Origin of the sequence: Synechococcus sp. PCC 6716 (assembly GCF_022570815.1) — a bacterium.
Classification (GTDB): Bacteria; Cyanobacteriota; Cyanobacteriia; order Thermosynechococcales; family Thermosynechococcaceae; genus Thermosynechococcus; species Thermosynechococcus lividus.
Window position 1 is genome coordinate 519,045 of record NZ_JAKLTU010000001.1, and the last position, 56,471, is coordinate 575,515.

At 53.5% G+C, this 56,471-nt stretch carries 53 protein-coding genes, 2 tRNA genes and 5 pseudogenes (1 of these 60 only partly in view); 28 read left to right on the forward strand and 32 right to left on the reverse strand.

Annotated features, from left to right (window positions below; all coding sequences use genetic code 11):
* The 5 genes and pseudogenes from L5220_RS02505 to rpmH all read right to left on the reverse strand — a co-directional run.
* On the reverse strand, positions 1-192 hold the beginning of the coding sequence (locus L5220_RS02505; protein WP_499571351.1) for a Jag family protein. The gene continues 330 nt to the left of window position 1, outside the view; only the first 192 of its 522 coding nucleotides appear in the window; it begins with the start codon at positions 190-192; its stop codon lies off the left edge, out of view.
* A gap of 8 nt (positions 193-200) precedes the next feature.
* Complete coding sequence (yidC, locus tag L5220_RS02510) at positions 201-1,403, reverse strand: membrane protein insertase YidC (RefSeq protein ID WP_448524877.1); 1,203 nt, start codon at positions 1,401-1,403, stop codon at positions 201-203.
* 47 nt (positions 1,404-1,450) lie between these two features.
* Positions 1,451-1,846, reverse strand: a complete 396-nt coding sequence (locus L5220_RS02515) for a PH domain-containing protein (protein WP_376787950.1) — start codon at positions 1,844-1,846, stop codon at positions 1,451-1,453.
* A 21-nt stretch (positions 1,847-1,867) separates the two neighbouring features.
* Positions 1,868-2,188, reverse strand: a pseudogene (rnpA, locus tag L5220_RS02520) (ribonuclease P protein component); the annotation flags it as partial.
* Entirely contained in the window at positions 2,188-2,325 is a 138-nt protein-coding gene (rpmH, locus tag L5220_RS02525; protein WP_099799755.1) for a 50S ribosomal protein L34, read from the reverse strand. The pseudogene rnpA and the gene rpmH, both read right to left, overlap by 1 nt.
* Positions 2,326-2,487: 162 nt before the next feature.
* Here rpmH and dnaA point away from each other — a divergent pair, with 162 nt between their 5' ends.
* The 4 genes from dnaA to L5220_RS02545 all read left to right on the forward strand — a co-directional run bounded on the left by dnaA (position 2,488) and on the right by L5220_RS02545 (position 5,756).
* A complete protein-coding gene (gene dnaA / locus L5220_RS02530; protein WP_499571354.1) occupies positions 2,488-3,852 on the forward strand; it encodes a chromosomal replication initiator protein DnaA in 1,365 nt (454 codons plus the stop codon).
* 94 nt (positions 3,853-3,946) lie between these two features.
* Positions 3,947-4,393 carry a hypothetical protein gene (locus L5220_RS02535; RefSeq protein ID WP_499571356.1) on the forward strand — a complete coding sequence of 149 codons (447 nt, stop codon included), beginning with the start codon at positions 3,947-3,949 and terminating at the stop codon, positions 4,391-4,393.
* 71 nt (positions 4,394-4,464) lie between these two features.
* On the forward strand, positions 4,465-4,998 hold the full coding sequence (locus L5220_RS02540) for a 4'-phosphopantetheinyl transferase family protein (protein WP_499571358.1): 534 nt from the start codon (positions 4,465-4,467) through the stop codon (positions 4,996-4,998).
* A 134-nt stretch (positions 4,999-5,132) separates the two neighbouring features.
* Positions 5,133-5,756: a DUF3747 domain-containing protein gene (locus L5220_RS02545; RefSeq protein ID WP_499571360.1), complete on the forward strand. Its 624-nt coding sequence runs from the start codon at positions 5,133-5,135 to the stop codon at positions 5,754-5,756.
* A gap of 49 nt (positions 5,757-5,805) precedes the next feature.
* On the opposite strand, the gene L5220_RS02550 is transcribed toward L5220_RS02545, so the two are convergent.
* The 3 genes from L5220_RS02550 to L5220_RS02560 all read right to left on the reverse strand — a co-directional run bounded on the left by L5220_RS02550 (position 5,806) and on the right by L5220_RS02560 (position 8,268).
* The gene (locus L5220_RS02550; RefSeq protein ID WP_499571362.1) at positions 5,806-6,558 is read right to left on the reverse strand and encodes a TlyA family RNA methyltransferase; all 753 of its coding nucleotides are present in this window, start codon (positions 6,556-6,558) and stop codon (positions 5,806-5,808) included.
* Positions 6,555-8,168: an ABC transporter substrate-binding protein gene (locus L5220_RS02555; RefSeq protein WP_499571364.1), complete on the reverse strand. Its 1,614-nt coding sequence runs from the start codon at positions 8,166-8,168 to the stop codon at positions 6,555-6,557. Before L5220_RS02555 ends, L5220_RS02550 begins: the two co-directional genes overlap by 4 nt.
* A gap of 27 nt (positions 8,169-8,195) precedes the next feature.
* A tRNA-His gene (locus L5220_RS02560) sits at positions 8,196-8,268 on the reverse strand.
* Between the two features lie 51 nt (positions 8,269-8,319).
* On the opposite strand from L5220_RS02560, the gene L5220_RS02565 reads away from it, so the two are divergent.
* Positions 8,320-8,694, forward strand: a complete 375-nt coding sequence (locus tag L5220_RS02565) for a DUF4359 domain-containing protein (protein WP_448526626.1) — start codon at positions 8,320-8,322, stop codon at positions 8,692-8,694.
* Here L5220_RS02565 and L5220_RS02570 read toward each other — a convergent pair.
* The 4 genes from L5220_RS02570 to L5220_RS02585 all read right to left on the reverse strand — a co-directional run bounded on the left by L5220_RS02570 (position 8,691) and on the right by L5220_RS02585 (position 13,500).
* Positions 8,691-9,374 carry an urease accessory protein UreF gene (locus L5220_RS02570; protein ID WP_499571366.1) on the reverse strand — a complete coding sequence of 228 codons (684 nt, stop codon included), beginning with the start codon at positions 9,372-9,374 and terminating at the stop codon, positions 8,691-8,693. The genes L5220_RS02565 and L5220_RS02570 overlap by 4 nt on opposite strands.
* The gene (gene ureE, locus L5220_RS02575; RefSeq protein ID WP_499571368.1) at positions 9,361-9,804 is read right to left on the reverse strand and encodes an urease accessory protein UreE; all 444 of its coding nucleotides are present in this window, start codon (positions 9,802-9,804) and stop codon (positions 9,361-9,363) included. Before ureE ends, L5220_RS02570 begins: the two co-directional genes overlap by 14 nt.
* Positions 9,804-12,962 (reverse strand): PDC sensor domain-containing protein, encoded by a 3,159-nt coding sequence (locus L5220_RS02580; RefSeq protein ID WP_499571370.1) that lies wholly within the window; start codon positions 12,960-12,962, stop codon positions 9,804-9,806. The genes ureE and L5220_RS02580 overlap by 1 nt, the downstream gene beginning before the upstream one ends.
* Positions 12,963-13,041: 79 nt before the next feature.
* Positions 13,042-13,500 (reverse strand): NUDIX hydrolase, encoded by a 459-nt coding sequence (locus L5220_RS02585; protein WP_499571372.1) that lies wholly within the window; start codon positions 13,498-13,500, stop codon positions 13,042-13,044.
* Positions 13,501-13,812: 312 nt separating this feature from the next.
* Here L5220_RS02585 and L5220_RS02590 point away from each other — a divergent pair, with 312 nt between their 5' ends.
* Positions 13,813-14,136, forward strand: coding sequence for a DUF1815 family protein (locus tag L5220_RS02590; RefSeq protein ID WP_499571374.1), 324 nt, complete (start codon positions 13,813-13,815; stop codon positions 14,134-14,136).
* Positions 14,137-14,258: 122 nt separating this feature from the next.
* Positions 14,259-15,134, forward strand: a complete 876-nt coding sequence (locus L5220_RS02595; protein WP_448515303.1) for an alpha/beta fold hydrolase — start codon at positions 14,259-14,261, stop codon at positions 15,132-15,134.
* Between the two features lie 48 nt (positions 15,135-15,182).
* Here the strand turns inward: L5220_RS02595 and L5220_RS02600 are convergent, their stop codons facing one another.
* Positions 15,183-16,418, reverse strand: coding sequence for a DUF4912 domain-containing protein (locus L5220_RS02600; RefSeq protein WP_448515304.1), 1,236 nt, complete (start codon positions 16,416-16,418; stop codon positions 15,183-15,185).
* A gap of 290 nt (positions 16,419-16,708) precedes the next feature.
* Here L5220_RS02600 and L5220_RS02605 point away from each other — a divergent pair, with 290 nt between their 5' ends.
* A complete protein-coding gene (locus L5220_RS02605; protein ID WP_499571377.1) occupies positions 16,709-17,959 on the forward strand; it encodes a SufS family cysteine desulfurase in 1,251 nt (416 codons plus the stop codon).
* Here the strand turns inward: L5220_RS02605 and L5220_RS02610 are convergent.
* The 3 genes and pseudogenes from L5220_RS02610 to L5220_RS02620 all read right to left on the reverse strand — a co-directional run.
* Positions 17,956-19,299 carry a helix-hairpin-helix domain-containing protein gene (locus L5220_RS02610; RefSeq protein WP_499571379.1) on the reverse strand — a complete coding sequence of 448 codons (1,344 nt, stop codon included), beginning with the start codon at positions 19,297-19,299 and terminating at the stop codon, positions 17,956-17,958. The genes L5220_RS02605 and L5220_RS02610 overlap by 4 nt on opposite strands.
* 30 nt (positions 19,300-19,329) lie before the next feature.
* Positions 19,330-19,998, reverse strand: coding sequence for a hypothetical protein (locus L5220_RS02615; protein ID WP_499571381.1), 669 nt, complete (start codon positions 19,996-19,998; stop codon positions 19,330-19,332).
* Between the two features lie 485 nt (positions 19,999-20,483).
* Positions 20,484-20,585: pseudogene (locus L5220_RS02620) on the reverse strand (IS1/IS1595 family N-terminal zinc-binding domain-containing protein); the annotation flags it as partial.
* A 368-nt stretch (positions 20,586-20,953) separates the two neighbouring features.
* Between L5220_RS02620 and L5220_RS02625 the strand changes: the two are divergent.
* On the forward strand, positions 20,954-21,268 hold the full coding sequence (locus L5220_RS02625) for a hypothetical protein (protein ID WP_499571382.1): 315 nt from the start codon (positions 20,954-20,956) through the stop codon (positions 21,266-21,268).
* A 104-nt stretch (positions 21,269-21,372) separates the two neighbouring features.
* Entirely contained in the window at positions 21,373-23,118 is a 1,746-nt protein-coding gene (locus tag L5220_RS02630; RefSeq protein WP_499571384.1) for a phosphodiester glycosidase family protein, read from the forward strand.
* A gap of 15 nt (positions 23,119-23,133) precedes the next feature.
* Here the strand turns inward: L5220_RS02630 and L5220_RS02635 are convergent.
* Positions 23,134-23,207: transfer RNA gene (locus L5220_RS02635), tRNA-Pro, on the reverse strand.
* A 159-nt stretch (positions 23,208-23,366) separates the two neighbouring features.
* On the opposite strand from L5220_RS02635, the gene L5220_RS02640 reads away from it, so the two are divergent.
* From L5220_RS02640 to queG, 6 genes are read left to right on the forward strand one after another with little or no spacing between them, the layout of a single operon-like run.
* Positions 23,367-24,062, forward strand: a complete 696-nt coding sequence (locus tag L5220_RS02640) for an aldehyde oxygenase (deformylating) (RefSeq protein ID WP_099797552.1) — start codon at positions 23,367-23,369, stop codon at positions 24,060-24,062.
* A gap of 37 nt (positions 24,063-24,099) precedes the next feature.
* Entirely contained in the window at positions 24,100-25,128 is a 1,029-nt protein-coding gene (locus L5220_RS02645; RefSeq protein WP_099797553.1) for a long-chain acyl-[acyl-carrier-protein] reductase, read from the forward strand.
* A 48-nt stretch (positions 25,129-25,176) separates the two neighbouring features.
* Complete coding sequence (locus tag L5220_RS02650; RefSeq protein ID WP_099797554.1) at positions 25,177-26,151, forward strand: acetyl-CoA carboxylase carboxyltransferase subunit alpha; 975 nt, start codon at positions 25,177-25,179, stop codon at positions 26,149-26,151.
* On the forward strand, positions 26,148-26,855 hold the full coding sequence (locus tag L5220_RS02655) for an SDR family oxidoreductase (RefSeq protein WP_448526615.1): 708 nt from the start codon (positions 26,148-26,150) through the stop codon (positions 26,853-26,855). The genes L5220_RS02650 and L5220_RS02655 overlap by 4 nt, the downstream gene beginning before the upstream one ends.
* Before the next feature lie 38 nt (positions 26,856-26,893).
* Entirely contained in the window at positions 26,894-27,598 is a 705-nt protein-coding gene (gene folE / locus L5220_RS02660) for a GTP cyclohydrolase I FolE (protein ID WP_448515274.1), read from the forward strand.
* 60 nt (positions 27,599-27,658) lie between these two features.
* Positions 27,659-28,609, forward strand: a complete 951-nt coding sequence (queG, locus tag L5220_RS02665) for a tRNA epoxyqueuosine(34) reductase QueG (protein WP_448515273.1) — start codon at positions 27,659-27,661, stop codon at positions 28,607-28,609.
* 179 nt (positions 28,610-28,788) lie between these two features.
* Here the strand turns inward: queG and L5220_RS02670 are convergent, their stop codons facing one another.
* The 4 genes and pseudogenes from L5220_RS02670 to L5220_RS02685 form a co-directional block, all read right to left on the reverse strand.
* A complete protein-coding gene (locus tag L5220_RS02670; protein ID WP_448515272.1) occupies positions 28,789-28,947 on the reverse strand; it encodes a hypothetical protein in 159 nt (52 codons plus the stop codon).
* A gap of 113 nt (positions 28,948-29,060) precedes the next feature.
* A complete protein-coding gene (locus L5220_RS02675) occupies positions 29,061-30,512 on the reverse strand; it encodes a hypothetical protein (RefSeq protein ID WP_499571387.1) in 1,452 nt (483 codons plus the stop codon).
* Between the two features lie 127 nt (positions 30,513-30,639).
* A complete protein-coding gene (locus L5220_RS02680; RefSeq protein WP_448526613.1) occupies positions 30,640-31,830 on the reverse strand; it encodes a PP2C family protein-serine/threonine phosphatase in 1,191 nt (396 codons plus the stop codon).
* A 47-nt stretch (positions 31,831-31,877) separates the two neighbouring features.
* A pseudogene (locus tag L5220_RS02685) lies at positions 31,878-32,114 on the reverse strand (IS1 family transposase); the annotation flags it as partial.
* A 435-nt stretch (positions 32,115-32,549) separates the two neighbouring features.
* Here L5220_RS02685 and L5220_RS02690 point away from each other — a divergent pair.
* From L5220_RS02690 to L5220_RS02710, 5 genes and pseudogenes are all read left to right on the forward strand, one after another.
* Positions 32,550-33,753 (forward strand): annotated as a pseudogene (locus L5220_RS02690) (ISL3 family transposase).
* Positions 33,754-33,783: 30 nt separating this feature from the next.
* Positions 33,784-33,855 carry a hypothetical protein gene (locus tag L5220_RS02695; RefSeq protein WP_499571456.1) on the forward strand — a complete coding sequence of 24 codons (72 nt, stop codon included), beginning with the start codon at positions 33,784-33,786 and terminating at the stop codon, positions 33,853-33,855.
* A gap of 16 nt (positions 33,856-33,871) precedes the next feature.
* On the forward strand, positions 33,872-34,150 hold the full coding sequence (locus tag L5220_RS02700) for a transposase (protein ID WP_499571389.1): 279 nt from the start codon (positions 33,872-33,874) through the stop codon (positions 34,148-34,150).
* A gap of 71 nt (positions 34,151-34,221) precedes the next feature.
* A complete protein-coding gene (locus L5220_RS02705) occupies positions 34,222-34,683 on the forward strand; it encodes a hypothetical protein (protein ID WP_499571391.1) in 462 nt (153 codons plus the stop codon).
* Between the two features lie 15 nt (positions 34,684-34,698).
* A pseudogene (locus L5220_RS02710) lies at positions 34,699-35,076 on the forward strand (hypothetical protein); the annotation flags it as partial.
* 170 nt (positions 35,077-35,246) lie between these two features.
* On the opposite strand, the gene L5220_RS02715 reads toward L5220_RS02710, so the two are convergent.
* Together L5220_RS02715 and L5220_RS02720 are read right to left on the reverse strand one after the other, a co-directional pair.
* Entirely contained in the window at positions 35,247-37,430 is a 2,184-nt protein-coding gene (locus L5220_RS02715; protein ID WP_499571393.1) for a GumC family protein, read from the reverse strand.
* Positions 37,431-37,436: 6 nt separating this feature from the next.
* Positions 37,437-38,564 carry an SLBB domain-containing protein gene (locus tag L5220_RS02720; protein WP_499571395.1) on the reverse strand — a complete coding sequence of 376 codons (1,128 nt, stop codon included), beginning with the start codon at positions 38,562-38,564 and terminating at the stop codon, positions 37,437-37,439.
* A 93-nt stretch (positions 38,565-38,657) separates the two neighbouring features.
* Here L5220_RS02720 and L5220_RS02725 point away from each other — a divergent pair, with 93 nt between their 5' ends.
* Complete coding sequence (locus L5220_RS02725) at positions 38,658-38,816, forward strand: hypothetical protein (protein ID WP_499571397.1); 159 nt, start codon at positions 38,658-38,660, stop codon at positions 38,814-38,816.
* 39 nt (positions 38,817-38,855) lie between these two features.
* On the opposite strand, the gene L5220_RS02730 is transcribed toward L5220_RS02725, so the two are convergent.
* Positions 38,856-39,998, reverse strand: coding sequence for an RNA-guided endonuclease InsQ/TnpB family protein (locus tag L5220_RS02730; RefSeq protein WP_499571399.1), 1,143 nt, complete (start codon positions 39,996-39,998; stop codon positions 38,856-38,858).
* Between the two features lie 79 nt (positions 39,999-40,077).
* On the opposite strand from L5220_RS02730, the gene tnpA reads away from it, so the two are divergent.
* On the forward strand, positions 40,078-40,500 hold the full coding sequence (gene tnpA, locus L5220_RS02735; protein ID WP_499571401.1) for an IS200/IS605 family transposase: 423 nt from the start codon (positions 40,078-40,080) through the stop codon (positions 40,498-40,500).
* Between the two features lie 220 nt (positions 40,501-40,720).
* On the opposite strand, the gene L5220_RS02740 is transcribed toward tnpA, so the two are convergent.
* The 3 genes from L5220_RS02740 to L5220_RS02750 form a co-directional block, all read right to left on the reverse strand.
* The gene (locus L5220_RS02740) at positions 40,721-41,770 is read right to left on the reverse strand and encodes an anthranilate phosphoribosyltransferase family protein (protein ID WP_499571403.1); all 1,050 of its coding nucleotides are present in this window, start codon (positions 41,768-41,770) and stop codon (positions 40,721-40,723) included.
* Positions 41,751-42,665: a LysR family transcriptional regulator gene (locus tag L5220_RS02745; RefSeq protein WP_499571405.1), complete on the reverse strand. Its 915-nt coding sequence runs from the start codon at positions 42,663-42,665 to the stop codon at positions 41,751-41,753. The genes L5220_RS02740 and L5220_RS02745 overlap by 20 nt, the downstream gene beginning before the upstream one ends.
* A gap of 443 nt (positions 42,666-43,108) precedes the next feature.
* Complete coding sequence (locus tag L5220_RS02750; protein WP_499571407.1) at positions 43,109-43,648, reverse strand: (2Fe-2S) ferredoxin domain-containing protein; 540 nt, start codon at positions 43,646-43,648, stop codon at positions 43,109-43,111.
* 226 nt (positions 43,649-43,874) lie between these two features.
* Between L5220_RS02750 and L5220_RS02755 the strand changes: the two genes are divergently transcribed.
* The 3 genes from L5220_RS02755 (at position 43,875) to L5220_RS02765 (ending at position 46,182) form a co-directional block, all read left to right on the forward strand.
* Positions 43,875-44,102, forward strand: coding sequence for a hypothetical protein (locus L5220_RS02755; protein ID WP_448525138.1), 228 nt, complete (start codon positions 43,875-43,877; stop codon positions 44,100-44,102).
* Positions 44,099-44,923 carry a prepilin peptidase gene (locus tag L5220_RS02760; RefSeq protein WP_499571458.1) on the forward strand — a complete coding sequence of 275 codons (825 nt, stop codon included), beginning with the start codon at positions 44,099-44,101 and terminating at the stop codon, positions 44,921-44,923. Before L5220_RS02755 ends, L5220_RS02760 begins: the two co-directional genes overlap by 4 nt.
* A gap of 434 nt (positions 44,924-45,357) precedes the next feature.
* On the forward strand, positions 45,358-46,182 hold the full coding sequence (locus L5220_RS02765; protein ID WP_448527116.1) for a carbohydrate ABC transporter permease: 825 nt from the start codon (positions 45,358-45,360) through the stop codon (positions 46,180-46,182).
* Here L5220_RS02765 and L5220_RS02770 read toward each other — a convergent pair.
* From L5220_RS02770 to L5220_RS02780, 3 genes are read right to left on the reverse strand one after another with little or no spacing between them, the layout of a single operon-like run.
* On the reverse strand, positions 46,179-46,940 hold the full coding sequence (locus L5220_RS02770; RefSeq protein ID WP_499571408.1) for a potassium channel family protein: 762 nt from the start codon (positions 46,938-46,940) through the stop codon (positions 46,179-46,181). The two genes, L5220_RS02765 and L5220_RS02770, sit on opposite strands and share 4 nt — an antisense overlap.
* Positions 46,941-46,942: 2 nt before the next feature.
* Positions 46,943-48,016: a potassium channel family protein gene (locus tag L5220_RS02775; protein ID WP_499571410.1), complete on the reverse strand. Its 1,074-nt coding sequence runs from the start codon at positions 48,014-48,016 to the stop codon at positions 46,943-46,945.
* A gap of 17 nt (positions 48,017-48,033) precedes the next feature.
* Complete coding sequence (locus L5220_RS02780) at positions 48,034-49,761, reverse strand: succinate dehydrogenase/fumarate reductase flavoprotein subunit (RefSeq protein WP_499571412.1); 1,728 nt, start codon at positions 49,759-49,761, stop codon at positions 48,034-48,036.
* 141 nt (positions 49,762-49,902) lie between these two features.
* Here L5220_RS02780 and L5220_RS02785 point away from each other — a divergent pair, with 141 nt between their 5' ends.
* Positions 49,903-50,433: a GNAT family N-acetyltransferase gene (locus L5220_RS02785; RefSeq protein WP_499571414.1), complete on the forward strand. Its 531-nt coding sequence runs from the start codon at positions 49,903-49,905 to the stop codon at positions 50,431-50,433.
* Positions 50,414-51,805: a D-alanyl-D-alanine carboxypeptidase/D-alanyl-D-alanine endopeptidase gene (gene dacB, locus L5220_RS02790; RefSeq protein WP_499571416.1), complete on the forward strand. Its 1,392-nt coding sequence runs from the start codon at positions 50,414-50,416 to the stop codon at positions 51,803-51,805. The genes L5220_RS02785 and dacB overlap by 20 nt, the downstream gene beginning before the upstream one ends.
* Before the next feature lie 10 nt (positions 51,806-51,815).
* Here the strand turns inward: dacB and secC are convergent, their stop codons facing one another.
* Positions 51,816-55,544, reverse strand: a complete 3,729-nt coding sequence (gene secC / locus L5220_RS02795) for a diguanylate cyclase/phosphodiesterase SesC (protein WP_499571418.1) — start codon at positions 55,542-55,544, stop codon at positions 51,816-51,818.
* A gap of 103 nt (positions 55,545-55,647) precedes the next feature.
* Complete coding sequence (rpe, locus tag L5220_RS02800) at positions 55,648-56,349, reverse strand: ribulose-phosphate 3-epimerase (RefSeq protein ID WP_448514440.1); 702 nt, start codon at positions 56,347-56,349, stop codon at positions 55,648-55,650.
* Positions 56,350-56,471: the final 122 nt, after the last annotated feature.

The window sequence follows — 56,471 nt, forward strand, 5'->3', positions numbered from 1 at the left end:
GGCTTGGGCATTATTGGCAAGGAGTGCGTCCACCTGTTCGCGACTCAGACCGTTATCTTGAATTTCCAGCCAATGCCCCGTCGCCACCTCTGCCAATGGCGACGGAATCGCCGTCACGGTGGTCTTGAACCCCCCTAAGGCAAGCACATTCTCTAGCCACACTCGACCAGCCGCAATAGGATCATCCGTCATTGGCGATCTCAACTCGAAGGATTACGCTTAGCCTTGGTGGGCTTGACTCCTTTCGCTCCCTTCGCTTCAAAGGGTAAAGACCCGCGATTTTTCATCGCTTCGCTGCGCTCTTGCTCCTCAACCAGCTTTTGAATGTTCTCCGGCAGTGGTTCTTGTTGCAGGATAAAGGTTTGCACCGTTTGGAAGATATTGGCAATCAGCATATACAGCAGCACCCCCGCAGGCAGTGGGAAAAACAGGAACATGCCTGAGAAAATAATTGGGGTGAGCTGGTTCACGGTTTGTTGCTGCGGATTCCCCGTACTACCTTGACCCGAAAGGAGTTGGTTGACGTAGAGGCTGACCCCAAACCCCAGAATCATAATGAGGATATCCCAGTGAATCGCCCCCCAATTGATCTGGCGAGTGCCATCGGGCAGGGTGGAAATCAGTTCACTATCGATAGCACCCACATGGCCAAGGGCAGAGATAAACAAAAATCCTTTGTCTGCGGCAATGCCGGGAATCGTTCCCTGCACCGTAATATCCCCCGGTTGCAGGGCGTGCAGGTGTCCTTGCGCATCCACCGTTGCCCGCTCTTGACCTCGGATAATTTGCCAGCGCGGTTGCAGGTGGCTGTTGGGATAGGCTTGCGCAAGCTCGGTAAACGGTTTGCCATCCTTGGTTTGAAATAGGAGATCAACGTCTTGGCCGACCCCTATTTTGTTTCCCACCGGCACAACAGCCTGCACCGGAAAATGAACCCCTTCATCGACGTAGATATTCTGGGGCTTAGTGGCAAAGGGTTGGACTTGGGTAATCTGCTCCGGTGGCACAATTTGCAGGTTCACTTGGTAGTTCACATCTGCAAAGGGGGAGCCGCGCAACGTTGCAAACAGAGCAAACAGAATCGGTAGCTGCAACAGAAGCGGAAAGCACCCCGCCAAAGGATTGCCAAACTCTTTATAGACCTCTGCCATCGCCTGCTGCTGCTCTGCGGGCTTATCTTTATACTTTTGTTGGATTTCTTGCATCCGCTTTTGCATGATGGGCTGCACGACCTTCATGCGCCGCATGTTGCGAATCGACCCCGCACTCAGGGGATACACCGCAAAGCGAATGACTAAAGTCAGCGCGACAATGGCCAAGCCATAGCTAGGCACAATCCCGTAGAAAAAATCGAGGATTGGCAGCATGACATTGTTGGAAAGGAAACCGATACCGAAATCCATGGAATCCTGCGGCTATGGGTGAACAGTTAACAGAACCATATTAGGGGCTAAGAACCAATCGCGCCACTCACCTGTTTGGCAGCGGGATTCAGCTTGGTGGAAATGAAGTCGTAAATTTCCCGAAAACGTGGAATGGCACGCATTTCAAGGCGGCTGCCGTCTTTGAGGGTGACCACCATGTCTCCATAGGCACCCCAACCCCGTGGCACGGTGACCACTTTTGTGATTTCACTGTAGATAACATCGGAGCGATCGCGCCCCATCCAGCCACCAATGACGGTAATTCGCCGGTTGGTAATGCGATACCGGAGCCAGAGGGCACGAACCACTGCCCCGGCGGTGAGGGGTAAACAAATGACTGTTAACCCCAGTAACAGGTTAATTGCCAAATCCCCCCAGTGGGGGCCACCTTCGTAAAATACCTCTTCTGTAATCCCCGGCATTGCGATTACCCCTGCTTTTGCCATTAGCTGCGTTAATTCAGCGCGACAGTTGCTGTCACTGACGTTGAGGGCAGCCTGACGCACTACCACAATCATATCCCACCCCATGGCTATCTGGGGCAGTAAGGTTCGGCAAATGCGCCGCCACTGACGCTTCAGACGATTGCGATCCACCGCTCGCTTACTCACACGCTTGCTGACCACAATGCCAATCCGCGAGGCTTGGGGTGAGGGCTGAGGTGCCAGCCACAGGATAACAAGCTGGCCATGATGGGCGTTTTTCTGCTGGTAAACGCGCTCAAAATCGTGGCGATCGCGCAGACGATGTCGCGGTGGCAGCACTAGACCGCTAGCCGTGCCCGTCCCTTGCGCCGCCGTGCTTTAATGACGTTTTGACCCGATTTGGTGCGCATGCGAGCACGGAACCCAGAGGTGCGTTTGCGTTTGCGGACAGTGCCGCCCAGTGTACGTTGAGTCATGGCTAGGTATGATTGTTGAACAGCAGTTGGAATCTTGCGCCCCACTACCTGTCAGAGCGATCTACAATCGTATCACTTCTTGCGAGGCACGGGTAGCCATCGCTGGACTCACCGTGCAGCGGTGGGTTGTCGTTCCTTGACATTGCGATTAATGAGGTTTTTGTGATTAGTTCTGCCGAGGAACTTTGGCGCCAGATTTTAGAGCGGCTACAACTGCTGTTGAGTCGGCCAACGTTTGAAACGTGGATCAAAACGGCAACGGTACAATCCTTCGATGGGCAGGTCTTGAGCATCTGCACCCCCAATCCGTTTGCCCGTAACTGGTTGCAGAAATATTACCTGAAAACCATTGCGGATGTGGCGCGCGAGATTGTTGGCGAAGCCATCACCATTGAGTTAGCGATCGCCCAAGGCGCAGAGCACGACACCAGTATTCACCCCATCAATCGTTCGGAGCCAGAGCCTGCGGTGAGTCCACCGGCGCGGCAGCGGGGCAGTGATCTGAATCCTAAGTATGTCTTTTCCCGCTATGTGGTTGGCCCCAATAACCGCATGGCTCATGCGGCCTGTTTAGCGGTCGCAGAGTCGCCGGGGCGCGAGTTTAACCCGCTGTTTCTCTGTGGCGGGGTTGGGCTGGGTAAAACCCATCTGATGCAGGCCATTGGTCACTATCGTCTCGAAATTGATCCCAACGCCAAAATCTTTTATGTATCGACGGAGCAGTTCACCAACGACCTGATTGCCGCCATCCGCAAAGACAGTATGCAGAGCTTTCGTGAGCACTACCGCGCAGTGGATGTGATGCTTGTAGATGACATTCAGTTTATTGAGGGGAAGGAGTACACCCAAGAGGAGTTCTTCCATACCTTTAACACCCTCCACGAAGCCGGCAAGCAGGTGGTGCTCGCCAGCGATCGCCCCCCCAGTCAAATTCCACGCTTGCAGGAGCGACTGTGTTCCCGCTTTTCGATGGGGCTAATTGCCGATATTCAACCCCCCGATCTCGAAACCCGCATGGCCATTCTGCAAAAAAAAGCCGAGTACGAAAATATCCGCTTGCCGCGGCAGGTCATTGAATACATTGCCGCCAGCTACACCTCCAATATTCGCGAGCTAGAAGGGGCACTGATTCGGGCGGTGGCGTACATTTCAATTTCTGGGCTACCCATGACCGTGGAAAACATTGCACCGGTTCTGAGTCCGGCAACCCGCAAAATTGAAACGTCGCCGGAGATCATTTTGCAAGTCGTCTCAGAGACCCTCAATGTCCCTATAAGCGATCTCAAAGGCAACTCGCGCCGTCGGGAAATTAGTGTGGCGCGTCAGGTGGGGATGTATCTGATGCGGCAATACACTGGCTTGAGTTTGCCAAAAATTGGCGAAGAATTTGGTGGTAAAGACCATACTACGGTCATGTATAGCTGTGATAAGGTGGCGGAACTGCAACGCAGCGATCCGGAAATGGGTAGCCTGCTGCGGCAATTGAGCGATCGCATCAACCTTGCCAGTCGGCCAACGGAACCATAACATCCTTACGGGTGTTCGGTGCTCTAAAATCTGCGGATTTGAGCGACTTGGTGTTCTTGCGCTAGGGTAGAGTTACACTGCCGAGGTTGTTGCCATGACTGCCACCACTGATCTTGAAGGCTGTGCATTTTTAGCCGCTCAAGCAAAAGTCAAGTCCTATTTGGCATCTTGGTTTCAGTTAGGCAAGCGCGTCTGTATTTGGGGTGGGAAACAGCGACTCCTACCGCAGCCAGTGCTGCAGGGCGATCGCTACAGTCAAGCCTTTGAGGCGTGCTGGGCATTCTTAATGTCTGAGCACTCAGGAGACTGTTTTTTAGAAGACACGAATGAAACCATTGCGCAACTGCTGACCCAGTGCTGGGACATTACCCCCTGTGCCCGCTGCCAAATGCCCATTGCCTTGCCTTGTAATGGCTTACCACCGATTCACTGTCCCTGCGCTAGCCTTGGGAACTGGCCGAATTTTGATCTGCCCCTTCCCCGTGCCCCCATCAACGCCCGTACGCATCTGCTGTCGCTACAAAAACGCCTAGGGGTCTAGAGGGAATGGTGTGGGACGCTCCCCTACCCCCCGTGCTGCATCCCCAATGGCAATCTAGGCCACAGGTTTTGATGCCCCAGTCCCTCCATCTGTGGTGGGTTCTTTTGCCGCGCCATCAACCTCGGCAAGCAGTTCTCCGCCAGTATCTGCGCCTCTATCTGCCAGATCTAGACGAGGCGCCTCTGCCCACCACGGCTTCAGGAAAACCCTATTTACCCCAGTTGAACTTTAATTGGAGTCACTCCCAAGAGATTGCGCTCCTTGCTGTCAGTGGTGCATGGGCGGTGGGTGTTGATATAGAAGTGGTGCGCCCCCACCCCCATCGCCTGGCGATCGCGCGGCGTTTTTTTGGTGCTGGGCTGCAAACAGCTTTAGCGGCTGCGCCTGAGGAGGAGCGCGATCGGGTATTTCTATACGGGTGGACCTACTACGAAGCGTGGCTCAAAGCCCATGGCGGCTCGCTATGGCAGTTGCCACCAGCCCTAGAACCCCACTATGCCTATCGCTTTGGGGTTGGCGATCGCGCTGTGGCTACTGTTGTCACCCTTTGCCCTGATCCGCCCGATGTGCAGTTTTTCCGGCTGCCACCACACAATTGCGCATAAAACATTGCTGGTGAAATGCTCATAGGCTCTCGCTCCCCCGCGTAAGGAACAGTACGATCAATGAGACCGTCCAACCAGCAATAACTGCGGCAAGAACACAGCAGAGCGGTTTAGACGTTTTGAGGAGTTGACCGATGAAACGCTTGCAAAAACTGGGCTTAGGAATTTTAATGATGGCTTGTTTTGGTACGGCTGTCCCCCAGCCGGCTGAAGCAGGAATGTTTACCCAAACGGAGGTGGAGCAGTCGAACTATGTTGTCATGGCGGTTCCGATTGCCCGGGGGGGCTATCGTCTGTTAGTTGTGGAGCAAATCAAAAATACACGTCCCTGCTGGAGTGAATCTGGGAGCAATCCCATCGTTGTGGATCCCCTGTTGACCACCTTTGACTTTACGGGGATCTGTGGCCGTGCCACCGACAGCAATGGCTATTCCATTCGCGTTGCCCAGCAGGACTTAGGGTTGCAGTACAGCTTACGCATTGAGCAAGGCAACGGTGAACTCGTTCTTGTGGGCAGCAGCCACCGGGGTGGGCCTGCAATGGTGATTGGCCGCACCTATGGTATGCAAGAGGGGCAATTTCTGAAATTTATCTTGGAGCCGGGCTGGCGGCTGACCCGGCGTACCTACGAAGGGCGGGTTCTCGGCCATGTTTACTTCACAAACGATTCTTGGGAAGCGGCAACGGGTGCAGCCCCTACCTCGGTGAGCAGCCAAGAGGTACCCCCACCCGTGCCTGTCAGCAATGAAGTCAACTAATTATCGGCGTCAGCTGCCCGATCGCCATCCCTGTACCTAGCCCCCAAAGCTAAGCAACTTGGCGAAAATGCGCCAGAAACTCCTGATTGCCAGCAGGGCCTAAAAGCGGGGATGGGGTCAGCCCTAGGCACGTCCATCCTTGTTGGGCCGCCGCTGCAATGACCTGAGCCACAGCGTCGCGCCGTGCGTCGTCATTGCGAACCACGCCCTTCTTGCCGAGGCGATCGCGCCCCACTTCAAACTGCGGCTTAATCAGCGCAATTAATTCTCGGGGGGGCAGCAATAGGTGCCAAAGAGCCGGTAGAACCTTGGTCAAGGAAATAAAGGAGACATCCACAACCCCCAGATCCGGACGCGGATCCTCAGGGGCATAGAGGTCTGCCGCAGTGAGATGGCGCAGATTTGTGCGCTCTTTAAGCACAAGCCGTGGGTCTTGGCGTAGTTGCCAAGCAACTTGGCCGTAGCCCACATCAACGCCATAGACCCGTTTTGCCCCTGCTTGCAGCAAACAGTCGGTAAAGCCGCCGGTTGAAATGCCGCCATCAAGGCACACGCGATCGCGCACCACGATGGCAAAGGTCGCTAGGGCATGGGCTAGTTTTTCGCCCCCTCGCGACACGTAGGGCGATCGCGCCTTGATTTGAATTGTGGCATCGATTGCCACTAATGTGCCCGGCTTGTCAACGGGAACGTGATTCACTTGCACCTCGCCCGCCCGAATCCAACGTTGTGCTTGTTGGCGGCTTTCGCACAGGTGCCGTTCCACCAAAAGGACATCGAGGCGTTCTTTTGCAGGAGTCATTGAGCGTTTTGGAGGAGGGCAAAGGAGAAGTACTGGTTCACATCCAGCGCCAGACCACTAATGCTAGGCTGGGCAAAGAGGGTGGTTTGACTTTGCCACAAGGGGATAAAGGCCACGGCCTCAGCATTTAGAACTTGCAGTTGGCGCAATAGCTCATCTCGCCGCTGGGGATTCGTTTCACGACGGCTGGCAGCGATGAGGGTATTGGCGTGGGGACTATAAAAGAACGACCCCCAAGCAGCACTGGCACCACTGTCGCATCCCGCTGTGGCTGAACCGCGATCGCAGCTTAGAAATGGCTCTAAATAGTTATCGGGATCATAGAAATCCCCATACCAGTCCAGCATAACCAGCGGGTAAGCACCCGTGTCCAGATTGCGGTAAATGGTGGCGGCGTCAGCACTGTCGAGTTGTACCCGCACGCGATCGCCCAAGTCGCGCTCTAAGGAAGCTTTGAGAACAGTAGCCGCCAAAACATTACTGGGAATGTTGGCACGATACCACAGGTTCACGATAAGGGGGTGTTCCGCCGTCACGGCAGCTGTCTCTAGCCACTGAGCCACTGTAGCGGGCTGACCGTCCCCGTAGCGATCGCGAAACACTGGCTCACTCACCGGAAATAAGGTGGGGACAAGGGAATAGAGGGGAGCCACTGCCCCCAGAAACACCCGTTCCTCCAGCCGTTGACGATTGATGCTGGCCGCTAGCAGTTGCCGTGCCCCTAACCGATCCCAAGGGGGCTGCCGCAGGTTGAGGCTGAGCACCGTAATGGCATTTCCCTCGCCAGCGATCACCTGCCAGTGGTGGGTGCTGGCCTGCTCCGTGAGGGCGCGAATTTGATTCGGGTCCAAGGCTCCAGCGGCAATATCCACACTGCCCGTGCGAAAGGCATTGTAAAGATTGGCGCTACTGGAAAAGACTTGCAGGCGAATCCCTTGATTGCGTGGAGCAGCGCCCCAATACTCCCGAAAGGGTTTGAGGTGTACCCCATCGGTGCTGTAGGCGGCTAATTGGTAAGGGCCTGTCCCGACAAACTGGGTGGGCAGAAAGCGATCCGCTGCCGCTGCGTAAGCCGTTGGCGAAATAGCACACAGGCCACTAAAGGCCAGTAGGTGGGGCAAGGCCACAAAGGGTTCCTTGAGTTGAATTTCAAGGAGATCCTCCCGCAGTGCCCGAATGGCCGCCACGCGACCCGCCAAGAGCGAGGAGGGTTGGCCACCACTGCCCATAAACCGTTGCAGCGAAAACACCATGGCCGCTGCATTAAAATCCGTGCCATCGTGGAAGCGCMCCCCCCGCCGTAGGGGAATCCGATAGGTTAGGCCATCCGCGCTGACCTCCGGTAACGCTGTTGCTAACTGAGGTACAAGTTCATGGCTGTTGGGGGCATAGGTATAAAGGCGATCGCCCATATTGTAAAGAAGTAACCCTGCAAGGGTTTCGTAGGCATCGGCAGGATCTAAGGTACGCAGGCGAGCCGTAGTGCCAATGACAATGGTGTCGCGCTCTGGAGTGCCCACGAGGCGATCGCCCCCACAGGCCCCCAAAAAAACAATGAAGAACAGCGCAACGCCCAACCAAAAGAGTCGCTGCCAACAAAACCGAGACATCAATACCAAGAAAAACTTAAACGAAAGGGCGAACGATGGGATTCGAACCCACGAATGGTGGAACCACAATCCACTGCCTTAACCTCTTGGCTACGCTCGCCATGCTTCTTAAGCTAGTTTCTTAGTATAACATTTTGGCTTTTATTTCTCCATGGGTCTGCCTCTTAATTCACGTTCTTACTATTCATGGTTAGCTGGGGGTGTTGCCCTCACCGCCGTGGCCGCCGGGGTCACCAACCCCACCCCTGCCGATTACCAGCGCCGTGCCACCACGGAAATTCATACGTTTCTGCTCACCCACGTGTGTCCACAACTGATGCAGCAAACGACGGCGATCGCGCCGTTAGTCTTAGACACCTGCGAAGACTTAGAAGTGGGGGCGGCTGAGGAGATTGAGCGCTACATTGCTTACCATACTCGCGCCTATAATCTTGGGGTGGCCACCCTATTTGTGACCGAGTTACCGATCCAAACCGTTTGGAGCCTCGGTGCCTTTGGCCAGATTGTGCCCCTCCCCCTGAGCTAGCTACGGAACAGCCGACAGTACTGGGTTTCGTGCTGCATACTGGCCAAGGCCAAACCAAGGGTACAACTTCCTAAGTCATCATCCGTGCACTGCACACTCTGCTGCACAGCCGCACCTAACTCACCCTGAAGCTGCCGCAGGAGAACTTGCCCCGCCGTTTGTCCCAAGGGAATCAGTTTTACCCCAGCACCAATGAGGGTGCTCAACCAACTGTGGAGATMCCCCAATACCGCCGTTTCCAGAGGAATGGCTGCCATGGCCGCAGCAATACTAAAGGCAATACTCGTATTCCATGGGTAGGGATGCGCTGTGGGCAGTTCCGCCGGCAGGCGATCGCCCTCAAGGGTCTGTACCAGTGCCATCAATGCCGTCCCCATCTGCCAGTTCTGCGCCCGCAGTTCCTCGGTTTCCCGCGCCGCTGAAAGCCAAGCATTCCAGTACCGCAGCCGCTCTATATCGGTTGCCATAAACGCTCGATAGGCTCTGACCATCACCGCAGCCTCCAACTGAGCGCTGCCCGCCTTCAGCTCAAAGGTCAGCCAGTCTTTAAGGGCACTGGCCGTGGTTAACTGTTGCTGCGCTACCAGCGTTTCCAACCCCTCAGAATAGTTAAAGCCGCCAATGGGTAGCGCTGGACTCACCCACTGCAAGAGGATTAAAAGCGATCTATCCGTGAGCATGGGAGGAGTAGGCTCCGCTTTCTGGACAAAAGGCAGCGATCTCAAAGGTGACCGTTAGCCCCCGCTGCTCCAGCAATGTTTGCAGTACCGGATCCGCCGCAAGGCGCAGATAACTGGCATGGATCTCGAGGGGCACATGGCGATTGCCCAAATGGTAAGCAGCCTGCAGCAAGGACAATGCATCCGCTCCCTTGACCCGCAGCGTGGGTTCCGGCTTGGCCAGAACTTTGGCCACAACGGTACCATCGTCCGTCGCCACGAACTCTCCGGGGCGCAGGATCGTTCCCCGCGATAATTTCAAATACAATGCCTGCCCCTCCTCGCTTTGGCAGTAGAGACGACTGCGACACCGCTCTTCCGCCGTTAGGGCAAGGTGTAAGCAGCGGGCAGCCGCCAAGGGTTCCGAACAACGTTGGGTCAGCGTTAACATTACATTAAAGTTAATTCGACAATCTTATCAAAGCGAAACCCCTTCACAAGCTGCTGTAGCCCCTCAATCAATACCGCTTCTTCCAGGGGAATATCGGCAATTAATTCCTGAATCCGCTTGCTGTTGAGTTTCTTGGCCGCCTGTTGCAATTCGGCAATCCACGGGCGAGGCATCACCATGAGAGCGGCAGGCTCAAGGGTCACCGGCCGGGGCGTGGCAGGAACCGCAGCGATCGCCAGCGTGTCATAGCGATACTCGAGAGCGAGGTGGTGGGCAAGGCGCTCAAGAATCGTTTGGGGACGGAAGGGCTTGGCGATATAATCGTCACAGCCAATGTGGAGCAGTTCTTGCTTGTCGTGCTCAAAGCTACTGGCCGTCACGGCTAGAATTTTTGGAGACGGCTCGCCGCCGTGGGCTTTAATATAGCGGGTAGCGGCTTTGCCGTCCATCACTGGCATCCGAATATCCATTAAAATAGCGTGGGGGTGCCAAGCCTGCCACTGCTGAATGGCCTCCTGACCATTTTCGGCTTCGCGGCACTGAAACCCCAATGGCTCCAGCAACTGCACAAGTAGCTGACGGTTTTCCGCGAGATCGTCCACCACCAGAATTCGCACCTCAGCCGTGGGGTCTGCCAACCCAACAATGGAACGGGGAGTTTCCTCCCGTAGATCTTGGGTCTCCCCTAGGCCAACCGTAATCTCAAATGCAAAGTGGCTGCCGTGTCCTTTTTCACTGTGGACGTGAATATCCCCCCCCATCAGTTGCACAAATTGGCGACTAATGGCCAGCCCCAGTCCAGTACCCTCGCTCACTTTTTTGCTACTGCTGGTTTGCACAAAGGGCTGAAAAAGCTGGCTCACCTCCTCTTCGCTCATGCCAATGCCCGTATCGCTCACTTCAAAGGCTAGGCGCGGCGGATCGGTAGCGTGGTAGTGCACCTTGAGCGCCACCCCCCCGTCCTTCGTAAATTTAATGGCATTGCCAAGGAGGTTCACCAAGACCTGACGCAGTTTCATTTCATCGGTTTTGATGGCGGGGGGTAACTCTGGCGGTAGATCAAAGAGCAAGCGCAACCCCTTGGCTTCGGCGCGCACCCGTAACATGTCCCGCAGGGTGTCGAGCATCCGCTGCAAATCAAAGGTCGTTTCTTGCAACGTAATCCGTCCCGCTTCGATTTTGGCCATGTCCAACACATCGTTGATCAAGCCCAGCAAGTGCTCACCGCTGCGATTAATGGTTTCAAGGGTTTTGCGGTGCTGAGCGCCAACGGAGCGATCGCCAAGGAGAATTTGACTAAAACCGAGAATGGCATTGAGGGGCGTACGCAGTTCATGGCTCATGTTGGCCAAGAAAATACTTTTGGCCTTATTAGCAGCTTCTGCGGCGTCCTTTGCTTTAATGAGTTCCTGTTCTGCCCGTCGTCGTTGATAGGCCGCAAGACTAATGGTGACAATATCCGCCACATTAGAGACAAAGCTGCGCTCTTCCACAAGCCAGACGCGCGGTTCCGCCACCTGCTCAACGCAGAGAATGCCGAGCAGTTGACCATTAAAGACAATGGGGGCATCAATCAGGGAGCGCACGTCATAGGTCAGGGCATAGTCCCGCAGTTCATGGGTGCGGGGGTCAGCAAGTAAATCGTCCACCACGAGTGGTTCGCCCTTTTGCAGCAGCTTGAGATACTCAGGATAGATGGGCTGGCGGTTGTGCTGTGGCTCTTGGCCAGTGGCAGCATCGTACTGAGCAATGCACAGGAGATGATCCCCCTGTAACTCCCATGCGGTCACCCGCTTCACCTTGAGGGTGGTAGCCGTGGCCTGAATAATTTCCTGCAGCGCCTTACGAAAATTGCCTTGCTGAACGTGGGGAGACTGGCTCAATCGCACCAAGGCTTCATTGTGGGTGTACAGAATCTTTTCTTTCTGGAGGAGTTGAGTGTTGGCCGCCGCCAGTTCCGCCGTGCGGTGAGCCACCTCCTCTTCAAGGCGTTGGTTAAAGCGATGAAGTTCGCTGAAATTTGCCTGAAGTTGCCCGGCCATATCCACAAAGGTGCGCCCCAAGTTGCCAATTTCATCTTTGCCAGTGGTATCCACACCCCCACTGATGTCTAAATCGCCAGCGGCAATTTTGCGAGCCGCGCTGTCCAGCTTTTGGATGGGTTGCACCATATAGCCGGTAACCAGCCATGTCACAATGCTAATCAGGCCAAAGGAGGTCACGAGAATCAGTAGGCCAAACCGGGTTTCTTGATGGACAAAGGCAAGAAATTCTGCCTCATCAAGGCGAATGGCTAAGCTCCACTGGGCTTGGGAAATTGGGGCATAAAAGATCCACTGTCGTCGGCTTGAGCTCCAGTCCTGCATCCAGCGATGACCGGTTTGGCCAGCCACCATCGCCGCCCCTAGTTCTTTCAAATCTGACCGATTCTGTGCCTGGGCAACCTCAAAAACAGACTGTCCGATGTAGGTCTGATCGCCATGGAAAATAACCTGTCCCTGATGATCCAGCACAAAAAACTGCGCTTCTTGCAACCCCTCAATATCTATCTGCTCTTCAAGGCTCTCTAGGGCAACATCTACGGTGGCAACACCACGAATTTGGCCATTGCGACGAAATGGTGCTGAGAAGGTGACCATGAGGGCATTGCCAGCCCCCTTATCAAAGTAGGGTTGACTCCAGCGGGCTTGACCTGTCCGTACAGCCTCGCTATACCACTGCCATTGGGGCTCGGTGTAGTCATAGACTTGCCCTGTGTCCACCTTGCGCAGTTGATTCCCCTGCTTAAACACGTAGGGGCAAAAGAGGCGTTTTTGGGGTGAAAAGCTGTAGGGGGCAAAGGCGATCGCCGACCCGTAGGTCAACGGATTCAGTTGTACGTTTTTTGTTAAGAACTGATAAAGCTCTGCCTCACTAGCCGTGGGAAGCGCTTCAAGGGCATGAGCCGTTGTGCTGGCTAGCTCTGCTATCTGTCTCAAGTTGTCGTTAAACTGCGTCGCATACAGCACCACCAAATGCTGCTGCCATTCCTCGTAATCAAGGGTATTGCGGCGCACGATGCGGGAGCGAATGTACAAAAACAGCCCTGTATAGATCACCACAATGGGTAACAGCGTCCACAGCAAAAGTTTGTGGCGGAAGGATAATTGACCCACCATGGCGATCGCCCTCCAAGGATGCGGCGCAACTGAATGTCTCTATCCTAGGGTGAGACAGACTGCAGGGTGTTGCAAATGCCTACCGGTGAAAAAAGTCGAGGAGAATGCGCTGATGCATACTCCCCAGGGGGCGGGGTTCCCCAAGGGTGGTGGCAAAATGAACCCCCTGCACCACGGACGCATAGGGCACCAAATCCATCCCTTGGCCTTCCTGTAGATCAAGCGCATCGAGACCACAGGTTAAAGGGGCAACAAACACAGACCGCCGCGCATAGGGATCCACATACTCCCCAAAAAACCTGCATTCAGGAAGGCGATAGCCAATTTCTTCATAGACTTCGCGCACCACTCCCATTTCAGGGGTTTCGCGGGCCTCTAAGTGACCACCAAATAACCCCCAGTGCCCGGGGTAAAGAATCGTTGCAACATCATCGCGCAACTGCATGAGGACGCGATCGCCTTGGTAGAGAATAGCAAGGGAAACTTGGATCAGGGGTGATGCGGCCATACAGTCAAGGTATTTGGTATCCAGAGACACTTTAACCCATGACTGACATTTGTAAAGTAAAATGGAAGTTATCTATCCCCTAGATGTATCAGACCGCGCAGCGTAATCTTCCCTAACCCCTACCATTGCGACCTGTTTGAGACCTATTCGCTGCCTAGGGACAATCCAAGAAACCACCGTTAAGGGCCCTATTGTTACTCCTCCTATAGCAATTGTTGTACGAACTCATCCCTTACATAAGATTTTACAAACTGGTATATAGTGGCACACTCTTAAGATTGTCTTAATATTTTCTTGGGGGTTGTCGTATCGGTTTATTCCTTTTGTGGAGTTTGTTGTGTTATGTTTTATCGCTTAGCCGAGCAACATCGCCAGTTTATCCGAGATCTGGTCTTGAATTTGCAAGCCTTAGCCACTGCCCTTGAGCATCGTGGGTTCATGGCCTCGTGCTACACCTGTGGTGGCGAGCTGAACAGTGCCTCCTTCATGGTCAGTTTGGCCGACAACCACCTCATTCGCTTTTTAGTGTCAGACTATGGCATTACTTGGACAGAAATGCGCGATGATCGCGAACTCATGAAACTAGAGGGGGCAGATGCCATTAATCAACTGCAAGAATTAGCCAACCTCTTAAAAGCATCCCCCACCGTAGCAGTCACGGTCTAGGCGCTGCCGGTTATTCCTAGGGCTGATCCTTTAGTGGCTGTCCATTCCTTGGGCTAGCAACAACACTGTAGTGCTAGGTTAGAAATACACCTTGGCCTCTGCGTTGATCCCACGCCTAATCCATGACCGAATTGTCTCTTAATTGGCAGCATCAGTACCTCTACGTTAACCAAGTTCGCCTGCATTACGTTACCCAAGGCACAGGTGATCTCGTCGTTTTGCTCCACGGTTTTCCAGAGTTTTGGTACTCGTGGCGATTCCAAATTCCCGTTTTGGCGCGGCATTTCAAGGTGGTGGTGCCAGATTTGCGGGGCTATAACGACTCTGATAAACCGAGCCACGGCTATGATCTGGATACCCTCAGTCAAGATGTGGTTGCCCTCATTCAGGAACTGGGCTATGAGCGGGCGCATATTGTAGGCCACGACTGTGGCGGGCTGATTGCTTGGCATGTGGCGGCTCGCTTCCCCCAGATGGTGCAGCACTTAGCGGTACTGAATAGTCCCCATCCTTACCGCACGGGTCAAGAACTATGGCAGCAGCTAGAGCAGTTTTGGCGCACTTGGCCACTGTTGGCCTGTCATATTCCTGGGGTGGCAGAATACTGGCTCGGCCAAAATTTACAGGGCTTTCTCCACGATCTGTTTCAGCGGTACTCCATTCGCAAGGCTGCCTTTTCTGCAGAGACGCTGCAACTGTACCAAGCGGCTCTCGAAAAAGCGGGGGCGATCGCTGCCGTCCTCAAAAGTTATCGCCACCTATGTTCCCCCCAGCAATGGTGGCAGCTGTTGCAACAGCACAAAGAAGCCATTGTTAGCCCCACCCTCGTCCTCTGGGGAGCCGATGATCCCCTTGCCCAACCCACCCTTGCAGACGGCATGGGACAGTGGATCCACGCCCCATGGCGGCTGAAGTGGTTGCCGGAGTGTGGCCATTGGGCGCAGCAGGAAGTTCCTGGCCTCGTTAATCGTGAACTCCTCGCCTTTTTACGGGCATAAAAAATCCCTCCCCCACCTTGGGAGAGGGATGCCTGCCAAGGGTTCAGCCTAAGCTAGCCACTCTAACACCGCTTCTTCCTTGGTATTAGTGCGGCGCTCAGGGGTTTCGCGGGTGAACTTCATGTGGATAGCACGGTTTTGTTCGCCATCTGCCGCCACCGCCAAAATTGGGAAGTCAATTAACCCATCTTGGAACGACATCTGGAAACGGAAGGTGCCATCGGGGTTCAGCTTAATGGGACGACCGCCAATGGTAACGGTGGCATCCGGCTCCGTGGCACCATAGACAATGAGTTCTGCGTCTGCCACTAACCAGAACTTGCGGGGACGGATCGGCGCGGCTGAGGCCGAGAAACCTACCCCAGACATCGTTAGCCCAGAGACGGTGGGAACTGCCCACAACCCCACGCCCGAGGGGAACACGTAGGAGCTAATGGCCATTTCTGGCAATTGCGAGATAGAACCGGGCACTTGATGCATAGAACCAAAGAGAGACCCGGCGACCCGTTGTGCCTCTGCCCCTTCCGCCATGGCAAAGATGCCTTCGTAAATGGGGTTGGGTTCTGCGGTACCCGCTAGGGGTGCCCCTAGATCAAAGAGGGTCTTGCCCCGCAAATCCATGTCCCAATCCACGGTAATGAACTGATCCCATACCCAATCGGAGGGATAGGTCGGCGGGATATGAACCGGGGCAGAGCGTGCCAGCACTAACCAGCGCCCATCGGGGCAACGATAGCCAATTTCGACAACATAGTCGCGATCGCTGACGGGGATAGGTAGGTACCACTCCCGTGCCAATTCATCGCAGGGATACTCTTGAACGCTGTGGGGAATTTGACGGTCGAGGTTGATATTGGTGGCATCGTACAGGCGCAGAGCCAGTTGCTGCCCGCCTTGGCGGCGCAGATCTTCACGGTGCTCGTTAGGCACATCCCAGTAGGTATAAGCCCACTGGGGATCTCGGGGCATCAGGACAATGCGGCTTTCGCCGTAGCCGCCGGGTAAATCCCCCAGCCCTTCATCCACTGTGGCTAAAAGAACCTCATCTTGAGCAGGACCGAGATCGAATTTTGCTGCTTCCACTTTTTCTTGCGACTCCAATTTAGAGGGGACAGGTTGTACCGGAATCGTAGTTGTTCCGTTGGCTTCTGCCTGTTTTTCACGGATGGCAGCGAGGAGTTGATCTTTACGCATACGGCTATAGCGGGACACTTGCAGTTCACTGGCGACTCGCCGCAACTGCCGCAACGTCATTTCTTCTAAGGGGGGGCGATCTTTCGGCATAGGTGCCTCCTAAGTAGTGTTGATAGACCTTGCTATCCCTTGCCCTTCATATTTGGCAAAAAAAATCCGCGCCGTCAAGGCAATAAAACGTAACATTGACCAACCGATACGTAATTCCCCGAAATTCGGGGATCGTATGTCATGAATCTATGACATTTATAGCGACTGGGGATCACACGCGTTTCATTCCTGCGGCGGCAGGGATGTCGTTGGGGTACGGGGACAAAGAGTATAGTAAGAACTAAGCCGTACCCGCGTGGGTCTATTTCGTTGCTGTGATGGGTTCAACCATGACAATTGCCTCTAGCCGCTCCCTCGCTGATCTGTGCCGCGCTGACTTCCCGATTTTGGCGCAGCGGGTTCACGATCGCCCCTTAATTTACTTTGACAATGCCGCCACCTCCCAAAAGCCTCTGGCGGTCTTAAATGCTCTTGAGACCTACTATCGCTGCTACAACGCCAATGTTCACCGTGGGGTGCACMCCCTCAGCGCCCAAGCCACAACGGCCTACGAAGGGGCGCGGGAAACGGTTGCTCGCTTTATCAATGCGTCTAGTGCTGCCGAGGTCATCTATACTCGCAATGCTAGCGAAGCCATTAACTTGGTTGCCCGTAGTTGGGGGATGACAACGCTGGAGGCGGGGGATGAGATCATCCTCTCGGTGATGGAGCACCACAGTAATTTAATTCCATGGCAGTTTGTGGCACAGCAGACGGGTGCTTGCCTTAAATTTGTGGAGCTGACCCCAGAGCAGACCTTTGATCTGGCGCATTATGAAGAGTTGCTCAGCGATCGCACCCGTTTGGTGGCGGTGGCTCATGTCTCGAATACCTTGGGCTGCCTCAACCCCATTCCGGACATTGTCCGCCTTGCCCATGCCAAGGGAGCGCGGGTACTGGTGGATGCCTGCCAAAGTGTGCCCCACCTGCCCATCGATGTGCAGCAGTTGGGCTGTGATTGGCTGGTGGCCTCTGGTCATAAAATGTGCGCCCCTACCGGGATCGGTTTTCTGTGGGGGCGGGCGGAGTTATTGCGGCAGATGCCCCCATTCCTCGGTGGCGGTGAAATGATTGCCGATGTTTTTCTTGACCATGCCAGCTACGCCGATATTCCCCACAAGTTTGAAGCGGGTMCCCCCGCCATTGCCGAGGCGATCGCCCTCGGGGCAGCTATTGACTACCTAAACCAGTGGGGGATGGAGCGCATCCACGCCTACGAGCAAGAATTAACAGCGTACCTGTTTGAGCAATTGCAGACCCTACCCAGTGTCACCCTCTACGGCCCAACCGCTGGCGAGCGAGCAGCCTTAGCCAGCTTTACGGTGGCCGAGGTACATCCCCACGATCTCTCGACGATTTTGGATCAAGCGGGAATTGCTATCCGCGCGGGGCACCACTGCACCCAGCCGCTACACCGCTATCTAGGTGTCCAATCGACAGCACGAGCCAGCCTGTACTTCTACAACACCCGCGAGGAAATTGATCAGTTTATTGTGGCGCTTGGCGAAGCCATTGACTTTTTTAGGGAGGTTTTTGCCTAGGGGGTTAAGCGCAGGAGTTCCTTGGCCTGAGCCTCAAAGCCGGCACTGCTCAGGGCACGGTAGGCGCGATCGGCATCTTCGACCCGGAACTGTGCTCCCAAGCGCACGTACTGATGATGGCGGCCATCGGTCACCTTCACGACCACAGGTACCTTGGGTAGCTCTCCTCCCTGTTGCTTGAGTACCTCCGCCAGACGATTCTGTGCCTGAATGTCACTGGCTTTTTCAACCGGCAACTGTACGATAACCAGCTTCACCTCTTCCAGCGGTTCGGCATCTTCAATGACGAGTTGGAGGCGCTCGTCCCGCTGATCCACGGTGCCCCACACCAGTAAGCGGTGATCCACACGCAAGTGCTCGTGAATCCGTTCGTAGGCCTTGGGAAAGATAACTGCCTCTGCTTGGCCGGTGAGGTCTTCTAATTGGGCGATCGCCATGCGATCTCCTTTTTTCGTTGTGATCGGCTTTAAATCAGTAATTAAGACAATGGCACTAATCGTGCTATCGGCACTGGCGTGCTCTAAATCCCCCAAACTAATGGGGGCAACCATGGCCGTAGATCGATGTACATCCTTGAGGGGATGGTTCGAGACGTAAAAGCCAAGGAGTTCTTTTTCCTGCCGCAGTTTCTCGGATTCGGGCAAATCTGGCACGGGCGGAGCCGTAGGAGCCGGATCATAGCTGCCCATGGGTTCAGTGCTCGTGCTGCCCCCCAGCAGATCAAAGAGGTTAACTTGGCCAATCGCTCGATCTTTGGCTCGCCCTTGCGCCCACTCCAGCACCAACGGCAGATCCGCAAGGAGTTGGTTGCGGTTCCGTTGCGGATGCAACTCATCCATGGCACCACAGTTAATCAATGCCTCGATGGCACGACGGTTGAGGACACGGCTATCGACGCGATCGCAAAAATCCCCAAGGCTTTGAAACGCACCGCCGCGCTCTCGCGCTGTCAGGATGGCTTCGATGGCTCCCTGCCCCACATTGCGTACCGCCGATAAGCCAAAGAGAATTTTTTCGCCCACTGGGGTAAAGTCAATTCTGGAACGATTGACATCTGGGGGCAGTACCTCAATCCCCATACTCAAGCACGTGGCAATGTAGCGCTGCACCTTATCTTGATCGCCACTCGTGGAGGTGAGCAGCGCCGCCATGTACTCTACGGGAAAATGAGCTTTGAGAAAAGCCGTTTGGTAGGTGACGTAGCCGTAGGCGGTGGAGTGGGACTTATTGAAACAGTTGGCAGCAACCACCCCGTTGGCCAGCAAGAAGTTATGATCTCCGGCCAAACCAATATCGTAAACTGCCTCCCAGCCAATCACCCGTCGGCCAATAATGTTCATAGGTTTGCCCGCTCCAATAACCGCTGCTCTCTATTCTAGGCATGGCACCGCGGGCAGATCGGGCAGGCGCAAATCCCGCAAGGGCTGACCCGCTAGGCAACAGTAATAGGCCGTGAACCAATCAGGGGTTTGCACCCCCACACTGGCCAATGCCGCCACCGTCGGAAACGGCCACAACCGATCAAAAATGACCCCCTGCTGCCAGCTAAATTGCAGAAAGTAACAACCGACCGGGACATTGAGGGCGCTCAGTAATCGCCGCCCAAGACCATAGAGCTGTTGCCGGTCACGATCCGCTGTATGAATCGGCAATTGCCACTGCCCCGCCACCAGACCGAACACCTCGCCAAAGAGCGTTCCCTTAGCCGTTTGGGCAAGGGGTAACTGATAGATACCACCCTCGGCCACCCGAATCCCCCACTGCGCCACCTGAGCACGCAACGCTGCCACTGCCTGACACTGCTGCCACACTGGCAAAGCTAAGGGTGCCATAAACGTGAGGCTGTAGTCTAGCTGTTCTAGCGAGGGAGTGTAGGTGTTAGGGGCACTCAGCACGCCCACCTCAATTAGGGCTGCCGGATGGGCTTGCCTCAGGAGCGGCACCACCTGCTCCACCGCCTGCTCGTAGGACACTTCGTAGTCATCGGGCTGTGCGCTACACCAAATGCAAATTCTTTTGGCATTCTTCTGATGCATCATGGGCTGTCTCCAGTGTTTAGATGAAAACGTCAGTATCCTTCACCACAGACCCCAATGCAACCTTTTTAGGTGCCAAGAAGCAAGCCTGTTGTCGTCTAGTTACAGTTGTGTGACATCGAAAGTAGAACAGCGTATTGGTTTGCAACAAACTTGAGTGCTGAGGTATTGAGTGATGAAGACATTGGGAACATTTATCGCCAACGCTGGCGGGTTGAGTGAATGTTTTGATTTGCAAAAATGCATCTAAAGCCAAACCAAATGCTATTAAAACATGAGCGAGGAGCGCTGTTTCAAGCCTTCGTAACCTTGATTGTGTATTTAATCTTAGTGTTGTTAGACAGTCCGAAGATATATCCACAGCAACTACTAAATAAATTGAGATATACGCTCATTGTGACACGAGAGGAACAGAACGTGTACCGTTGGGGCAAGCGGTACCTGATAGGGGCTTCACTGCAGTAGAAATATTAAATTTTGTGCAGAATTTAACACCTGTGGTAGGTATCAATGAATTGATGATGACAACTGACACACATGTAATTTTGCTTACCTCCTCTCTTACCATTCTTACAGATATGAGTAGATTGGCATTCTGGGCATTACATGAGAACTCATCCTAATTTCTCCCTTTATGATGCAACGCCGTATTTTGGGGCTAGGGTAACGCTATTTTTCGGTGGGTAACATTCTGTATCGAAATTAGCTGTAATTTTTTTTAGTGTGATAATCGCTTTACAATAAAGGTATGAACTAAGAAGGATCATGCTTTCTCAGACGTTCATTCACATTTATTAACAATAATTCTTCTGGGGGGGATAAACGTTCGTTCCTAGCTCCCTATATTCTTTAGTTTCAACAAAACAGAAATACTAGGGATTTTGATCATTTCTCAAACTGCTTTTGAGGAAGTGAGGCAGGTAACATACGTCTCCGGCGGGGGAAGGCGGGGGTTACTATGCTCTATTCTATCTTTGGACGGCAGTCGTTTGCCGTGAGCTTTGTGGTGGCTTTATTAGCTGGGTTACAGATGCTCTGCATACCAATGGCATCTAGTCAGAACTCTGCGTCGGGAACCCTTAGCGTTGGAGCCGTCGTCATCAATAGTTGTAATATAAACCACTCGGTGGTGGCGGGATTACAGCGATCGCCCAATAATGATCGCCGTCTTGAATGTTGGCACCCTAGCAATCGCCAAAATAACGCAGTCAAACCGGAGGTTCACTTAATCAATGAAGGTGAGGGGCAACATCGAGTACTGGTGGTTTACTAATTGACCCGGCGGGTTAGGGAAACGTTTTTGCTGAAACGTCCCTCTATAATGCCAAGATACTGAATATTTCTAAGGTTCAAGGGATGAGGTAGCGGAACGTGTTGTTGTCTCAGCATAGTGACCTGTGGCGGCGGGGGGCAGTGCTCGTTGCGGTTACCGCTTCAACGCTATTGGCGACAGCGTCTTTACAGGCGCAAACTCTCCAGGGCGATCGCCTCAATTTGAACGGGCGCGATTATCCTGTGGCCTGGAGTCAGTGGACGAACGATCAAAATCAACAGATCACTGGCATTAGCGATGGCGCCCTTGCCAATCGGTTTGGCCTACTCCTAGGTGATACCAGTGATCCGTGGCAGCAGCCCGTGGCTTGGTTTCAAGAGCAATTTAGCCCCTTGGCCGTTCGCTTTAGCCCAAATGGGATGTACCGCTACCTAGACATCACCCCACTGATCCAGCAGCACCAGTGGCAAGTGCAGCCTCAGGGTACAACGCTGCGGATTACTACGCCCCCCAGTCGCATCCTTAGTTGGCGGCAGGGTCGGCAACCCTGGGGCGATCGCTGGGTCTTTGAGCTAGATCGACCAACCCCTTGGCAGGTTAATCGCCTCACCTTTAGTCGCACGGGCACCACCCCCCGGGATCTCAGCTTAACCATTGAAGCCAGCGGTCAGTTGGCCGCTATTGCGGGGGTAAAAATTACAGCGGCAGCCAATCGAACCGTATTGGAAACCCAAATCGGTGGGACGACTCGGCCAGTGGCCTCCATGCTGTTGAACCCACCGCGCCTCGTGATCGATTTCCGCAATGATGCCCCCCCACCCCGCACAATTCAGTGGGCACCCGGCCTTCGCTGGCAGGAGCAGACCGTCAATTTGGGGGCACGCCAGTTTCCCGTCAGCCTGTTAGTCATGACCCCCCAAACGCCCGGACTGCGAATCCGCCCGCTGTGGATGAATTCAGCCACCGTAGTGGGGCTGGCAACCCTACCAGAACTGGCACAACGCTGGCAAGCTGCGGCTGCCATTAATGCAGGGTTTTTTAATCGCGATCGCCAAGCTCCCCTTGGCGCCATTCGCAGTGAGAACCAATGGATCTCAGGCCCCATTCTCAACCGTGGCGCCATTGGTTGGAATGACACGGGTCAGATCGTCGTTGGTCGTCTGAGCCTGCGGCAAACCGTTACGACGCCGAGCGGTGCACTGCCCATCGTCACCGTTAACTCTGGCTATGTTCAGGCGGGTCTTGCCCTTTATACCCCGGCGTGGGGGGCAAGCTACACCCCCAAAACAGGGACCGAAACAGTGATTACGGTTCGCAATGAACAAGTCATCAGTCAACGTCCCGCCAGCAGCAACCAGCCCCAAGCCGTAGCAATTCCGCGGGATGGTTATCTACTGGTTGCGCGCAACTTTAACTCTGCCCTCGGTAACTTTCCCCCAGGAGCTACCCTCCAAATTAATACGAGTCCTGTGCCCGCTAGCTTCGATGGCTTTGCCAATATTGTGGGTGCCGGACCACTCCTTGTCGAGCAGGGACGAGTGGTTCTCAATGCAGCCCTTGAGCAATTTGGCGCCGGTCTAGATGCCCAAGCTGCCCCCCGCAGTGCCATGGGGAATCGCAGTGATGGCAGGATTGTTTTTGTAACGACCCATAACCGTGTGGCTGGCTCAGGCCCTACCCTAGGGGAATGGGCACAGGTGGTACAGCAATTGGGCTTAGTGAATGCGGTGAACCTTGATGGTGGTAGCTCAAGCGCCCTTTACCTAGGGGGTGTACTGGTGGATCGGCACTCAGTGACAACCACCCGCGTGAATAATGCCATTGGCGTGTTTTGGCAGCCTACACCTTGACCCCCTCGGACTCTATCGGGATGACAGGATTTGAACCTGCGACCCTCTGCTCCCAAAGCAGATGCGCTACCAAGCTGCGCTACATCCCGCAACTACCTACCCTAGCTTAGCATTGAACCCACGCAACTCATCGTTGTCTATGGAGAGCTTTAAAAATTTCTGGAACAAGACCTGCCCCTATCCAATCCCGTCTGCGGTATGATAACGGAAGTCTTGCTATCCCAGTGTATGTGTTAGGAGAATTCGCAATGACAACGGCTACTGCAACGACCGTACTGGACTATACCAGTGACAGCTATAAAGATGCCTATAGCCGCATCAATGCCATTGTCATTGAAGGGGAGCGGGAGGCTCACGATAACTATCTTCAACTGGGTGAACTGCTACCACAGCACACGGACGAGCTGGTGCGTTTAGCAAAAATGGAAGCCCGCCACAAAAAAGGCTTTGAAGCCTGTGGTCGCAACCTGAGTGTTACGCCAAACATGGAGTTTGCCCAAGCATTCTTTGCGCAGCTACACGGTAACTTCCAAGCGGCAGCGGCTGAGGGCAAAATTGCAACGTGCCTGTTAATTCAAGCCCTGATTATTGAATGTTTTGCGATCGCCGCCTACAACATCTACATTCCTATGGCTGATCCTTTTGCCCGTAAAATTACAGAGGGGGTTGTGAAGGACGAATACACCCACCTCAACTTTGGCGAAGTGTGGCTCAAAGCTAATTTTGCAACAGTGAAAGCAGAGCTAGAGCAGGCCAACCGCGACAACTTACCCATTGTGTGGAAGATGCTCAACGCCGTGGAGGCGGATGCCAAGGTGTTGGGGATGGAAAAAGATGCCCTCGTCGAAGATTTCATGATTCAGTACAGTGGTGCCCTAGAAAATATCGGCTTTACCACCCGCGAAATTATGAAAATGTCTGTTTATGGCCTGACTGCGGCATAATGGTGGCTTAATATACTGTTACGTTTAGTCACCCTATATGTTTGGATTAATTGGTCATCTGACGAATCTTGAGCATGCTCAGGCTGTTGCCCATCAGTTGGGCTATCCCGAATACGCTGATCAAGGTCTTGAGTTTTGGTGCATGGCACCACCGCAGATCGTCGATGACATCACGGTGACCAGTATAACGGGGAAAACAATTTACGGTAAATACGTGGAGTCGTGCTTTTTGCCAGAAATGCTGGCTCATCAGCGGGTCAAGGCAGCGACCCGCAAAATTATCAATGCGATGGCTCACGCCCAGAAGCACAACATTGACATTACTGCCTTGGGTGGCTTTTCCTCAATCATTTTTGAAAATTTCGACCTCGAGAAAATGTCCCACGTGCGGAACATTGAACTCGATTTTCGTCGGTTTACAACAGGCAACACCCACACCGCCTACATCATTTGTCAGCAAATAGAACAGGCGGCTCCGCAGGTGGGGATTGATCTCAAGAATGCTACCGTGGCTGTGTGTGGTGCCACGGGGGACATTGGTAGTGCGGTGTGCCGCTGGTTAAACACGCAGTTAGATGTTCACGATCTGTTGCTGGTAGCTCGCAACCGCGATCGCCTTGAGGAACTACAAGCGGAACTGGGTCGGGGGAAAATTCTTGAGTTGATGGAAGCGCTTCCCCTCGCGGATATTGTGGTGTGGGTGGCGAGTATGCCCAAGGGGGTAGACCTCGCACCAGAGCAACTCAAGATACCTTCCTTGATGATTGATGGCGGTTACCCCAAAAACATGGGCAGTAAAATTCAGCACCCTGACATTCATGTGTTGAATGGCGGCATTGTTGAGCACGCCCTTGATATTGACTGGAAGATTATGGAAATCGTCAACATGAATGTGCCCTCACGGCAGATGTTTGCCTGTTTTGCGGAGGCTATGATCCTAGAGTTTGAGGGCTGGCACACCAATTTTTCTTGGGGGCGCAACCAAATTACCGTTGAGAAAATGAAACAGATTGGAGTGGTGTCTCGCAAACATGGTTTTCAGCCGCTGTTATTCAATATGAATTAGTTCAGTCAATCACTATTACAACTCACGTTTTAAGGAATTGAACGATCTATGGCAAATGAACGCCGCACGCTCCTACTGGAATTTGAAAAACCTCTTGTCGAGCTAGAGGCACAAATCCAGCAGGTACGAGATAAGTCTTCGGAGTTTGGCGTGGATGTCTCGGAGCAAATCCGCGATCTCGAAGAGCGCGCCAAGCACTTGCGCCACGAAATCTTTAGTAAGTTGACTCCGGCGCAAACCCTGCAAGTGGCACGGCATCCCCGCCGCCCCAGTACGCTGGACTATATTCAGGCCATTAGTGATGAGTGGTTTGAACTCCATGGCGATCGCCGTGGCAGTGATGACCCTGCCTTGGTGGGGGGGGTGGGTCGCCTTAATGGTCAACCTGTTGTGATGCTGGGGCAGCAAAAAGGCCGCGACACCAAAGATAATGTGGCGCGCAACTTTGGTATGGCCTCGCCTGGCGGCTATCGCAAAGCCCTGCGGCTGATGGAGCACGCCAACCGTTTTCAAATGCCGATTCTCACCTTCATTGATACCCCTGCGGCATGGGCGGGGGTGGAGGCCGAAAAGTTTGGTCAAGGAGAAGCCATTGCCTATAACCTTCGCGAAATGTTCCGTCTTGAGGTGCCGATTCTGTGTACGGTGATTGGTGAAGGCGGATCGGGCGGTGCCCTAGCGATTGGCGTGGGCGATCGCCTGCTAATGTTTGAGCACGCCGTTTATAGTGTGGCACCACCGGAAGCCTGTGCCGCCATTCTCTGGCGCGATGCCCAAAAAGCACCCCAAGCCGCAGAAGCCCTGAAAATTACCGCCCGTGACCTACTGAAATTAGGCATCATTGACGAAATTGTTCCGGAGCCGGTCGGGGCAGCCCATAGCAACCCCGTGGAAGCAGCCGAGAACCTAAAAGCTGCTCTGCTGCGTAACTTAGCGGATGTTCAAGCCCTCAGTAGCAGTGAGCGGCGCGAGCTACGCTATCAAAAATTTCGCCGCATGGGGGTCTTCAGTCAAGCAGTATGACCCAACAGGTTCTCATTACCGGAGCCAGTAGTGGCATCGGGGCAGCGACGGCCATTGCCTTTGCCAAAGCAGGGTTTAACGTAGTGCTCTTGGGGCGATCGCCGGCCAAGCTAGCGGCCGTTCATGCCCAAGTAGTGGCCTGTGGTGTCAATGCCAGCAGCCATACCCTTGACTTTGCCGATCCACTGCCCGTGCGATCGCGCCTTGAAGAAATTTTAGCTGCCGTCGGTGAGGTGCACTGCCTAATCAACAATGCTGGCATCGCACAAACGGTGCCGTTGATTGCGCAGCCCCTAGCGGACTGGCAAACCATGCTCAATGTTAACCTCACCAGCGCCTTACTGTGTGCCCAAGCAGTTCTTCCCCAGATGCGATCGCGCCAGTGCGGTACGATAGTAAACGTGGTGTCGATCGCTGGAAAACAAGTCTTTCCGGATTGGGGAGCTTACTGCGCTTCTAAGTTTGCTTTAATGGGGTTGACCAAATCCTTAGCGTGTGAAGAACGCTCCCACGGCATTCGTGTCACCGCTATTTGCCCGGGCGCCGTTGATACGCCCATCTGGGAACAGGTAGAGGGAACCTTTGACCGCAGCGGTATGCTTACGCCCGACATCATTGCTGACACTATTTTGACTACTGTTTTACTCCCCCAAAACGCCTTCGTTGAAGAGCTAGTGATGATGCCCCTTGGCGGAACCCTCTAAGCTCATCCTTACCTTGCACCTGAATCTTCCCTAGTTTTATGACGAGTTCTTCTTCTAACCGCCTAACTATGTCTGAATCGATTGCCAACGGTAAAGTGACCACTCCCACTGTCCTGCCTGACCGGAATACCCACCAAGGGAAAGAAGCCATTCTCCACCCCCCCCAGGCTGAAGTGGCCAAGGAGGAAATGATGGCAGCGGTGCGCAGCATTTTGCTGAATGTGGGTGAAGACCCAGAACGGGAGGGTCTGCTGAAAACGCCAAAGCGAGTGGCAGAGGCCATGCAATTCCTCACCAGTGGCTACAGCCAATCCTTAGACACCTTGGTCAATGGGGCAATTTTTGACGAAGGCCACGATGAAATGGTCTTGGTACGGGACATTAACTTTTTCAGCCTGTGTGAGCATCATATGCTGCCGTTTATTGGCAAGGCTCACGTGGCCTATATTCCTAACCAGCGGGTGATTGGCCTGAGTAAATTAGCCCGCATTGTCGAAATGTATGCACGCCGATTGCAGGTGCAGGAGCGGTTGACGCGGCAGGTGGCCGAAGCCATTGAAACCGTACTTGATCCTAAAGGGGTGGCAGTCGTGATGGAGGCAAGCCATATGTGCATGGTGATGCGCGGGGTGCAAAAACCCGGCTCTTGGACGGTGACAAGCTCAATGCTAGGGGTGTTCCGTGATGATCAAAAAACGCGGGAGGAGTTCCTTAACTTGATTCGCCACCAGCCCAATTTTTAGCTTGCTGTCCCCAGCAGGTTCATTCAACGGAGCTGGCTTTGGGCTCCATTGGAGGTGCCATTGATTTGCGCCGCCACGATTAAAGACTACGCCTATGGCTTGGGCGTTCATCGCGTGGGCATTGTTGATCTACGCACCTACTGCGATGATCATCCGTCAGGAACAGCGGCACTACGGCGCTGGTTAGCTCAGGGGTATCACGCAGATATGGCGTGGATGAGTGCCCCCCACCGCCAAAACCTGCAAGCGGTATTGCCCGGCGCTCAGTCGGTAATTGCTGTTGCCCTCAATTACTTTCCGGGAGCGTCTCCGCCTCAGGGCGATCGCCCGGGAAAGATTGCCCGCTATGCTTGGGGGCGAGATTACCACAAGGTTTTAGGAAAACGCCTCAAGGCTTTGGGACAGTGGCTTAAGGAGCAGGTTCCCGACGTTTCCTACCGCTGGTATGTTGATACTGGACCTGTGCAGGATAAAGTGTGGGCGCAGCAGGCGGGAATTGGCTGGATCGGCAAGCACAGTAATGTCATTTCTCGCCAGTATGGCTCGTGGATCGCCTTAGGCGAGTTGATTACAACCCTAGCCCTCGAGGGCGATCGCCCCCACCTAAATCACTGTGGCACCTGTACCCGCTGCCTAGAGGCGTGCCCGACAGGAGCCATCGTTGAACCCTACGTCGTGGATGCCAACTACTGCATTGCCTACCACACCATTGAAAACCGCCAACCGGAACTCCCCCCAGCGATCGTCCCTAAACTGGAGGGATGGGTCGCCGGCTGTGATATTTGCCAAGAGGTATGCCCTTGGAACCAGCGCTTTGCCCAACCAACTGATATTGAGGACTTTGCGGCGCGATCGCCCCTCCTCGATACCAGCCTAGAGCAACTGGCTACCCTCTCCGACGCAGACTGGGATCACCTCACCCGTGGCTCTGCCCTACGGCGGATCAAGCCGGCGCAGTGGCGACGCAATGCCCAAGCTCTTCTGGCTAATGCCCAAAGGAAGAGACCCTAGCATCCCTATTAGGCGTTGCTGAATAGACGTATGATGTTCGGGTTTGAGTCTTTTGCCGCCCTCACCCTAGCCCTCTCCCAACGGAGAGGGAACAAGACTCTTAGCTCCCTTCTCCCCAAGGGGGGATGAGGGAATTCATAGCCGTATTCAGCAACACCCCCTATTAAAGTCAATTAACTTCAATTAACGTAGCAATCACGGCTACCCCAGATGGTGGTTCGCTCTTTGCGGATGATGCTGACATCTGTGGCCGGGTCGCTATAGGTAGGGGTTGGGCTGGCAAACCCTTGAGCGGTTAGCTGTTTTTGCTCGAGAATGGCTTGCAACCGGGAACGCATATCTAGAGTCCTCAAAACATCTATACCCTTAGGATGCCAAGGACGGCAATAACTGCCAGTGATTGTGCCTTGCTCTCAAGGTGATTTTATCGACAGCAGTGGGTTGCTCCAGATCACAAGGGTAGCTCACGCCGCAGGGCAACGGTAGGACTTTCAGCCCCAGTGGCAGGATCAATGGCGATCGCCATCAAGGCAATGGTTCGAACTGTGGCTGGKACATCGATATGTAGCACCGCCTGCCACAGATCGCCATGGCGGTAAAAGTCAAACTCAACCAGCCAGCGTGGCCCAGCAATTAACTCTCCAGTGGCGGCATTGGTAATCCAAACTTTAACAGAGCATCCTCGCTGTGCTAGGGGCAAGTTAACCTTGAGGTGCAACGGGGAGACCAGCGGATCGGGGGTAAGGGAGAGTTCGGGCGGCTTGAGCAGATAAGGCGTGGTGGTCACGGTTGGTCTATCTTCCGGTGTAAAGTCTGGTGGCGGAGCTAACTCCGCTAACTGTTGCAAACGAGACCAAAATCGTTCTTGGCGATCGATCGGGAGTTGGGCTGGAGGGGGCACCGTGACTACTGAAAGAGGTTGACAAAAACTCGGGAGATCAACCGTTAAGGGCACCTTGGTGGGTTGCAATTGTGGTGGCAGTTGAAATTTAGCCGCAGGAACAGGTTCTAAGGGAATATCGGCCAGAATGGGTAACTGTGGGCCTGTGGCGATGAGGGAACGGGAGGCGGGTTCAGGGGAGTCAAGCTCCCTCGCGGGGGTAACGGGTTTGGGGGGAGGGCTCACCGTCTCTTCTGGTACCGGCAGCACCGTCACCATAAACGCCTGTACTTGGCACAGATCATTGCGTTCCAGAGGTTCACTCGGGAAGATCCGCGCTTCCCCCACCATCACTGGATAGGCGGATAGGTTGGGGAGTGTGCACGTAAACACCCATCCCGAGCCTTGGGCGATCGCCGCCACGGTCTGCTCATGCACCACATCGCGGGTAACGGGGTTGCGCAACCGAATGAGCACTGTTCCGGGTACCCCAAGGGTACCAGAAAGACTCAAGGTTTCATCGGCAAAAATCGTGTAGGCACTCTGGGACAGTTGGATAAGGGCTTGGGGCAACGGCGTGGCAGCGGCAACCCTAGCAGCCTCCTCCATCGTTGAACTGGCGGGTGAGGTGGTCGGCGCTGGGGAGGCCTCAGGGACAGGCAGCCAATCCCACTCTTCAACCGGGGCAAGAACATCAAGGCTAATGGTGAAGGTTTCAGGGGTCAGTACACCCTCTTGAGTTGCTCGACACTGAAATTCCCAGCGGCCTCCCTGAAGATAGGTAAAGGGCAAAATCCCCATTAGCCCCGTGGAACTACTGCGGTGAATGCGGCGCTGGTAACGCTGTTTAGGGACGCCATGATCATCGTAGAGGTGGGTAATTTGGACTTCAACGGACGTATCGGGAATTGGACAGCGCGCCATCAAGCGATAGCTACCCTCTAGTACCTCAGCCGATGGCGGCTCTAGGGGCAACCACTCGCGATCGCCCTCCTTTTGTAATAAAAATTCCCATGCACCCATAGTTGAACCATTACTTTCCCACTGCTTACGATATTGCATAGAAGACGCATATTTATGCAATCTCCACTGCAAATTGAGTGTCCTTGCCCGAACATCCTAGCCGGTAGCATGGGCGATCGCCAGAGCTTCAGCAACCGTGCAACTGAGCTTGAACAAGCGACACATCATCACTGCCAAACGCATAGGGAGCGGCATACTGCTGAACTTGGCGAATCAAGGCGGGCAACGAGGGCACGCCGTTCTGCTGATGGGCGTGGTGCAGCAGGTCTGCAAAGGCCTCTAGACCCCACACGGTGCTACTAGGGGTTTCAAACTCATAAATGCCATCACTAAAGAGGTAGAGCACAGCGTGCTCAGGAACCTGAAGGCTGTCTTCGTTAAAACTCATGTTTTCAAACATCCCAATGGGAATGCCTGCGGTTTTTAGCTGTTGGACGGAGCAGCTGCGATCGCTAGGGCTGACCAAAAGGGCAGGAGGATGCCCACCACTGGCGTAGGTGAGGAGCCGCGTTTGGCAATCGTAAATGCCATACCAAATTGTAAAGTATTTGTCGTGCTGGTCACTCATTTGAAAACCATTATTCAGCGCTTCGAGCACCTTTGCCGGGTGTTGATAGTCAACGGTGGCCCCTGCGTGCCGACTAGTGGCATTGCGCAAGAGATTCAAGACCGACACCGAGGGTAACGCCGCGCCAAGGCCATGCCCAGACACATCAAGGATATAGAGCACAAGATAGCGATCGCCGACCCAAAAGAAATCAAAACAGTCCCCCCCCAACTGGCTCGAGGGTAAAAAATAGTAATTGATTTTCAGGGGAGTATCTTGGGGAGCGGGCAGGAGCGATCGCACGTAGGCAGCAGCTTCATGGAGTTCTGCCTCAAGCAGTTGCGTCTGCTTCAGAAGATCCTGATTGAGTTGATAGAGGCGTAGCCCCGCTTGAATGCGCGCCCGTAACTCATTGGGATCAATGGGCTTGGCCAAAAATTCATCGGCACCCGCATCTAACCCCTGAATACGATCCTCTAATTCCCCCTTGGCGGTCAGGAGCACGAAGAAAATCCGCGATAGATCTGGGTTTTGCTTAATTTGGCGGCACACCTCTAACCCATCCAAGCCAGGCATCATCCAATCACAGATGATGAGCGCTGGTTTTGCTGTGGTGGCGATCGCCAACCCCTCAGCCCCATGACTTGCCACCGCAACACTGTAGCCCAAATCCTTCAGAGTTTTCCGTAACAGAAGACGAGTGGTGGGGTCATCATCAATCACCAGAATCGTGTAGGGCTGCTGAGCAGGAGTTGGGGGGGTGCCACGCATAAAACCGTGCTGAGGTTGAGGCTCATCTCTACCAGTGTACGGTAGTGCTAAACAGATAAGGATGCATTGTAGTGGTGGACGAAGTACCAACTGGCTCCAATATGGTTCTCCAGCTTTTTGGAAAATGATAGCGTTTTCCTGACTCAACGCGACACTCGCTGACGCAATCGGCAGTTAAACCACTCAATATCGCTGCTTTTGCCACTGTCTTGACCCACACTGTGATGTCGCTTGCTCGGAAAGACCTCAGCGTCAGCCAACCCAAAATCGGTGTAAGCGACTGCACGAGGTAACGTCGTCTTCCCTATCCTTACATCTTTAGGACCACCACTATTTCGCTAAAAAAACGCCCATCTCGGATGTCACGTGCTTCTGAATCTGCTCACGCACTGCTGCTTCAATGTCTCCCAAGTTCGTCATCTGCATCCTTGTGCAGCAGTTTGGCAAGGTCACGAACGTGATACGCAATGGCTTGTTTTTCTTCCCATGTCATGACCCATCATCCAGCAATTGAAGATGCCTCTATTCTGATTTTTCTGCTCAGAAGGTGACACGCTCCCGTGTATCCCCTAGGGATGAGCCTCTGAACTAACGCGATACATTAGGTATGTGCTAATAGCAATAATTAAGATTGAGGCAGCCAAAAGTAATAGGTCTAATGGGGTTTAGGTCTATCGGATTTGGTATGCTAATGTAACATGCTATACGAAATCTAAGATATGCAGCTACTTCTAACTGATCTACTAAACCTACCTGGAATTGAGGTTGAAGATTATACCGATGTTGCGGGAGAATTGATTCTTATAGTGGAAGCAAAGACAACCGAGGCGATTTGCCCACGTTGCCAACAAAAAAGTTGTCATTTACACCAGAATCATTGGCATCTAGTGCGAGATTTAAGCATCAGTGGACGAACCGTATTTCTTAAGATCAATCGTCGCCAGTTTAAGTGTCGAACTTGTGGTAAGCCATTCAGTGAAACGCTCGATTTCATCGGCAATCGTCGCAAGCAAACGGATCGATTTGGTCAGTCAATCGTGCAACAGGTTTTGCACAGCAACATTCATAATGTTGCAATTTCAAATGGTCTCACTGATGAAGAAGTATGGTCAATGGTACAGTATGTCAGTAAAAAAACTCAACGTCGATGTGAGTTCAGTAAAACGATTAGGTATAGATGAGATTTCCTTAGGTAAAGGACAAGGAGATTACATAGTTGTTTTGGTCGATTTAGAGCGGCGAATTCCCCTTGCCCCTTCTCGCAAGCAGGAAGATGTGAGGCAAGTGCTTGAGGCATGGGGAGCAGCAGTACTCAATCAAATTATTGAGGTGAGCATTGACCTATCTGGAAACTATAAAAGTTTGGTTCATAAACTCCTACCTAATGCTACGGTGGTTGCCGACCGATTTCATGTTATGAAGATTGTGAATCAGGAATTGGATAAGGCTCGACAAAGTATTTGTAAAGCGAATGAACAGACGGTAAATGAAGTCCAGAAAGCCCAGATTGCAGCCGCGCTCAAACAAAGTAAATATGCCTTACTCAAGCCGGAGGAAAATCTAACTCAGAAGCAAAAAGCAAAACTGGAAGAAGTTCGAGAAGTAGTGCCAAGTCTGGCTCGAATGCATCAGGAGAAGGAATCGTTTAGAGCCATCTTTGAGCAAGCAAAAGATTGGAAAGATGGAACCTTTCAATTGCTCGATTGGCTAGCTCAAGCTCAGGATTCTTTTCAAGAGAGCGTAAGAACAATTTGTCGGTGGTTTGGTGAAGTCACCGCCTATTTTGATAATCACACAAATAGTGGTGTTGTCGAAGGTATTAACAATAAATTGAAGCTGATCAAGCGGTCAGGTTATGGGTTCAGGAACTTTGACAATTTTCAGTTACGTTGCTTAATTTGCTGGCATTTAGCTATTGATTAAGCATAATTCGGACGATAGAGCCGCCTAGATATGTGGGGAGGGTTTCCCAAAGTTGTGGAGAAAATGTTTCCGAACGCAGTGGTAGTCATTGACCGTTTTTAGGTGATGAAAGCCGTGAATGAAGAATCAAATAGGAAATGAAGAGTTGGGTGGGATTGATGATCAGTCGTTGACGGTTGAGAAAGGGAAGCGTCGAATTCAACAATGGCTAAATCACGCACGAGCGGTTTACAATAAAGTAATCATGACGATTAGGAACCATTTAGATGGAATTAGCAACTACTTTAGAAACCGCATTACGAGTGGAGAAGTGGAGGGAATCAATAATCGTATTAAGTTGATTAAACGACAAGCATATGGCTTTGTAAATTTCAGTAATTTTTGTAAATTTCAGTAATTTTCGGGAGAGGTTGTTAGCTTACTTCTCTAATTAGTAAAAATTATTACCGCACTAACGGGAGAGCCTTTATGATTAAGCTTGATGAATGGGTAAAGAGTGTTCTAGCTCATCCTGTAACCAAGCAGCCTGCCAGTTTCGAGTCTTTTCAAAGAATTAATATTAATAGTACTATGTTAATAGATGCAAGGGTATTCTTGAAAAATACTTATGGTTATAGTGCATGGGCAGAAGGACAGGCGGCCTATGAAGCTTTTGCGGAAGCAGATAAAACCAGTGTAGAGGGATATAAGGCAGAAATAGAATATGACCGGCCTGTCTATGAGCATTACCAACTACAAGGTCGGATTCTCGATTGCGGTGGGGGAGCGGGCACTGTACGAGAGTTTCTTGCCAATGACGTAGAGTTTATTTCAACTGATCCTTGGATACATGCACCTTTTGCTAGTAGTTTGGCTCGTAAAGCAGCATACTCCTGCTTGAATCAACCATTGAATTTTATAGCGGCTACTGCAGAGTTCCAACCTTTTTAGACTGAGTCTTTTGATTGGGTGCATATGCGGTCAATGATTGATCATGTGCAAATACCAGACCTAGCCATGCTGGAAGCGAACCGAGTACTAAAAAAAGGTGGTCGTGTTCTGGTTGGCTTGTATGTAGAGGGGGGCAGGAGTGGTGTGGCCACATTGAAGCAACGCGCCAAGAGTTGGATTAAAGCTAGTCTGTCATTTGTTGGAATTCAGCGATGGAAAGATCATCATCTTTGGCATCCCACCTATAAAGAACTATTGAAACTGATAACTGATAATGGATTTATAGTTGAAGATACCTACTGGCAGCCTTACTGGAACGATATGGTTTGTTATGTTTGTGCTATAAAATCATCTGAAATGATAAATATAGCCTTTTCATCTATTAAAAAATGAACTTAGCAAATCAGTATCCAACGCATGAAGAATTCATTTAAGCCTGCTGATGTCCCGTTCCCTGTGCCACCATAAACAGCCCTGCTGAATGCATGTCCCACCTGTTTGACAGGTCGCTGCAACTCTGCCCTGTAAACCAGAAGTCTCGCCTCCCACCCATAAATTGATGCTCACTCCCGTACCACTACTCCTAAGAGATCTGTGGTGAAGAAAGATTCTTGTAAGGCGCGGCGCACGTTCATTGGGGATGACTGATGCAGCTTCAGCACCAATAGTGTTTGATCCACAACCGCTGACCATAGCTTTGCATCCACAGCGCTTAGCAGGGGTGGTGTATCTACAATTACCCAATCAAAGCGGTCGGCGATCGCCCCCATGAAACGGGTGAGCGACCCATGGCTGAGGAGGTGCACTGGGTGCTGTCGCAGTTGACCAGCTGTGAGGATGGTTAAACCGGCCTGTGGCGCAAGGCGATCGCTGGCTTCTCCCTGCGCTAACAGATCCGCTAAGCCTTGGCCATCATTTAAGCCAAGATAGCGATGTAGAGCAGGTCGCCGCAAGTCCCCATCAATGAGTAAGACGTTTTTGCCGGTAGCAGTGGCTGCCAAGGCCAAACTGAGGGCAACACTGGTGCGACCTTCACCATGGCTGGGGGAGATAATAGCAAGGGAGCGACCATGGCCTGCTAGCGCCAAGTTGGCGTAAAGATGATGGAACGCCTCTTGCACCTGTTCGTAATCGCCGATCGCTGGCAGCACTTGGGTCACCCGCCATGCCACATTACCAATCTTCGCTATCTGCTCTAGGCGGATGTTCGGTTGTCCTTCCGCCGTGGGGATACGCCCCAGTAGCGGCAACTTAAGGGTAGCCTGAACCTGTTCGACGCTGCTAAAGGTATTGTCAAAGGCATCTGCAATGACAACTACCAGAACGCCTACGGTGATGCTGGCGATCGCCCCAAGGAGCAGTAAATGCAGTCGCGAGACCGTTGGAATGACGGGAGTATTGTCAATGTCTGTGAGGAGCTGCCATGCAAAATTGTCTTGGGCAAGTTGTAATTGCACCACTTGCCGCGCCTTATTCAACCCTTCAAGGGAGTGATGAGCCGTGCGGATGCGGTTTTCAATGCGACCCAGTTTCGGTAATTGGCTGCTTAACTGCTGTAATTCTTTGGCGATCGCCGCTTGGGGAGCTGCCAGTTTGGCATCATAGCGCTGTTGGGTGTCGTACTCAATCCATGCCATCAAATAGTTGGTAATCAACGTTTGAGAGACAGTGCCCTGAAACCCTAAAGCGGTAGGATTCTCAACTCGATATCGTTCACCAATCACCTCAGCCGCAATGGTTTGCAATTGTGCCACCAGAGCATTGCGCTGCTCCTCAAGGGCAAGGAGAATGGGAGTCCCTTCGCGGAAAATCGCCAGATTTTCAGCAATCTGCCGATCCACGTCCTGAATCTGTGCCAGTTGCTGTTGATAGGCGGGGGATGCACTTAAGTTGGCAGCCGCTAGGGCTTCAGCGGGAGTCATGTTTAACTGTTGTTGGAGCCCTTGAAAGCGGCCATAGGCTTCTACAGCCTTGAGACGCGCTGCTTGCCGCAAGGAGTGGATTTGGCGATATTGCTCCGTCAATAGGCGCATCTGCTCCGATGGTTGCAGGCTGGCTCCAGTGGGTTGCACTGCCTGCAAGTCCCGTTGCAGTTGCTCTAGCTCCGTGAGGTGCTGTTCAATATCTTTGTTGATTTGGCTGAGGGTGCGTTCCAGTTGCTGGTGGCGATCGCGCTGGCCGTAAGCCATAAATGTCTCTGCCAAGGCGTGCAGCACTGCACTCACCCGCTCCGGATCGCGATCGCGATAGGTGACCTCAAGCACCTTCGCTGACTCTGCTTCTGTAGGACGCACCGGGCGAATTGTGAGCCGCTGACTCAGATCATGGGTAGAGGTCTGCATCTGCTCAGCCACCGGCGCAAGGACTTTATCGCTCCCAAGCACAACAATTTGCGTCCCCACATCCGACTGTGTAGGTATCGGTGGCGGTAAAGCAGGCTGAGATTCCGGTAGAGTGCCTGCCATCCCCTCTACAGCCGGCGAGTCAGGTAGAGTAGTTCTAGCGGGTTCAACCAGCAGCCGAAAACGCGCTTCATAGGATGGTGGGCGCAGTACCACGTACGTGACTGTGGCCAAGAATGATACTAAAACGGTTCCCAACAGCAACCGCCAGCGCTGCCTACAGCGATTCAAGAATGAATGCCGCCCCCCATTCGCCAACGCCCCCTTTGCACTTGGCAGCGGCATAGAGTGGGACGACGCGCCCTTTACCACCCGTAAATTAGGTACCTTTTGGGGCAATGGCATCAGTTACTACTCCAATAGATTGATGATAATGCCTAACGTTCCCAACGCCCCTAGAGGCCGCAAAGCATTCCCCACTGCATCCCCAAGCTGGGTCAAGCCCGATCGCTCCACCACAATCACATCTCCCTGCTGCAAGACCGGATTGCTATTCGCGCTAGGCTGCGCTGCCATACTAAAGGGAATCCGACGACGGCTCACTGTTCCATCCCGATTCAGACGCACGAGGGTGATGCGGGAGGTGTTGGCTCGCTGAACGTTAAACCCACCAGCGGCACCAATCCCTTGGGTCAGGGTAGCATTGGCAGGTACCTGCACTAACCCAGGCTTGAGCACCTCTCCCACCACCTGGACATTGATTACTTGGGGGGAAAAGGTGGCGGAGGCGACTCGCACCGCTTCAGCCGCATTCACCGTGGTCGCCTTGGGAATCACAATCACATCATCACTGCGCAGCGTAATATCTTGGGTGGCATCGCCAGATTGGATTAATTCCCAAAGATTAATTTTGGTGACGGCTGTTTGACCGTTTCCCAGTTGGCGGCGTACCTCAATATTGCGAATATCCGCATCTTGGGTAATCCCCCCTGCTTGTGTGAGAGCACGGCTCAGGCGTGGCCATGTCAACCCCCCAGACAAACCCAAGGTGTCGCCTGAACCCGCGCCAGCAGACACGGATACCCCGGTAAACGGCACAATATAACTGCCCGGTCGGGTCACCTCACCCGCCACAAGAATTTTCATGGGTCGGGGCGTTTGCAAAGACACGGTTACTGCTGGAAAACGCATGACTTTACTATACGCATTGAGGATCACCTGCTCCGCTTGTGGCACCGTGAGTCCCTCCACCACCAGCCGTCCCGCTAGGGGTAATACAACAGAGCCGTCAAGGTTAACCGTAAACTGTTTTTGGGTCGTCACACTCGAGGGGAGGTTGACTACTTCCACAAACAGAATATCACCAGCACCTAAGATATAGTCAGCAAGGGGATTGACGCCAAAGTTGTAGGTCGTTGGCGTGATAGGAGCCATTTGAGCCATTGTGGGGCGAGCTATCAGCGGGGTCAGGGTGAGTATGCCAGCGATCGCCAACGGTGTTGTTACTTGCTGCAGCATATTGAAGCGTAGGTGCCCCATCAACGTCTCCTCCTCATTAGTGCCCTTCGTTGGCACAACGCGCCCTTCAAAAACTCTTTTATCATATCTCTCGTTCCATCGTTGATTAGTGTCTTGAACTGCTCCTTAGATGGGATTGCTGCCCTTCAAGCAGTACGGGAACCGACCACAGGAACCACTGAAGACTTCTGCTGCCTAGTGGTTAACCCAGTCATTGCCCGGATGCTCAGTCGGGATCGCGATGAATTTAGTGGGACGCATGGGGTTTCGTGAACTGAACCCCGCCCTAGAAGGGCGAGGCTTCTACCCCGGTTAGGGGCTTAATTCCGGGTTCCCCGGTAAAAGACGAACCGCCTCTTGCAGGATATTCCATGCAGCGGTCACGTCGCGAACATGCTGCCTGCCGCACGATGGGCACCTCCACTCTCGGTCACTGAGCGTCAAATTGTCGTTCAGTGACCCGCAATCCCAGCAAAGCTTGGTGGACGGGAACCAGCGCTCAATGAATTGAACGGCAGCTCCGTACCACTTGCCCTTATAGGTGGTGTAAACGTGCAGCGCTCGGATAGCAGCATCCGAAACAGACTTGGCCAGGCAGTGATTCCTCAACATGCCTTGAATATTCAGCGTTTCCAGCCCCACCAGTTGGTTTTCCTGGGTGAGTTGGTAACTGATTTTGTGGGCTAGGTCAGCCCGCTTAAAGGCCACCCGCTCATAGGCGATGGCCAGCTTTTTCTTTACCTTCTGCCAGTTGTTACTCCCTTTTTGCTTAGCCGCCAAAACCTGTTGTAACCGCGAAATCCGTGCCTCCGCCTTGCGAAAGTAGCGGGGTGCCGTGACCTGGTACTTGACGAACCCTTTCTGGTTGACGCCAACTACTAAGTCCTTCAGGCCGCTATCAACCCCCACCCTGTCTAGGGCGGGGTCGATCACCGGGTCGGGGACGTTCACCACACAGGAGAACGAGACCCAGTACTTCCCGGACGGACTGCGCGAAATCACGATGTAGTTGACCTTATAGGGATAGCACTGTTTGTCGTGCTGCCCCACGGGCCTGTGCCACACCACCTTGATGCCGCTGGCCAGTTTCGGAATGTGGAGCTTTCCCGCTTCGTCTACAAACCAGTTCTGGGGCACCTCAAAGCTGTTTTTAAGGTGCTTCGTTTTGAACACCGGAAACCCGCCAAGCCCTTTGCCCCATCGAGCAATAGCCGAGGCCAGATTATCTACGGCGCTTTGGAGTGACTGTGAATTGGGGTATTTCAGCCACGCAAATTGCCGCTTCAAGTCGGGCAGCATCACCTTGTACTGATTCTTATTGAACTGGCGCGTTTCCTTGAACAGCGCCAACATCCGGTTGTAGACAAACCGCACACAGCCAAAGTGGTGAGCAAAGCATTGCTCCTGTTCCTGATTCGGGTAGATGCGAAATTTGTAGGCTTTGTTAATCAGCATGACTGTAGTGCGTCCGTCCTAAAAACTATACTATAGGTATGCAGTTACCGGCAATATGCAGGGCAAGGGTTTAACCGCTATGAGGCAAGATGGTATACAGGTCAAGTCAACGCGCCACGCCAAGTATCAATCAGGGCACCACTTTGTCTGGATACCCTTTAAGCGGCGCAAAATCTTTCGGGATGAGGCGATCATTGAGGCCACGAAGCGGTATATCCGAGAGGCGGCGGCGAACAATGACATTGAGATTGAGGCCATCGAGATTGACCGCACCCTGATAGACCACGTTCACGTTTTTGCATCATTCCCGCCCAGAATGTCAGCGTCTCAAGTCGTGAACATCCTGAAAGGCTACAGTTCACGGCATCTTAGGATGGAGTTTCCCTGGCTGAAGCAGCTCTACCAAAAAGATCAGCTTTGGGCCAGGTCGTTTTATTGGGGAACCTGTGGCAATGTGTCGGCTCAAACCGTTAAGCGCTATATCGAGGAGTGCCAGGGTTGATCAACTCTGCCGCTTTGCAGCGGCGCGGGAACCATTCTGTATCCCCGACCTGAAGGAAGGGGGTTTATCTGGTTCCCGTGCCCTCCATTTTCTATAAAAGCTTATTGACACAGCCATGATGAGTTCCGTGTTGACAATCCCGCCGCTTTAGACGGTGGACGTGTAAGTGCTTATCGTTTCATCACCTGTGACAGACGATGTTCTCTTCTGAACAGCAACATCAAAGTTGTTCTACGACAGCTTGCAGTCGTTGACAGTGCTGGCGAACGGTACCACTACACAGCAGGTCTTGGCTGAGCGCCATCCCCTCTGTTAAGGTTGCTGCCTTTCCCCCTTGCCACAGATAAAACCCGCTATTCCAAAGGACTGAAGCAGTTAAGGGGTGTGGCTCACCTGTTAATACCTGCTGCATGGCCTCACCTGCCTCGCTGAGAGTCGTCCAAGGTATATTGCTGCTATTCATTCCGTAGTCTTGGGGATGGAGGCGTAATCGCTGCCACGACTCGGGCTGGTGCCGTCCTAAGCCAATAATCGCGGTGCGCTCCCGGGGTAAGTCACAACTTCCCTCCAGCCCTTTAACGGTCGTAAATTCTTGAACCCCGTGGAGATATAGGGTATCGCGGATGATAGTTTCGGTGGGGGGATGGACAAAGCCAGCCACCAGATGGCTTGCCCCTTGGTAAGGATTCCAGATTAACTCAAGGGTGGCAATGGGTGGGCGTTTGCCAATTTGCTCGCGGTAGGGCACAAGTCCCTGAGCCGCAGGGAAGTGACGCGGTAAGTAAACAAACCCCAGATGCGCTTTTGCCAAACAGATTGACACCTGCTCAAGGGGCGCCCGTGACCAGTCCACTCCTAGGGCGCGCCAAAGATCAATCAAGGGAACGCCTTCCTTGGTGGGCATACGATCGCCCCCATGCTGTAGCACCGGAATACCAGCACTCGCTAAGACAAGAGCGGTTAAGGGACTCAAGGGAAAGGTGCGATCGCGCCCATCGTAGGGCTGGCTCAGGATCATCACTGGCGAGGCACTCTCAATAGCAGCCACCTTGGGGCCTAACTCTTGGTAGGTATCTAGCATCCCGGCCATTTCGGCAGCGGTGGGGCGCTTAATGCGATGGGCAATCAGAAAAGCACCAATCTGCGCTGGGGTTGCTGTTTGCTCGAGCATCAGTTTCAGCGCCATGGCCGCCTCGGCGCGGGTCAAATCTTGGTGGGTATGGGCACCACTGCCTACTTTCTTCAGCAGATTACGAAAGACGCGACTCATGGGCAGCCTGCTGGCGAATGAGGGTTAACAACTGGGCCATGGGAGGCAAGTTCAGGCGATCGCGCGTGGTAATGGCCAAAACTTGACGGTCGGGCGGTGCCACTTTAGCATCAAGGTGACGAATCACCAAGGTATCATCATTCACGGCATCTTTTAGCGCCGATCGGGGCAATAGTGCCAACATGTCACTTTCGCGAATGACAGCAATAAAGGCATCGGGGGTATTTAGCTCTAGGGCTGGTTGCCAAGGGAGATTGCGGCGGGCAAACTCCTCTGCCACTAAGCGGCGCATCCCATACCCATCCTTAAAGACGACGTGGGGATACTGGGCTAGGGTCTCCCAAGTTAGCGCAGGGTGACAGGCGAGGGGATGCTGCGCCGCCATGAGTACCTCGACAGGTTCACTGTAGAGGGGTTCAATCACCCATTCCGACTGCTTAAAGAGATGGCGATCGCCCATCACAATGATCAGATCTACCAAGCCATCCTGAAACACCTTGAGGGCGCGATCGCTCCCTAGGGCAGTCACCCGCAATTGCATCTGCGGAAAGCTCTGATGAAACGTTGGCAACAAGGTAGGTAAAAAGTGGCGACAGATAGAGTGAATAGCCGCAATACACAGTTCATGTTGCTGACCGTGCTGCATCGCCTTCAGTTCAGCACTGGCTGCCTGCCACTCCTGCCAAATCCTGTAGGCACGCCGAAGAAACAGATCCCCCGCCACCGTCAACTTGGCTCGGCTAGACCGATGGAGAAGCTGAATGCCTAAGTTATCTTCTAGGGCTTGAATTTGCCGACTAATGGTGGGTTGGCTGACCCCACACCGCTGAGCCGCAGCCTGAAAGCTACCAGTTTCAGCAACCGCCAAAAAAGACTGCAACTGATCGAGTCGCATAGTTGCTATCGTGTTCTCCTTAAAGGATGAGCGTTATTTAGCTCAATTGTGAGCTTTTACTCTATGCAATTTTTGTATTACAAAGGGTGTTCCTTGATACGGTTATGCAGGATGTTTCTCTACCATTTCGTGAGTGTTCGTACCAAGCGCCAGCCATATCCACGGATTATTGGCCTTGGTAGCCACATCCAAGTATCAGGCATGCTATTGAGTCCTTCAGCCGCCCTTTTGGGGTGTTACCTGCACAGGGCAAGGAATCGGCATATTCATACATCAGTATGTAACCATCTCTTAAGAGTTGCCAATTGTGCCGTTCCTCCTCAGAAGCTTACAGCAAAGGGAGATACAAATTCAAAGGAGGTTGCTCTGACATTAGCCCCTGTCGCTTGGCTGTTAAGTACTTCTTGAGGATTGCTAGAAGAGATTATGCTGGTTGCTTATCCCTAGCCGTTCGAGGTTGCCTGCTGCTGCACCAATGCTTTGATCTGCTCGGCGTTAGCATGGGTTACTCGTTTTTTCAGTGGCAGAACCACAACCGCAGGGCCTCTTTTACACTCGCCAAGGCAACCAGTAGCTTTTAAACATATCGGTAACTCTTGCGCGATCGCCTCCTGCTGCAATTCTTGCCACAGTTGTTTTGCCCCGCGCCGACAACAGGACGACTTCTGACAAATGAGCACTTTGCACCGAGGTGTGGCAAGAGATTCTGATGGTTGGTTAACTGCTAAAAATTCTAAATGATGTGCCTTACAGTAGTACGCCGTATCAGACCCCTTACAGCAACGATCGCCATAGATACGGAGGCGATCGCCCACCCTAGGATAGGGATGAAGTTCTTGACGCAATGACTTTTTCAGCTTAATCCACAGGAGTCGCCCGGCTGTTTCCAAGACAAGAACTTTAGGAAGTGTCTTTTTATAGATCACCTCTTGCACCGTGCCTTCAACACTCACTTGCGGCGAAACTACTACAGCAAGAGTCATATTTGCCAGTCTCTATTAATAGTTATTCTCAATAAATTAACTCTAGCATAGCCAGAAACATCTGGTAAGGGGTTCAAGGAAATAGCAACACCAAAGGAGCAGAACGATTACTGTCCCACCCGTTGGATGGCTTTTGCATAGGATGCCAGCTTCCACAGAACTGATGAATGGTTCCAAACCAGCAACAATACTTCATCTATCGTTCGATTGCCGAGGAGTGGGGCAAATGCAAGTTCTGCCGACCATTGAGACCCTAGATACACCGTTATTAGCTGCCGCCCAATCCATTTATAATCTCTATCAGCAAGTGCATGGGGTGAGTCCCTCCCCTGCGGGTGTAGCGGTAAATCGGCAAACCCTGCGTGGTCATGTTGTCTTTACTCCCCAACCCGTGCTTCTCCCCCAAGAGTGCTTTATTCCTTACCATCACTTACCAGAAGTGGCCAGCCTATAACTGCTCTTACCCTCTTTACCCTCAGTAGCTACAGCCTCATCTTTTTGCTGGGGACTGCCGTGGGCAGTTTTCTGAATGTAGTGATTTACCGGATGCCCAACGGGCGATCGCTACTGTATCCGCCCTCCCGCTGTCCTGCCTGTCTGACATCCCTGCGAGCCTACGACAATATACCGATCCTAGGTTGGTTGCTGTTGCGGGGGCAGTGTCGCTATTGCCATGCTCCAATTTCATGGCGCTATCCAGCGATTGAGCTGCTTGTTGGCCTCCTATTTGTGGTCATCTTTGCCGTCAGCGGTTGGCAGTGGCAAACCCTAAAGATGTGGCTACTAACCGCTTGGCTGTTGGCCTTAGCATTCATTGATCTCGATACAATGATGCTGCCCCATCCCCTCACCCAGTGGGGACTGGTTGCCGGTCTGATCATGCAAGGCTTACTTGCAGGGGGGTGGCTGCCTGCCTTGGTTAGCATTAGTCATGGCATAATCGCCGCAGCGCTAGGCATTTGGCTTTTTGATCTGATTCGCTGGGGAGGGGCGATCGCCTTCGGCCAAGAAGTCATGGGGGGAGGTGATGGCAAGCTCGCTGCCATGATCGGTGCATGGTTGGGCTGGCAAGGGCTACTGGTCACTTTCTTTATCGCCGCACTACTGGGTGGCAGCGTCGGCGGGCTGGGAATTGCCCTTGGTTGGATTCAACGCCGTCAACCCATTCCCTTTGGTCCTTTTTTAGCCATAGCTGCTATCATTGCCGCCCTCTTCGGGGCTGATCTCATACAGTTTTATGTGGACACCTTTTTGCCCGGAGTCAGCATTCCCTAAAGAAGCAGGCAAAAGCCCCACTGCTATAAGGAAGCCGCCCGAACGAATAACTGTCCAGGCGGGGTGTGGTGTGAGGAGTGAACGGAAACGTGCGTCTCCGCTATTTCTATTGTAGGGGACAGTTTCAGAATTGCCATAGGCAAATTGACGCAAAATCCGCAAATCTTTAGGCTAATTTAACTTGGTGTCGCGGAACTCCTACCGATGCGGTGGGCTAGTTCATGGCGATGGCAAGTTCATTGCGATCGCCCTTAGGGCAGCAGAGAGTCAATATACAGGTACAAGGCCGAGCCTTCTGGGGATTAAGCTAAATAGAGAGGTTCAAACGAACAAGCGATGGAAACCACAACACTGGATTGGTTAGCGGGTGCTCTGGCGATCGCCATCGTCATTGGCGGCCTACTGATGATGTTTACTAATTTGTGGACGCAGCGATGAAACAGTGGCTGCGACTGGGATTGACCTATGGGCTGCTAATACTTTTAGCCCTTGGGATGCTGTTGCCCCTATTCTGGCTTGTGAGCACGGCCTTTAAGTCTGCCAATGAAGATATTTTTGCGTTCCCTCCCCAATGGCTGCCTAGGGAACCAACGTGGCAGAACTTTGTCACGGTGTGGCAGACGAATCCCTTTGGGCAGTACCTGTTCAACAGCACCCTCGTTGCTGGTTTGACGGTTGCCTGCAACCTGCTGACCTCTGCCTTGGCGGCCTATCCTCTAGCGCGGTTGCAGTTTCGCGGTCGGGGGGTCATTTTTGCAGCGGTGCTGGCCACTATTATGATCCCGTTTCAGATTGTCATGATTCCGCTGTATATTTTGGCGGTGCAGTTGGGGCTGCGCAATACCTACCTTGGGGTTATTCTCCCGGGGTTGGCCTCCGCCTTTGGTATTTTTCTGCTGCGGCAGGCCTTTATGGGAGTTCCCAAAGAACTGGAAGAAGCAGCACGGCTCGATGGCTGCTCGGAGTTAGGATTGTGGTGGTTTGTGATGCTACCCGCCGTCCGCCCAGCCTTGGTCACCCTCGCTATTTTTGTCTTTATTGGCGCTTGGAGCGATTTTCTGTGGCCGCTGATTGTTCTCGATCAGCCGGAGCTTTATACATTACCCATTGGCGTGGCCACCTTGGCAGGCACCTTCTCCCTCGATTGGCGGTTAATTGCCGCTGGCTCAGTGATTTCGGTGGTGCCCGTTTTCATCGTGTTTCTTCTTTTGCAACGGTATATCATTCCCTCCGCAGCAGCGAGTGGCGTAAAAGGTTAAGAGGGTAGCCCCCGCCCCCGATAGCGCATTTGGTAGCGGTAGGCATTCTGCTGGAAAAAGAGTCGAATTTCCGCAAGGTGACCAAGGGCAATAATCGTATCGGCAGGCTCTAGCAAAGCGGTCAGGGGCGGATGGGTAACCAGCACCCCGTTGGCACGGCGCAGGGCAACAATAATAAAATGACCCCGCCCACGGCCTTCGAGGTCGGCGATCGCCAGCCCCACCAGTGGCGAATCCAAGGGCAGGGTAAATTGCTCAATTTGCACATCCAGTTGGGTCAGCAGTTCAATCAGATGACTGCGCTCCTCCTTGGCCTCTAAAAAATCCAGTACCGTGGGTCGAGTAATGAGTTGCACCATCCGCTGGGCACTAATACTTGCTGGCAAAATCACGTGATCTGCCCCTGCAAAGCGCAATTTTGATTCTGTGGCTGGTAAGTCGCCCCGCGCTAAAATTTGCAGCTTATGGTTGAGGCGGCGAGCCGTGAGGGTAATAAACACATTACTGGCATCATCGGGAAGCACCGCGACTAAGGTTTGCGCCTGCTCAATACCTACCGCTAGCAACTCGTTCTCATCCATCAAGTCATCGCCACGGTAAAGGGGATGCCCCATCTGTTGCGCCAGACGGACGTGCTCCCGCTGGTTATCAATGACAATAAACGGCAGCCCAGCACTGGTTAAGTCGGCAGCCAAACTGCGGCCAAGAAAGCCGTAGCCACAGATAATCACGTGATTGCGCAGTTCCGGGGATGCCATCGTTAACCCCGTGCCCCCCGATACTGTACTTGCCCGCGGGAGCTAACTTCGCGCACCAGTTTAGGAGTGTCATGGGAATGGCCTAGCAAAATTAGGGTATCCCCCACTTCCATGATGGGATTGGCGCGTACTGGAAACAACTGGCCGCTCCGTTTACGCAGACCGATAATGATGAACTCCCCTTGGCCGCGCACCTCTAAACTGGCTAGCCGCCACCCCACATAGGGATACTCGGAGGTAATGTCTAGCTCGGCCAATTGGACATCAATTTGGTTTAAGAGTTGGTTCAGTCCTTGGCGATCGCCAGTTTGTTCGAGGAAATCAATCCCCCGCGGGCGACGAATGAGGTTAGCCATTTGGGTCGCACCAATGCGAGTGGGTAGCACCACATGATCAGCACCGGCCATGCGTAGCTTTGCCTCCGTTGCCGGTAGATTGGCTCGCGAGAGAATCAGCAACTCGGCGTTAATATGCCGTGCCGTTAAGGTAATAAACACATTCATCGTATCGTTGGGCAGCACCGTAGCAAGGGCGATCGCCCGGTCAATGCCCACCACCCGCAAGGCCGCTTCTTCAGTAGCGCTGCCAAGGTAGGCCAAATAGCCCAGCTTCTCCGCCAGACTAATGCGTTGCTCATCCACATCTAAAATCACAAAGGGGGTTTTAGCGTGGGTGAGTTCCTGAGCCATCACCTGACCAATACGACCAAACCCGCAAACAATCACATGGCGATTCAGCTTGCTAATGTCCCGCGCCGCCCGGTGCACATCCAAGAGACGCTTGATTTCACCCTCAGTAAACATTTGCAGAATTGCACCGACAGTATAGATAGCTGAGGCACTGCCCGCCACAATCACAATCATGTTAAAGATGCGCTGCTCTGGGGTGATGAGGGGGCGCACCTCACCGTAGCCTACCCCAAAAACGGTGATCACATACATATAAAATGCATCCAGCCAGTTCCAGCCAAAGCTGACATACCCGATTACCGCCACAGCCATCGTCAATAAAAAAAAGCCAATGCCAACAACAACACGCTTCAGCGCGGGAGTCAGGGGGCGGCGTTCCGAACTCATACCTATCGCTAACGTCCTTAGTAGGTCCGTTCTTGGGGGGCAAACAGCGTCATCGTAACGGGGAAGTAATCAATGGCAACAGCGTCCGGGCGATAGAAAGCCAACGTGTGGCACAGAAAGTTAGTGTCATCTCGTTGGGGATAGTCCTCGCGGAAGTGGGCACCGCGGCTTTCTTGGCGGGCTAAGGCACCCGCTAAAATAACCTCGGCAACCACCAGCAGGTTCGCCAGTTCTAGGGCTTCAAGGAGTTCGGTGTTCCAATACCGGCTGTGATCTCCTAAACGGATCTGCTGATAGCGAGATTTTAATGTCTGTAATTCTTGCAAGCCTTGTTGCATCAATTCTGCTGTTCGGAACACACCGCAATAGTTGGTCATGCAGTCTTGCACCTGCTGCCGGAGGTGGGCAATGCGCAAGTCTCCTTGCTGAGCAAACAGTTGCTCAAGGTGTTGTTCGGCTGCCTGACGATAGGGCTGGGGGTTGAGGTCTGGCCAAGCGAGATGGGCTAAATCTGTGGCGATGGCGGCACCGGTACGCCGCCCATAAACCACGCATTCCAGTAAGGAGTTACTGCCCAAGCGGTTAGCACCATGCACCGAGACACAGGCACATTCCCCCGCTGCATAAAATCCGGTGACAGTGGTGGCAGCATTGGCTCGCACTTGCCCCCTGAGGGTAACGGGAATTCCCCCCATGGAATAGTGCACGGTGGGACGCACGGGAATTGGCTCCACCACTGCATCAACCCCTGCTAGGCGGTGGGCTTCCTCCCAGCAGAAGGGAATGCGGCTCATGATCGTGTCTCGTCCCATATGGCGCAGGTCTAGATAGACAAACGGGCCACCTGCAGTGCCATCGGGGTGAATGCCGCGGCCTAGGCGGATTTCAGTAGCAATGGCACGGGAGGTAATGTCCCGGGGGGCAAGCTCCATGCGGCTAGGGGCATAGTGCGCCATAAAACGCTCTCCCGCCGCATTGATCAGGTAGGCGCCTTCGCCGCGCACAGCTTCGGAAATGAGCACCCCTGCGGGATACAAGCCGGTGGGATGAAACTGCACAAATTCCATATCTTCGAGGGGCAGCCCCGCCCGTGCGGTCATGGCTAGGCCATCCCCCGTTGAGGCAAAGTCATTGGAGGTGGTATTGAAGACTCGCCCATAGCCGCCGGTGGCAAAGAGGATAGCCTTGGCGCGCAGCACCTCAAGCCGACCCGTTTCAATGTGGTAGGCCACCACCCCCTTGGCCTGCTGATCTTCAACAATGAGCTGCAGCACATACCACTCGCTAAAAAAGGTGACGTTATACTTCAGCAGGTTGCAGTACAACTCGTGGAGAATGGCGTGGCCAGTTTTGTCAGCGGCATAGCAGGTGCGTTGATGGCTGTGGCCCCCAAAGGGGCGCTGGGCAATGCGACCATCCGGCAGCCGTGAAAAGAGCACCCCCAAGTGTTCTAGGTCAATCACCACATCGGGGGCATCTTGGGCTAGGATGGCGACAGCATCTTGATCCGCTAAAAAATCGGATCCTTTGACGGTATCAAAGGCATGGCTCTCCCAAGAGTCTTGATCATCGACGTTTTTGAGGGTGGCGGCAATTCCGCCTTGGGCAGCAACGGAGTGGGAGCGGATGGGATGGGTTTTAGCCACAAGGGCAATGGGTGTATGTGGGGCAAGGCGGCAGATTTCCAGTGCAGCTCGACAGCCGGCTAGGCCACCACCGACAATAACTACCGCAAAGTCTTGCATCCCCAGTTCCTTCAAGGCAGCTTATCTCTATCTATACTAGGTTGGTTTTTGGCGGGATGGGGGTAAAACTGTAGCAAAACCAACTTGCGAGCTTGGTGGTGAATCGTTAAACTTTCAACATTGAGCGGGAGGCAGCGTTCCTTGAGTCCGTTTTTTCTCCAGTATGGGAATGGGTGCGGGGTGCGGCACTGGCAGTCGGACGATCGCCCCGCGGTGATTCAATTAATCCAAAGCGTCCTCACAGAATTTGGCCTCACTTGGCAGCCGGAGGGTGCGGACTGTGATGTCATACATGTTGAAGACTACTACCAGCGTCGTGGGGGGCAGTTTTGGGTTGTGGAGCAGGCTCAGGAGATTGTGGGCACCATTGCCTTTTACCCTATTGAGCGCGGGGAGGCGGCGGTGGAAATTCGCAAAATGTATCTGCATCCACGGGTACGGGGTCAGGGGTTAGGCACATTTTTGCTGCACCATATCGAGCAGGCCATTCTAGGGGCGGGGTATCGCACCATTTGGATTRAAACCGCCTCTGTGATGACCACAGCAGTGCACCTTTACGAGAAAGCAGGCTACCAACCCACCAGTGGTGTTGAAACCCAACGCTGCGATCGCGTCTATGTCAAGGATGTGCGCTCCCATACCGTGGTGTCCATTGCACCGGTATCTTGCTAGGGGGCTAATTGCCGCGATCGCCCTGGGGCTAGGGTCTCCCGCTCTGGCGAGGGCGATCTGTCCTGCCGAGTTAGGGACTGCCATTGAGCGCCATCTGCAGCAGCCCCAGTGGCAACCCGGGCAGTGGGGGATTGCGGTGCAAGTGTTGGGGACAGGGGCAGTGCTCTACAGCCACCAAGCGGACAAGCTGTTTTTAGTGGCCTCGAACGTCAAACTGACAACGACTGCGGCGGCTCTTGCCTATTGGGGCGCAAATTATCGCCTAGAAACAGTGATCAGTGCCACGGGGCGATCGCCCCAGCTTGAGCGGTTGCGGGTTCAAGGGGGCTTTGACCCCAGCCTCAGTGACCAAGACCTACAGCAAATTGCCCGTACCTTAGCGCAGCAGGGGGTGCAACGCATTCAAACTCTAGAAATTGCCGGAGCACAGAAGACATGGATTGAGCCAACGTGGGCGCTGGAAGACCTGAAGATGGGCGACGCAGCAGCGGTCACCCGCTTGAGTGTGAATCAAAACGCCCTTGAGATCGATGCCCTGCCCCAGCAGTTAGGGCAGCCCCTGACCTTGGTATGGCGGCAACCTGCTGCCGCCCGCTCGTGGCAGCTTGTGAACCAAACCCGCACCGTCCCCACCAGTGAAGCGGAGTTCCTTGAGGCGGAGGTGGGCGATCGCCAGATCACGATTCGCGGTCAACTGCATGTGGGCAGCGCCGCGGGCGATATTCGTGTGCCCTTGCCCCAGCCCGCCTCCTACATCCAAGGGCAAATTGAACAGGCACTTCAGGCGGCAGGCATCACCGTTGAGGGCACCACCCTCATTGAGGCCACGGATCATCTGCCAGAGGTATTGCTGCGCCATGGCTCACCTCCTATCGGCGAGCTTATTGTCCCCATCAACCAAGATAGCGATAATTTCTATGCCGAGATGCTTTACGTTGCCCTTGAGCAGGCGCGTTCTGGGTATCGCCAACAGTATCTGGACCAACAGGGGCTTGGCACTGTGGTTTTAGTGGATGGCTCCGGGCTCTCGCGCCAAAACTGGCTGACCCCGCGCGCCTTAACGACCCTTTTGCAAGGGGTCTATCGCAGGCCAGATTATCCCCTCTGGTGGCGATCGCTCCCCCTAGCCGCAACGTCGGGCACCCTACGCAATCGCTTTCAGGGTACCGCTGCCCAAGGACGAGTCTGGGCAAAAACCGGCACCCTGCGGGGGGTGGTGGCCTTGGCAGGTTATGCCGCCCCTCCCCATCATCCGCCCTTAGCCTTTAGCATTGTCCTCAATCAAGCCGGAACCCCAACCCCTCAGCTGCGCAATGGCCTTGATGCCATTGTGTTGGAACTCATCAAACTGGCCAATTGTGCACCCCAATAGCAAGAGGGGATCAAATTTGGGGGATGTCACCTAAGGGCATAGGGGGGTAGAAGGCGTAGCCTTGAGCACAGCAGCACCCCAGAGCCAGCAGTTGTTCGGCTTGGGCGGGGGTTTCCACCCCTTCGGCAATGACCTTTAGGTTGAGGCTTTTCCCTAAGGCGATGACTGCGCCAATGATGTTGGCAGCAGCGGCGGTGTGCCCAAGGTTCACGACAAAGGAGCGGTCAATTTTCAGGGCGTAAATAGGCAACTGGTGCAGCCGACTCAGGGATGAGTAACCGGTGCCAAAGTCATCAATGGTGAGAGCGACCCCTAACTGTTGGAGTTGCTCTGCCACCGCTAGGGTTGCTTCTAAATTGCGGATCATTGTAGTTTCGGTAATTTCTAGGTGCAACTGTTGCGGTGCTAAGTTCGCCTTGCTCAAGGCATGGGTAATATCCTTAACAAATTCAGGATCCACCAGTTGCTGCGGCGAAAGATTGACCCCTAGGGTGAGTGCATGGCGCCGCGGGTCTGCCTGCTGCCACTGGCTAAATTCAGTGATGGCGCGCTCGAGTACCTGACGACCAAGGCTGACAATTAACCCCGCTTGCTCCGCTAAGGTGATGAATTCTGCCGCTGGAATTTCGCCTTTTTCGGGATCAAACCAACGACTGAGGGCTTCCAGCCCAATAATTTTGCCGGTGTCTAGGTGCACAATGGGCTGGAAATAGACCTGCAGTTCACTGTTGGCGATCGCCTGTTGGAGTTGACTTTCAAGGGTAAAGCAGCTTTGGGCTTGCAGATGCATTTCCGGCGCAAAGACCCGGTATTGACCTAGCCCCTGTTTTTTGGCGTGGTACATGGCGATATCGGCATCCCGCAGCAGCATGGCCGCGGAGGCATCGGCGCGATCGCTAAACGCTACACCAATACTGGCGCTGAGGCTCAGGACATGGCCATCAATCACCAACGGTTCTTGGATCACCCGCTCCAGAGCCAGCACCTGCTCGTTCACTTGGGTGTGCATTTGGTCAGGGTCAAGGTCTTCGCAGAGCACCACAAACTCGTCGCCACTTAGGTGTGCTAGGGTATTCTCTTGCGGCACGACGGCTTGCATGCGCTGGGCAAGGGTGATAAGAACCTGATCACCCGCCGCATGCCCTAGGCTATCGTTCACCCGCTTGAAGCGATCCACGTCGATGAAAATGACTGCAAAGGGGCGATCGCGATGGCGTTGGTACTGGCGACAGCAGTGCAATAGGCGATCGTTGAGTAGGGCGCGGTTCGGGAGTCCCGTAAGGCTATCGTGGAGGGCATCATGAATCAACTGCTCCTCCATTAACTTACGGCGACTAATATCTCGACCGACGCACTGATACTCTAAGCACCGCCCATGGCTATCAAAAAACGCCCGAGTTGTCCACTCAAACCATTCCACCCCACCATCCGTGTGGTTGACAGCACACTCAAGGGTACTGATGGGCTGATCGGGTGTGAGTGCACCAAGGTGGTGTTCAAAGCGCTGCTGAGTCTCTGGAGCAAATGGGTGGCGGAGCACATCCCCCAAATCACAGCTCAGATCAAATCGAGCCAAGTAGCGGAAAAACGCAGGATTGGCAAAGGTGAGCCGCCCCTCCGGCGTACAGCGGTAGAGGAGTTCGGTTTGTGCCTCTAGCACCCGGCGGTAGCGATCTTTTTCCTGGTGCAGGGCGCTCACCAGTTCAGCACGATGGATCCCCAACCCCAACTGTTCCCCCAACTGCCGAACCAGTTCTATTTCATCAAGTGCCCAAGGGCGGGTCTCCGAGCAATGGTGGCACAGCAGCAGCCCCCAAAGGGTCTCTTCCTGAATAATGGGCACTACTAAATTGGCCTGTACTGAGAGACTTTTCAGGAATTCATGGTGACAGGGGGTGAGGGTGGCGGTATCGATGTCGGCGATCGCCAGTACACGTCCCTCTAGATACGCCTGGGCGTGGCTCTTGTGAAAACAGGGATCGTGAAAGGCGCAGTTGTGCAAAGAAAACTCTGGCTTGGCTACCGATTCGGCCACCACGGTGCCACTGCCATCAGCGTGAAACTGAAAGATCAGCGTGCGGTCAATGCGCAGTAATTCGCGGATTTCGGCCAGAGCAGTCGTGAGTACAGTGTCTAAATCAAGGGATTGGCGGATTTTCAGGGTGAGGCGGTGCAATAGCTCGGCTTGGGTTTGTCGCCGTTGTAGCGAGAGGCTGGAGGTCACTTGGGTTGTAATATCTTGAAGAAAGACGGCCAGACCCCGACGGGTAGGAAAGGCGCGCACCATATGCCACTGGTTCAGACTGCTGTAGAAGGCCTCAAACTGCACGGGGGTTTGCTGGCGCACAGCAGTGCGATAGTGCTCTTCAACAAGTGTATTCAGGCAATCGGGACACACCTGCCACAGAGACTGCCCCAGAATCTCTGACGCTGACTTGGCCAGCAGACGGCAAAAGCGACCATTGACGTAGATGATGCGGAAGTCGTGATCCACCTCAAAAAAGTAATCCGACATACTTTCGAGAATATCGGTGAGTTGGTCATAGGCCGCTTGCAGGCGATCGTTAAACTGGCGTTCCTCCGTCACATCCCGCGCCGCAGCATAGAGGCGATGTTGCCCCAATACCCCTTCCCATTCATACCAGCGATATTCCCCCTGCTCGGTACGCAAGCGAATAAGATGCTTAGAAACAGACTCTCCCTGCAACAGTTGTGCCACGACAGCACGGTGCCTTGGGCGATCCGCGGGGTGAATAAACTGCTCAAAACTAGCTCCCAGCAGTGTATTCAAGCCATAGCCCAGATGCGTGTACCAGTGGTGATTGACTCGCCGCAATCGTCCCTCGGTATCAGCAATCATAAATAGCCCCAGCGACGAACTAAAGAAATACTCTAGCTCTGCTGTTTTTTGGGCCAGTTCTGCCTGTATCCGGACGCGATCGCTAATGTCCCGCTGCACCGCAAAATGACCGGTAATTTCGCGTTGTTCGTTGTACAGACAAACGTAATTCCCCTCAATCCAAAAGGATGAGCCATCCTGACGAAATAGCTCCAGTTCAGTGTGGAAGCTCCCCAAATCAAACAAGGCACGCCACAGGCGTCTTCCCAGTTCCAGATCGTGGCCAAAGCAGTCACGGGGGGTCAAGCCAATCAGTTGATCTTCAGAGCAGCGGTGTTGCTGAGCCAGAGCAGCATTCACCTTCGTAATGCGTTGATGGTCAAAGACGTACTCAAGGATGGCCTCCTTGTCCACCGTGTCATCCCAGCGCACGGGCTGATCCAGCATCATAAAAAAGCAGGCTTCGAGGGATTGCTGAAAAAAGGTTTCAAGGAGTTCCTGATTCCTTTGCAGTTGCAGTTCCAGTTGCTTGCGGCGGCTCACATCTCGGGAGGTGGTCACCAAAAATAGGGGTGTTCCCTGTTCATTGCAGATGGGATGAGTGAGGGTTTCAAGCCAGATGTAGGAGCCATTTTTTTTGCGCATCCGGTAGGTCTCAACCAGATCCGTTGTCCCTTGCAACGCCAAGGCATGGGCACCACTGCGAATGCGCTCAACATCATCGGGATGAAAAAACCGGTAGGGACTTTGGCCGACGAGCTCATCGGGACGATACCCCAAGAGCCGTTCACTGGAGGGCGTGACGTAAAGATAGCAGCCATTGGGTTCGTGCAGACAAATCAGATCATCTGTGTAGTTGACCAGTAGCTCGGTAAAATGTTCAAACTCGCCGATGAGCATGGTTTAGATTCCACGATTGCCCCACCGAAACACGTAGGGCAAGATATTTAACGCCTCCTTCACGGTTTTAATTTAATTTAGGATCAACTCCTGTAGTGCGCCGTTAGTGCAGCACCGGAATATTTTCAAGACTAGGACGTTTGCTATTGCGAATGCCGGCGATCGCCGCCGCATAATCTGGAGCATTAAACACAGCCGAACCAGCCACAATGGCATTGGCTCCCGCCTCTAGCACCTGCCACGTATTATCAACCTTCAGACCGCCATCGACCTCAATCCATGGATCTAAGCCCCGGTCTTCACACATTTGCCGCAACCGTTGAATTTTTGGCAGAACGGCTGGAATAAACTTCTGGCCGCCAAACCCTGGGTTCACACTCATAATCAAGATGAGATCGCACACCTCAAGGACATACTCAATGAGGTCTAGCGGGCTAGAGGGATTGAGAACCACCCCAGCTTGCTTACCTAATTCACGAATTTGACACAGGGTGCGGTGCAAGTGGGGCGAAGCGTTGTGCTCTGCGTGCACAGAGATAATGTCGGCACCGGCCTTGGCAAAGTCAGCCACATATTTTTCCGGCTCAACAATCATCAGGTGCACATCGAGGGGCTTCTGGGTGAGGGGGCGAATTGCTTCGACAATTAACGGCCCAATTGTAATATTCGGAACAAAGCGACCGTCCATGACATCCACATGAATCCAGTCGGCACCCGCGCGATCGACGGCTTCAATTTCTTCGCCCAAACGGCTAAAGTCAGCAGATAGAATTGAGGGCGCAATCACAACGGGCTTAGCACTCATGGTAGGTCGGCGTCCGTAGATTTAAGGTAACAGTTGCTACTAGTTTAGCCCCCGATCGCCCCTAGGGCAACTCCTTTTGCGGCTAGTTCCCTATGACGGGTTTCAGTATATTCTTGATGCGT

What these genes read in the sequence shown, in the direction of transcription:
- yidC (WP_448524877.1), bottom strand. Translation starts at nt 1,403, where the DNA reads ATGGATTTCGGTATCGGTTTCCTTTCCAACAATGTCATGCTGCCAATC.
- L5220_RS02515 (WP_376787950.1), bottom strand. Translation starts at nt 1,846, where the DNA reads ATGCCGGGGATTACAGAAGAGGTATTTTACGAAGGTGGCCCCCACTGG.
- rpmH (WP_099799755.1), bottom strand. Translation starts at nt 2,325, where the DNA reads ATGACTCAACGTACACTGGGCGGCACTGTCCGCAAACGCAAACGCACC.
- L5220_RS02535 (WP_499571356.1), top strand. Translation starts at nt 3,947, where the DNA reads ATGACTGCCACCACTGATCTTGAAGGCTGTGCATTTTTAGCCGCTCAA.
- L5220_RS02540 (WP_499571358.1), top strand. Translation starts at nt 4,465, where the DNA reads ATGCCCCAGTCCCTCCATCTGTGGTGGGTTCTTTTGCCGCGCCATCAA.
- L5220_RS02545 (WP_499571360.1), top strand. Translation starts at nt 5,133, where the DNA reads ATGAAACGCTTGCAAAAACTGGGCTTAGGAATTTTAATGATGGCTTGT.
- L5220_RS02550 (WP_499571362.1), bottom strand. Translation starts at nt 6,558, where the DNA reads ATGACTCCTGCAAAAGAACGCCTCGATGTCCTTTTGGTGGAACGGCAC.
- L5220_RS02565 (WP_448526626.1), top strand. Translation starts at nt 8,320, where the DNA reads ATGGGTCTGCCTCTTAATTCACGTTCTTACTATTCATGGTTAGCTGGG.
- ureE (WP_499571368.1), bottom strand. Translation starts at nt 9,804, where the DNA reads ATGTTAACGCTGACCCAACGTTGTTCGGAACCCTTGGCGGCTGCCCGC.
- L5220_RS02580 (WP_499571370.1), bottom strand. Translation starts at nt 12,962, where the DNA reads ATGGTGGGTCAATTATCCTTCCGCCACAAACTTTTGCTGTGGACGCTG.
- L5220_RS02590 (WP_499571374.1), top strand. Translation starts at nt 13,813, where the DNA reads ATGTTTTATCGCTTAGCCGAGCAACATCGCCAGTTTATCCGAGATCTG.
- L5220_RS02595 (WP_448515303.1), top strand. Translation starts at nt 14,259, where the DNA reads ATGACCGAATTGTCTCTTAATTGGCAGCATCAGTACCTCTACGTTAAC.
- L5220_RS02600 (WP_448515304.1), bottom strand. Translation starts at nt 16,418, where the DNA reads ATGCCGAAAGATCGCCCCCCCTTAGAAGAAATGACGTTGCGGCAGTTG.
- L5220_RS02610 (WP_499571379.1), bottom strand. Translation starts at nt 19,299, where the DNA reads ATGAACATTATTGGCCGACGGGTGATTGGCTGGGAGGCAGTTTACGAT.
- L5220_RS02615 (WP_499571381.1), bottom strand. Translation starts at nt 19,998, where the DNA reads ATGATGCATCAGAAGAATGCCAAAAGAATTTGCATTTGGTGTAGCGCA.
- L5220_RS02625 (WP_499571382.1), top strand. Translation starts at nt 20,954, where the DNA reads ATGCTCTATTCTATCTTTGGACGGCAGTCGTTTGCCGTGAGCTTTGTG.
- L5220_RS02640 (WP_099797552.1), top strand. Translation starts at nt 23,367, where the DNA reads ATGACAACGGCTACTGCAACGACCGTACTGGACTATACCAGTGACAGC.
- L5220_RS02645 (WP_099797553.1), top strand. Translation starts at nt 24,100, where the DNA reads ATGTTTGGATTAATTGGTCATCTGACGAATCTTGAGCATGCTCAGGCT.
- L5220_RS02650 (WP_099797554.1), top strand. Translation starts at nt 25,177, where the DNA reads ATGGCAAATGAACGCCGCACGCTCCTACTGGAATTTGAAAAACCTCTT.
- L5220_RS02655 (WP_448526615.1), top strand. Translation starts at nt 26,148, where the DNA reads ATGACCCAACAGGTTCTCATTACCGGAGCCAGTAGTGGCATCGGGGCA.
- folE (WP_448515274.1), top strand. Translation starts at nt 26,894, where the DNA reads ATGACGAGTTCTTCTTCTAACCGCCTAACTATGTCTGAATCGATTGCC.
- L5220_RS02670 (WP_448515272.1), bottom strand. Translation starts at nt 28,947, where the DNA reads ATGCGTTCCCGGTTGCAAGCCATTCTCGAGCAAAAACAGCTAACCGCT.
- L5220_RS02680 (WP_448526613.1), bottom strand. Translation starts at nt 31,830, where the DNA reads ATGCGTGGCACCCCCCCAACTCCTGCTCAGCAGCCCTACACGATTCTG.
- L5220_RS02700 (WP_499571389.1), top strand. Translation starts at nt 33,872, where the DNA reads ATGAAGAATCAAATAGGAAATGAAGAGTTGGGTGGGATTGATGATCAG.
- L5220_RS02705 (WP_499571391.1), top strand. Translation starts at nt 34,222, where the DNA reads ATGATTAAGCTTGATGAATGGGTAAAGAGTGTTCTAGCTCATCCTGTA.
- L5220_RS02715 (WP_499571393.1), bottom strand. Translation starts at nt 37,430, where the DNA reads ATGCCATTGCCCCAAAAGGTACCTAATTTACGGGTGGTAAAGGGCGCG.
- L5220_RS02720 (WP_499571395.1), bottom strand. Translation starts at nt 38,564, where the DNA reads ATGGGGCACCTACGCTTCAATATGCTGCAGCAAGTAACAACACCGTTG.
- L5220_RS02730 (WP_499571399.1), bottom strand. Translation starts at nt 39,998, where the DNA reads ATGCTGATTAACAAAGCCTACAAATTTCGCATCTACCCGAATCAGGAA.
- tnpA (WP_499571401.1), top strand. Translation starts at nt 40,078, where the DNA reads ATGAGGCAAGATGGTATACAGGTCAAGTCAACGCGCCACGCCAAGTAT.
- L5220_RS02740 (WP_499571403.1), bottom strand. Translation starts at nt 41,770, where the DNA reads ATGAGTCGCGTCTTTCGTAATCTGCTGAAGAAAGTAGGCAGTGGTGCC.
- L5220_RS02745 (WP_499571405.1), bottom strand. Translation starts at nt 42,665, where the DNA reads ATGCGACTCGATCAGTTGCAGTCTTTTTTGGCGGTTGCTGAAACTGGT.
- L5220_RS02750 (WP_499571407.1), bottom strand. Translation starts at nt 43,648, where the DNA reads ATGACTCTTGCTGTAGTAGTTTCGCCGCAAGTGAGTGTTGAAGGCACG.
- L5220_RS02755 (WP_448525138.1), top strand. Translation starts at nt 43,875, where the DNA reads ATGCAAGTTCTGCCGACCATTGAGACCCTAGATACACCGTTATTAGCT.
- L5220_RS02765 (WP_448527116.1), top strand. Translation starts at nt 45,358, where the DNA reads ATGAAACAGTGGCTGCGACTGGGATTGACCTATGGGCTGCTAATACTT.
- L5220_RS02770 (WP_499571408.1), bottom strand. Translation starts at nt 46,940, where the DNA reads ATGGCATCCCCGGAACTGCGCAATCACGTGATTATCTGTGGCTACGGC.
- L5220_RS02775 (WP_499571410.1), bottom strand. Translation starts at nt 48,016, where the DNA reads ATGAGTTCGGAACGCCGCCCCCTGACTCCCGCGCTGAAGCGTGTTGTT.
- L5220_RS02780 (WP_499571412.1), bottom strand. Translation starts at nt 49,761, where the DNA reads ATGCAAGACTTTGCGGTAGTTATTGTCGGTGGTGGCCTAGCCGGCTGT.
- secC (WP_499571418.1), bottom strand. Translation starts at nt 55,544, where the DNA reads ATGCTCATCGGCGAGTTTGAACATTTTACCGAGCTACTGGTCAACTAC.
- rpe (WP_448514440.1), bottom strand. Translation starts at nt 56,349, where the DNA reads ATGAGTGCTAAGCCCGTTGTGATTGCGCCCTCAATTCTATCTGCTGAC.